We start from the raw sequence: 56,586 nt of genomic DNA on the forward strand, positions 1-56,586 counted from the left end.
GTCGGCGTTGGAGTACGACTCGACCCAACCGCCCCGCGACGACCACATGACCTGCACCGCCACTCTGATCGACACCGAGGGGACCGGCTGGGCCCAGTGGGGCCTGACCGCGGCCCACTGCGTGACCAACCCGCCCTCCGGGACGCGGACCTCCGACGCGCCGACGGACGGTCAGGAGCTCCACGGGCCGCCGCTGGTGGTGCCGGTGCAGGACAAGAACTTCCAGCTGCGCACCGGGGCGCTGGACCGCACCCAGGTGCCCGCGCTGGAGATCGCCGCGTTCGTCATCCCGCCCTGGTGGCAGTGGATCCCCGACACCGCCGAGCCGATCGAGACCGCCCCCGGCGCCGACCTGGCCCTGCTGCGGCTGGCCGCGCCGGTGCGGGTACCCGCGGCCACGCTGGCCTCCACCGAACCCCGACCCGGATCGACGCTGACGGTGGTGGGCTGGGGCCGGACGTCCAACGGCTCGGCCGCCACGCCCACCACCGCCTCCCAACTGACGACCGCGGCGCTGCCGCCGGAACGCTGCGCCGCCGCGGTGATCACCCGCCACGACGTGTGCACCGGCAACCCCGGCGACCAGGAGAAGCAGTTCGGGGCCTGCAACGGCGACTCCGGTGGCCCGCTCTACGGCAGGTCCGGCGACCGGTGGGTGCTGACCGCCCTGGTCAGCCGCGCCAGCACCCCGACGTGCGGCATCAGCCCCGACGCGAACACCGGCATCGCCTACTACCGCCCGTGGATCGAGGCGGTGGTGCACGGCACGGTGCGCACCGACCTGCCGCTGACCCCCGCCCAGGGCGGACCGATCCCGCACCCGCGTATCGGGATCACCACCACCGACCCGGTGGAGCTGCCCGACCGCGTCGCCCAGTCCACCTCCTGACCCCGGCGTGGACCGCCCCGGTCGGCCGTGCTCGCCCCGCAAGGGGGGCACGCGGACCAGGGCGGTCCACGCCCGGCCCGACGCGACACCGCCCGCACAGGACCTGCACCACGGCCCCTCGGCGGCCCTGGACGACCACGGAGACCACAAGTGCGCGAAACCCTGCTCGCGGCCTACAACGGGCTCTCACCGGCCGCACAGCGGCTGGTGCGCCTGCTCGACGCGCTGCCGGTGGACCACCTCAGCGAGGCGGACATCATCTGCCTCGCCGCGCCACCACCGCAGCACGCCCCCGACGCCCCACCTGCCCCCGTCCCACCTGCCCCGTCCGCTTCGGCGGCGCGCCGCACAACGTGGACGCGGGCCCTGATCGACGAACTCGTCGCGGCCGGCCTGCTGCAGGCCCGGCCGCCGCACTCCGGCGCCGATCCGCACCCGGACAGCGCCCCGGGGCAGTCCCGCGGGCCGGGACAGTACGGCACGGACCGGTCGACGCGGTGGTGGACGATCCCGCCGCCGGCCCGCGACCTCGCCCACGACCGCGCCGCAGCCGAGGACGACCCGGCTGCGCAGCGGCAGGCCCTGCTGCGGATGGTGGACCTGCGGGTGTGGCCGGCGGTGCTGGCCGCCGGGCTGTGCCTGACCCTGCACCAGCACCGCGGCCGCTACCCCGTGCCGGTCCCCGAGCCGGCCGTGCCGACCGAGGGCCAGGCACGGCGGTGGCTGCTCGATCACACCGGCACCGTCGCGGCCTACGCGCGGCGCCTGTACGCGCTCGGGTACTTCGAGCGGGCCTGGCACCTGGTCAACGGGCTGTGGCCCGTGTGGCTGCTGCGCAAGGACTACGCGCTGCGCTTGGAGCTGGATTTGCTGGCCTGGCACTGTGCCTGCCGATAACCTCATCCATGCAGGTAGAGGACGTACGAAGCCCAAGGGGAGTCGAGCGTTCGCGAGCACGGCTGCCATGCGCTGTGACGTCGGCCGGCACGGCATGATGACCGGCTGTGCTGCTCCGACTGGCCTACCTCGGCGTGACCAACGCCTTCGCGTTGCTGCGCCTGCTGCCCATGAGCGACCGGGACAAGGACACGGAAATCCTGGCGCTGCGCCACCAAATCATGGTCCTGCAACGCCAACTCGGAGACGCCCGTCCACGGTTCTCCCCCGCCGACCGGGCATTCCTCGCCGCCCTGCTGCACCGACTCCCGACGCAAACGCTTCATCGACTCCGACTACTGGTACGCCCGGAGACAGTCCTGCGCTGGCACCGAGACCTCATCGACCGTCGCCACGCAGCCAGATCCCGCCCCAAGCGGCCCGGCCGACCACGAACCATCCGCTCCATCCGACTCCTGGTACTGCGCCTGGCACAGGAAAACCCCGCCTGGGGCTACCGCCGCATCCACGGCGAACTCCTCGTCCTCGGCATCAAGATCGGCGCCTCCACGGTGTAGCAGATACTCCAGGACGCCGAGATCGGTCCGGCCCCCGAGCACACCTCGACGACCTGGTCCACCTTCCTCCGCTCGCAGGCCGAGGCGCTCCTGGCCTGCGACTTCTTCGAGACCCGCACGTTGAACGGAACCCGCCTGTACGTGCTCGCGGTCATCGAACACGCCAGCCGCCGGATCCGCGTCCTCGGCGCCACCGCACACCCCACCGCATCCTGGGTCACCCAAGCCGCCAGGAACCTCGCCATGGACCTCGACGACGCAGACAGCTCCGTGCGGTTCCTGATCCGCGACCGGGACGGCAAGTTCCCGGCACTGTTCGACGCCATCCTCGCCGACGCGGGCATCCAGGTCGTCCTCAGCGGAGTCCGGATCCCGCGGATGAACGCGATCATGGAGCGCTGGATCCACAACTGCCGACGGGAACTGCTCGACCGAACACTGATCTGGAACCAACAGCACCTGCTCCACGTGCTGCGCGAGTACGAGCGCTTCTACAACACCCACCGGCCCCACCAAGGCATCGCCAACGCCCGACCACTACAACCACTGCCACAGCCAGCCCCCGATCAGGCACCCCTCACCCACCTCGACATCCGCCGACGGCAACGACTGGGCGGCATCCTCAACGAGTACCACCACGCAGCCTGACCAGCACGGACGACATTTTCGGCAAGCACAGGGTGATCTGCTCGACCAACGCCATCGAGAGCGTCAACGCCCGCATCCGCCGCGCGGTCAAAGCCCGAGGCCACTTCCGCAGGCGAACAGGCCGCGCTCAAGTGCGTCTACCTGGCCGTGATGAGCCTGGACCCGACCGGCACCGGCCGCAAACGCTGGATGATCCGCTGGAAGCCCGCGCTCAACGCCTTCGAGATCGCCTTCGACGGCCGCCTGGCCGCCGGACGCAAGTAACCCTCTTTAACCCGAGTTACACCGCTCGTTTGACCCCGTCCTGGGCGCCCGGCGCCCGGCGGAACCCATCTCAGTTGCGATCCCGCTGGGACGCGAGTCCCAGCGCTGCCGTGATCTCCCCGGCCGAGCAGATCGCGCTCATGCAGTTGCGATCCCGCTGGGACGCAAGTCCCAGCGCTGTCCGAGAGTGGCCCCGGCGACGAGGCCAGCCCCGGTGAGTTGCAATCCTCGCTGGAACGCGAGTCCCAGCGCTGCCGGTGCCCCCGGCCAGCACCATCACGATCTGCTGGTTGCGATCCCGCTGGGACACGAGTCCCAGCGCTGCCCTGACGGGTTCCGGGTGCTGGTGCTGGACTGCGAGTTGCGATCCCGCTGGGACGCGAGTCCCAGCGCTGCTTCCATGACGCACGAACCACCGTCGCTGACGGCGCTGTTGCGATCCCCACCAGCTCCGGAGGGCTGGTGCTGCCGTAGAGCAGTTCGTCGTACTCTCGGCGCCCCGCGTTGCGATCCCCACCAGCTCCGGAGGGCTGGTGCTGCTTCGACCACGTGGAGGACGGCGGACGCGAGGCCTGGGTTGCGATCCCCACCAGCTCCGGAGGGCTGGTGCTGCGCGGGACCACCATGGACGCCACTCCCGACAGCAGGGTTGCGATCCCCACCAGCTCCCGAGGGCTGGTGCTGCCCCGCTTGGGGCTGTCGTCGCACCAGTGGCGCTCGTTGCGATCCCCACCAGCTCCGGAGGGCTGGTGCTGCCCGAGTCCAGCTCTACACCGCCGCACCGCCGCGCCGTTGCGATCCCCACCAGCTCCGGTGGGCTGGTGCTGCACGTCCGCCAGCGCACCGTGCGGTTCATCCCCTCGTTGCGATCCCCACCAGCTCCGGAGGGCTGGTGCTGCTTGACGTGCGGGTTGTCCGACAGCTTCGAGGGGATGTTGCGATCCCCACCAGCTCCGGAGGGCTGGTGCTGCGACTCATGAGGTGCCGCGCGTCCACCGGAGTAGTCCGTTGCGATCCCCACCAGCTCCGGAGGGCTGGTGCTGCCAGCAGGCGGGCGTTGGCGAGCTGCCAGTGCACCTCGTTGCGATCCCCACCAGCTCCGGAGGGCTGGTGCTGCTCATCGGCGACGCGGTGGACTGGCTATGGGAGAAGATGTTGCGATCCCCACCAGCTCCGGAGGGCTGGTGCTGCCAGGTCGGCGGACGCACCTCCAAGTCCGGTGGCCGCGTTGCGATCCCCACCAGCTCCGGAGGGCTGGTGCTGCCTCGGGACGCGGACGCCATGCGCCGCTACCCCAAGTTGCGATCCCCACCAGCTCCGGAGGGCTGGTGCTGCCGGTGCGCGCCCGGTCGGACTCGCTGGGGAGCGCGTCGTTGCGATCCCCACCAGCTCCGGAGGGCTGGTGCTGCGCTGCCTGAGCAGCGATGACGCTTTTGGAAGCTGCCATGAACACTCTCACTTCCCACTGAATGAGATGACACGCCGTGATGAAGTTCGGGACCTGGCGGCGTGTCGGAACACGCTTGGGGTTCCGAAGTCGGAGGGCTGTGGCTGTCATCAGATGATCAGCGGGTCGTGGTGTGCTGCGTCGATGGCTGCTCCGAGGTGTTTGGCGGTGTGGAAGGTGCCGCGGTCGAGGTGGTAGATGCGTACCGAGTCGAGGGTGGGGTCGATGGTGGCTTGGAGGTGTGCTTCGAGGTGCAGTCTCTGGGGTGGGGTGCAGACGACTTCGAAGACCGATTTCTGGACTCTGTGGCCGATGCCTTCGCAGATTTTGGCGACGCGGCGCAGTCGTCGTTCGCCTTCGGGTGTGGTGGTGTCGACGTCGTAGGTGATGAGCAGTTCCATCAGGTGAGCGTCCAGGGTTGGTAGGTGTCGGTTGTTCCGCGCAGGTGGCGGGCGAGCAGGCGTGCTTGGACGAGTGGGATGAGGGCTGCGGGGATGTCGCGTCCGAGGGTGGCGTGTGGCCAGGTTCGCTCGCGGGCTTTGCTCCAGTGTTCGAGGAAGGTCTTGCGTCCGTCTTCGGTGAGTTGGACGGCGCCGCCGGGCAGGGTTTGGGTGTGTCGGTCGGTGATCTGTCCGCGGTTGAGCAGGGTGAGCACGAGGCGGTCGACCAGCAGTGGTCGCAGTTCTTCCATGAGGTCGAGTGCGAGTGCCGGTTTGCCTGGCCGGATGCCGTGGAGGTAGCCGATGAAGGGGTCGAGTCCGACTTGTTCGAGGGCGCCGTGGACGGCGACGCGGAGCATGCCGTAGCCGAAGGACGGCAGGCAGTTGACAGGGTCGGTGGGTGGTCTGCGGGTTCGGCCGGTGGCCACGCCGGGTGTGAGTTGGTCGAGTGCTTGGAAGTAGGTGCGTGCGGCTTGGCCTTCGACGCCCAAGACTTGGGACAGGGTGGTGGCTTCGGCGAGTTGGGTGAGGGCTTGGGCGTGGTCGTGGGCTGTGTCGCGCAGGCGTTGTTGTCTGGTGGCAGTGGTGTCGCGGGCGGCTCGGAGTAGCAGTTGCCGGTAGTTGTGCAGCTTGCCCGCGACGAAGCTCTTGGCGAGGTGGAGGCGTGGTTCGGGGTTGTCGTGGGTGCGGACTTGGGCGAGCCGGAGGTGGGGGTTGCCGGTGTGGGGTCCGCTGGTGCGGGCGAGGAATCGGCCGTTTCTGGTGATCCAGGTGATGGAGCGGCCGTCGGCGGCGCAGCGGTGGAGGAGATCCTCGGTCAGGGAGACGCCGTTCCAGGCGACGATGTGGTCCAGGCGTACCAGGGGCAGGAGGCGACGTCCCGGCTTGTCGGGGTGTGCGATGCGCAGGGCGTCGCCGTCGAGGTGCAGGCTGGTGCCGGGAGTGGTGGCGAACAGGGTGCGCAGGAGTTCAGTCAAGCCAGTCTCCGTCGGGGCGTGGGGTGAACAGGTCGGCGCCTGCGGGTGTGGCGGCGTCGGGCAGGCAGCCGGGCCGTAGTGAGCAGCGATGGCATCGCTTGTCGTTGACCGGCGGCGGGAGAACGCCGTCCTCGAGTAGTGCGCGGACCGCTTGGGCGGTGCGGTCGACCTTGTCGACCATGGCGTCGTCGACGAGTACGTCGTGGCGGCGCCGGTCCCGCCCGGAGAAGACGGCTCCGTACGGGACCGGTGCTTGAAACATCTCGCGCAGGCAGATGACCTGCGCGGCGACTTGCAGGTCGGCCGGGCCGCCGGGGTGGTAGCGGCCTGATTTGTGTTCGACGGGTGTGGGTCCGTCGTCGGTGAACTGGACGGTGTCGCAGACGCCGTGCACGCCGATCGTGTCGCTCCACACCGGTAGTGAGTGCCAGATCTTGCGGCCTCGGCGGTCATTTCGTGTTCCGGTGTTGTCGACTGCGGCGTGGGCGAGGTCGCCGCGGACGGTGTCGATGTTGGATTCGAAGTAGCCGTCGAGGTGGATCAGCGCCGCCTGCCTCGGGCAGTAGGCGTAGTGCTCGAGTGCGGAGATCGGGATGCTGGTCGCGGTGTCGATCGGTCGGTCGTGCACGGCGTTCCGCCTCAGGCGATGAGCTTGGTGAGGGTGACGCCGTGGGGCAGGTCGTTGTCGTCGACGGAGACGACGTAGTCGCTGAACGCGCGGGGCGGGGCGGCGGGCGTGGTGGGCTCGTCGGGTGAGAGGGGCTTGGCCGGCAGGGCGGTGACGCGTTCGGTGAGGCGGTGGGCGGGGGCGGCGCCGAAGGCGTCGGGGTGGGTGAAGACGTAGAGGCCGCGCGGGGTGAGGGTGCCGCGGGTGGCGGAGCGGTCGTGATCGAACATCATTTCCAGGGTGCGGTAGAGCAGTTCGAGGTCCTTGGCGTCCACGCCGGTCTTGGTGGCGCGGGTGGCGGAGTAGTAGAGCTCAACGCGGTAGAGCCCGTAGGGAACGGTCCACTTGCCGCCCATCTCGGTGGTCTCACCCTTGTCGATGTCTTCCTGCTTGGTCTGGGTGACGCGGGTGATGGCGTGGTCGGCGGGGACGATCGGGTCGATGCTGCGGGCCATGCCGACCTGCAGCGGGCCGCGGACCTGGCCGAGGGCTCCGGTCTTGCCGACCGAGAGCACGGCGCCGAACAGGCGGATGTCGACGTAGCGATCGCACAGCCAGGCGCGGGCTTGGTCGGCCTGCTCCGGGCTGATCTTGCTCTTGCTGTCGAGCTTGAGGCCGTTGGCCTGATAGGAGGCTTCCAGGCGTGGGTTGAGGGCGTGTCCTGCCTGGACGAAGATGCCGTAGCGGGGATCGTCGCCCGCCGCCAGGGCAAGGGTGTCGCGAATCTTGCGCTTGAGGGCGACGTCGGTGACCAGGCCCTGTCCGGTTTCGTCGTCGGTGCGGGGGCGGTTGCCGGCGTCGGGATCGCCGTTGGGGTTGCCGTCGGTGACGTCGAACAGGAAGACCATGTCGTGGCGGACAGTGGGGTCGAGGTGGGGCTGGGTGGTCATGCGGAGATCTCCTGGGCTGCGTCGGGGGTGGTCTGGTCGGGGGTGGTGCCGGTGGCGCGTTCCTCGGCGCGGCGGCGCAGGGTGTTGAACCGGTGGGCGCGTTGGTGGTGGTAGCCGAGCAGGAACAGGGCCTGCTGGGCGGGGGTGGCGTGGCTGGGGATGCCGGTGCTGGCGTCGAGCAGGCCGAACAGTTCGTCGAGATCGCGTCGGTGGTTGACGCCGGTGCCGCGGCGGGTGCCGCGGAACTTGCGCAGCCAGGCGTCGGCGAGTTTGCGGCCGGAGATGAGGGCGGAGCGCGGGTTGGTCACCGCTCCGGCGAAGAAGCGGTTGGCGTAGGTGGTGTTGAGCTTGCCTTCGAAGGCGTCGTGCTGGATGGCGTCCAACGCGGCGAACAGCCGCCCGGCCACATAGGCGGGCTCGGTGTTGGTCGGGTCGAGTCCGGGCATGGGTTTCTCCGGGGTGTGGGGCGAGCGCATCAGCGCCAGGTGGATCAGTGCCGCGCGTGGGGTGTCCAGGCGCCCGTCGGTGCGGACCCGGTTGAGCAGGTGGGTCAGCAGGGAGGGTGGGAGGGGGATCTTGCGCATCGCGGCATGGAGCAGGTCGCGCTGCACGCCGTCGGGGCGGTCGGCGCCCTTGGCGCCGAGGAAGGCGTAGCGCTTCTCGGTGCGCAGCCATCTGCCGGTGACGCGGACGAGGCGTTCCAGGCTCTGGTGGTCGGGTTCGTCGGGGTGCAGGGTCACCATCTCCAGGTCGGTGAACCATGCCGCGACGTTGTCCTCGATCGTCGTCAGCGGCATCTCCAGCCAGTCGCGGACCATGACGCGGGCGACGTTGCCCCCGACGGTCAGGGCGCAGAACTTGGTCTTGTCGATCTCGGGAGCTCTGTTGCCCGTGCGCACGGAGCGGATCAGGTCGGCCACCTGTTGCGGGTCGGCGTCGAGGATCAGCCTCATGGGGTTGCGTTCGACGGGTTTGGTGACCCACCAGGCCAGGCGGCTGTCCTGGCCGCCGAAGGATGCGGTGTCGGGTGAGTCCAGGACGCGGACCAGGCCGGCGGACAACCTTTCGCCGCAGGTGATGCAGATCGGGGAGCAGGCCAGCTGCGTGGTCAGGTCGTAGCCGAAGACGCGTTCGTTGATGCTGACCAGTGCCGCGTCGTTGGAGGCTCCGGGAACCAGTCGGGCGGGGACCTTGCCCGGCAGGGTGTCCAGCAGTGGAGCAGTCCTGCCGCACACCAGACACAAGCCTTCGCGGCCGCCGCCTTTACGGCGGGCGACTTCGGCGGCCCAGAACGACGCGACCGAGGGGGCCAGGTAGGCGGGGGTGCCGTCGACGGTGATCAGGACCCATTGTTTGGACGCCACGGCCGGGTCCGGCGTCAGGTCCGCCGATGCGCCAGAGGTGTAGAAGGCGGCGACGGCGCGGGCGATGGGGTCGTCGCGGCCCTCCGGGCTGTCGGCCCAGCGTCGGGTCAGGTCGACGAACGCCTCGTGGCACTGCCTGACGCGGTGCGGTTTGCTGTCGGCGTCGGCCCAGCCCAGCACGTACTGGACGTCATCGGCGGCGAGGTTGGGGGCCACGCCGACGGTGCGGACCACCGCGGGCACGGTGTGCTCGGCACCGCGTGGTCGTCCGGCCGCATCCGGTGCGACCAGCGATTCCAGTCCTCGACCAGCCAGGGCTCCGTCGGCGGTGAGGCGCAGTTCCAGGTCGAAACGCAACGCGCGGTGGAACGGCTTGGCCGACGGGTCCTGGGCTGCGTGGTCGACCAGTCGTTTGACCAGCATCAGGCGGCCCCGGTGGCGGGGATGCCCTGTTCGGGCACCCTCAGTACACCGTTGACCAGTTCCGCGTCGAACCAGGTGAACGACGGTGGCGTGGTCGAGTGGTCCACCGAGTGCAGCATCAGCCCGAGCTTCTCGGTGATCGGCTGGGCGGGCCGGTCGTCGGGATCGCCGAAGAACGCGCTGAACTCACGGACGCCCAGGTAGGGCTGGGAGAAGCAGCTGCCGCGGGTGACGCGGCGGCGGAACTGGTCCCGGTAGGCGGCCTCGGGCTTGTCCGAGTTCTTGTCGGGCACGGCGTGGGCGTGGATGCGGTAGGCGACGTCGCGCAGGCACACGGCGTTGCGCTGCACCCGGTTGGCCACCGTGTCGACGCGGCGACGCCCGGAGACCGCCTCGGCCAGCGATGCCAGGTCGGTGGTCTCGTTGCGACGCTGCGTGAACTGCTTGATCTCCGCCAGCACCTCGATGGCCACCACGTCCCACCGGAACTGCGGCTTCCAGTAGATCGACTCCAGTACCCCGACCGCCGCCGACGGCGTCATCACCGGGTAGGAGACCCGCTCGACCTTCAGCTCAGGGCGCGTGAACAGCGCCGCCTCCCCCCACACCTGCACGACCACCGGCGACGCACCCGACGCCGACCGACGCAGTCCAAGATTCACCACACCGTGTCCTCTCCGATCGCTTCCTCGTCCACCCCGACACGGGCGTCATAGCCGCCCTTCCACTCCCACAGGTCGCCCTGCCCGGCGATCACCGGCTCGCACAACGCCCGCACGTGCGGCGCCTCGGCCACCGAGCGGGGCAGCGACACCATGTGGCCGCGCAGCTCTCGCAACACCTGCCCCAGCGACCCGGTACCGGCCCGCAACTGGTTGATCATGGCGGTGACCTGTGCCTGTGGGTCGTAATCGGCCACGATCACCGTCACCGGGTCCTCGTCGATCATCCGGAAGGCCAACCGGCGGTCGCGCGGCGAGCCGGCGCCGTCGCGTTCCGGCCCGTCGGCCACGGCCGGGAAGTTCAAATCCGCACGGTGTTTCTGGATCACGTTGCCGTGTTCGGCCTCGTCAAGGTTCAACCCGGTGTAGAGCGAGCGGTAGTACCGGTCCAGCAGCACCGGGTCGTCCGGATCCCGCCCTGGCCCGAAGATCGCCAGAGTTTTGTCCACACCTGCCCGGTAGAACCGCGGCACCGGCGCGTCGGAGGCGTCGAACACCACCACCCGCCCCGGTCCGGGCAACCGGCCCTCCCGGTTGGCCCGCCCCGCCGCCTGCTGCAACGACTCCGCCGGCGCCAGCGCGCGGAACACCACGGGGAAGTCCACGTCAACCCCGGCCTCGATCAGCTGGGTCGACACGACCAACACCGGCTCGTCGGCGCCCAGCAACGCGCGGATCCGCTCCAGGGTCGCCTCGCGGTGCAGCGGGCACATCCGCGTCGACAGGTGCACCACCTCGACCCGCGCCCGCTCGGCGACCATCCGGAACAACCGGCGGGCCTGGCCCACGGTGTTGACGATCGCCAGCGCCTGCCTGTGCCCCGCGATCCGGTCGGCGATCTGCTCCAGCGTCGGTTTCGGGTCGACCTGCCACTCGTAGCGCACCCGCTTGAGTTTGGTGAACAGCTCCACCGGTGCCTGCACCAACGGCTTGATGTCCAGCGACTTCCACACCCTCAGGTGCTCGAAGCTGGGCTGGGTCGCCGAAGCCAACAGGACCGTGGTCCCGAAGTGCGTGGACAGCACCCGCAACGCGTCCAGGATCGGCACCAGCAACGGCACCGGCAACGCCTGCACCTCGTCCAGCACCACCACCGCGTTGGACAGGCGGTGCAGCTTGCGCGACCGGGCCGGCCTGCGCCCGAACAGCGAGTCGAACAACTGCACCGTCGTGGTCATCACGAACGGGGAGTCCCAGTTCTCCGCCGCCAGCCGCAAGCGTCGGTCGTCCAACTCGGCGTTCGAGTGGTGCTCCAACACCACCTCGTCACCGAGCAGATCCCGGTAGACCCCCGCGTTCTGCTCGGTGATCGTCGTGAACGGCACCGCCACGACCACCCTCGCCTTGCCATGCTTTGCGGCGTGGTGCAGCGCGAATCCCGCCGCGGTCATCGTCTTGCCCGACCCCGTAGGTGCCGGAAGCCGATAGATCCCCGGCTCCTGCAGCGCCAGTCGCACCACGTCCTCGTACAACGCCGCGCGCACGACATCCACCTCGGATGGGCTGACTTCCGTGCCGCGCCTGTCCAGAAGGGCACGGCGGTTGACCTCGAACCGACGGACCAACTCGTCCATGTCCGCAGGTGCAGCCAGGCGCGGCGCTGTCAACCCTTCGGCATGAGCGGCGGTGTCGAGGTGGTCGGCGTCGACCAATGCCGAGAAGACCAAGCGGATACCCATCTCGCCCACCAGCGGGAACTCCGACCACCCTGCGGGCATCAACTCCGGCCCCGTCGTCAACGTCCTGGCCTCGGGCACTTCCGCGAAGAACCGCTCCAGCGTCTCGGTGTCCTGCGGCTCCGGGGACAACTCGACCAGTGACTGCGGCCGACCCAGTCCGCCGTGATGGCCCAACACGGCCATTGCCGCCGCGAGCGCCCGATCACGCACCAGCAACGCGCCAACACGCTTGTGATCGATGCCCACCCGCGCACCCGTCAACGCCACCCGCGCCAACTTGTCCTGCCAGTCGATTGCGCACTTGCCTGCGTCATGGACAAGCCCCAGGCTCCACGCCAACTCCCCCGCACCAAACGGTTCCGCAAAAACACGGGCCAATCGCGCCGTCAAACGGACATGATCGGCCAGCCCATGCCACTGACCGGTTACACCACTGGGACTGTGCGCCCACACCACGAAAACCTTTCACATCGTCGTCCCCCGACGAACGACGCGAGGCTAGAGACCTCCACCGACAAAAACCGATCCCCGGCTCCCCGAAGGCGTCTGAGAACACCCGAATGGAGCAGTGTTCGCCGGAGGTGGCTACTCACCACCATCTCCGGCGAACAGGCGCTCACCGCTGCCACGGCCAGACAGACAGAACAAGTTGCAACCCCGCCCCAGTGGCGGGGGCGGCCAAGGCCCTGGAAACAGGCTTCTTTTATGTCGAATCCGGACACGGTAAGCGAGTAGGTCTCAAATTGGTGTCGGCGAGGTCGCGCGTGGCAGCGCGGTTGCGCCCCCCGCTGGGACGCGAGTCCCAGCGCTGCATATTCTTCAGTTCTTCGCCGATCCGCCTGCCCATGTTGCGATCCCCGCTGGGACGCGAGTCCCAGCGCTGCCCGCCAGCCGGGCCTCCTCGACGATCCCCGCGGCGTTGCGATCCCCGCTGGGACGCGAGTCCCAGCGCTGCCACCGGGATGGGCACACCCAGCGAGCGCACCACGCTGTTGCGATCCCCACTGGGACGCGAGTCCCAGCGCTGCCGGTCTACACCTACCAAATCGGCGACCTGGCCACGTTGCGATCCTCGCTGGGACGCGAGTCCCAGCGCTGCTTCCATCTCGGCGAAGCTCTGGAGGACGTTGGCGATGTTGCGATCCCCGCTGGGACGCGAGTCCCAGCGCTGCCAGCGGCACCGGCTACTGCTACGGCGCCTACGCGGTGTTGCGATCCCCGCTGGGACGCGAGTCCCAGCGCTGCCATTCGCCGAGCACGGGGGCCGGTCCCCAGCCGTTGTTGCGATCCCCGCTGGGACGCGAGTCCCAGCGCTGCAGCGGGAGTTGCTGACCTTCCATCCCGACGTGGTGGTTGCGATCCCCGCTGGGACGCGAGTCCCAGCGCTGCCGGGGCGTCGATGCAGCTGCTGCACTTCTGGCCCAAGTTGCGATCCCCGCTGGGACGCGAGTCCCAGCGCTGCTGCTCTGGGCGCCGGGCGACTTTCCCGACGATCACGTTGCGATCCCCGCTGGGACGCGAGTCCCAGCGCTGCGAGTCCACCAAGCCGACCACGTGCCGGTAGTGCTCGTTGCGATCCCCGCTGGGACGCGAGTCCCAGCGCTGCGAGACCACCCAGGAGACCACCAACCTGCCGGTGTGGTTGCGATCCCCGCTGGGACGCGAGTCCCAGCGCTGCGCGGTGAGCACCGCGCGCTCGCTCTACGACTACTGGTTGCGATCCCCGCTGGGACGCGAGTCCCAGCGCTGCTCACCTCGCGCGAGCTGACCGAGTGGATGGTCTACGTTGCGATCCCCGCTGGGACGCGAGTCCCAGCGCTGCTACGACGCGGGAAGCTCGTGATCGTCCATGACATGTTGCGATCCCCGCTGGGACGCGAGTCCCAGCGCTGCAGGTCGGACCAGGACAGGTCCGCCGCCGCGAGCCGGTTGCGATCCCCGCTGGGACGCGAGTCCCAGCGCTGCGCTGCCTGACCAGGCACAATCCCATACTCACCAACCACAGAACCACCCGACATCCCAAAATCCGAGACGACACGCGAGCCGCAGCTTCAGAACCTCCCGGCGTGTCGTGACACGCTCCAGGTTCCCAACCAGCCGCACAGCCATCTCCATGAGCAACCCAGTTTACGAAACCCAGGGCAGGCCAGAATATGGAAGCGCTCCGGGGCGCCAGCGATCCCACCACGACCGGAGTGCTCCCTTCGGCCTTCTAGTCGCCGGAGCCCACGAGCACCGCCATCACGGGTTGTCCGGCATCGATGGGTCCTCTGGGCATCTCAGCACAAGGCAACCGACGCATTAGGATCGGTTATCCAATTGCTGCCGCAGAGTATGCACCGCTTCCTGCCATCCCGTGTGTCCACGCTGTAGCCGTGGACATGGCGAAGTCGGATGTCCGCCACCTCGTCTCCAGGGGCTCCGATACGCCAACCAGGGCTCGGATAGTCGAGTTGGCCACCGCGATGGCCAGCGACAAGCGGCGTCGCCCCGCAGTGCTCAAGCGCGGAGAGTCCAGCCAATACATCCGCGTCGCCCTGGCCGAACAAGGCGCGTCCACCCTGCACGTTCTGGCCGTGAGCAGCATCCCCGAGGTCATTCGGCATGACGTGTTCACCGACAAGCCGGTGGTGGTGCTGGTACCGGAAGGCGTGGTGCGCGCATCGCAGGACCTGGTCGAACGGATCCGAACAGTGAACCTTTTTCATCCTGCGGTGGTCCCGTAGTTCTGTAGGGCGTGGATGGCCTTGGCCAGGCGGCCAGCACGGTAAGGACAGCAGCGGAGTTTGCGCAGGACGCGCCAGGTCTTGAGTTGGGCGTTGGCGCGTTCACCCGGTCCGCGCAGGCGGGCGTGGGCGCGGTTGGCCTCTTTCTGGGACTGCGGCTCGTGCTTGCCTTTGTACGGGGTGATGACGTAGTCGCCTGTCTCGTCGTAGCTGAGGTTCCCCCGATAACTCGGAGGGTTGATTACCTGGCTCCGGTTGGGGACGCGGGGATGATAGATGGCTCGAGTTGATCGGCGTGCCAGGTGGCCTCGTACTCGTCGGGGCTGAGCCAGCCGAGCTCTTTCTGGATGCGCTGGGTGTTGTACCAGGCGTCGATGTAGCTGAAGATCGCGTTCTCGGCCTTGTCGCGGGTGCGCCACGAGTTCCGGTACACGAGCTCGATCTTCAGCGTGGAGAAGAAGTTCTCCATCAGCGCGTTGTCGTAGGAGTCGCCGACCGAGCCCATCGAGGGCAGGATTCCGTTGTCCTCCAAGCGTTGCGCGAAGCGGATCGAGGTGTAGGTCGAGCCTCGGTCGCTGTGGTGGATCAGCTGCCCGTCACGGACCTCGCGGGACCAGATCGCGTACTCCAGCGCGCCGAGCACGAGGCTGGTGTCGCAGCGGTCGCTGGTCTTCCAGCCCACGATCCGGTTGGAGAAGGCATCACGGACAGCTGCCAGCCAGAAGACGCCCTCGCCGGTGGGGATGCGGGTGGCGTCGGCCACCCACAGCCGGTCCGGGGCCGGGGCGGTGAAATCCCGGTTGACCAGATCCGGCGCCGGCGCCACTGGTGGATCACGGCGGGTCGAGGGTGTTCGCCACTTCTTGCGCAGGAACGCGCCCTGCAGCTCGTGGCCGCGCATCAGCCGCTCGACCCGCTTGCGCGACACCCGGATCTCGCGGCGGCGCAGGGTGGCGTGCACCCGCGGGCTGCCGTAGGTGCCGCCGGAGGTGGTGTGGATGTCCACGATCTCGGCGACCAGTTCCTCGTCCTGGCGCTGGCGCGGTGACGGGTCTGTCTGGCGCTGGACCCAGCCGTAGTAGGTGGAGGAGGCGATACCAAGGACCCGGAGGATGGGCTCGACCCCGAAGCGGCCGCGAAGCTGCTGCACGAGCTTCACGACCGTCGCCGGGTCGGGTCGAGTTCCGAGGCGAAAAAAGCGCTCGCGGCCTTGAGGATCTCGTTGGCACGCTTAAGTTCCGCGTTCTCCCGCCGCAACCGGCGCAGCTCCTCCGACTCGCTGGTCGTCGGCCGGTCGTCGCGCTCGCCGCGGTCGGCCTCGTCCTGCCGGATCCAGTTACGCAGTGCTTCGTGATGCACCCCGAGCTGCTCGGCCAGCCGCCGGATCACCGGCTTGGGATCCGACTCCCGGTACAGCCGGACCGCTCGAGCCCTCAGCTCATCGGGGTACTTCTTCGGTGCTGCCACGGACGACTCCCTTCAGATCCTATCGGACCATGCTTGAAGTCTCCGAGCTACCGGGGGAACCTCAAAGCGGCGGCATTGACCGCGATCAGTCAAACCTGATGCAGCCGGACCGCACGGGCTCGGCTCGTCCGGGCACTTCGTCGAGGACGCCCACGAACGACCCCTTCTAGGGCTATCGGGCCGTGTCCGACAATCTGCGAGTGGCTGTTCGAGGTCGCCCGTCGGGTGGTGTCGCTGTTCCGGATGAGTGTGGCACGACTTGGAACAAGGTCTCGAAGGTTGAGGTGGGCAGCGCGGCCAGGGCGCCGCCGATGAACGCCGCGCCTGGTTGCAGGGAACCGTCCAGCACTCTGCTGACGGTGGACCGGTTGATGCCCATCGCTTTGGCCAGCGCGTACTCGGAGTGCAGACCTGCGTCGGCCATGGCGGCCAGGAAGTCCGAGCGGCGCAGCCGGATAGTGAACCTCCGGCGGTCGCTGCCGCCGTGGTGATCCGGTCGGGGTGTGTCGTTGAAGCGGCTCATGATGTGTGCCCCGTTCGCACCACAACCCTCATGGACGGCGGTGGTTGTGCCATTGGCCGCGGCGGTGGCCGGGGGACGTCGTCGGCGCGGGGTACCGGTGTGGGATACCCTGCGCCGACGCGGCGGTTGGTCGGCCTCAGCGGGTCGGGGTTGCGGTGTTGTCGGGGAGCCAGACCAATCGCGGGGCGGTGTCGCCGTCGTCGAAGTGGCGCAGTGCTCCCTGTGGGGTGTCGGTGTGGATCTGGAAGGCGCTGTCGGTGGAGACGGCGTAGGCGTGCTCGGGGAAGGCCAGTCCCCAGGCGGCGATCGTGTCGTTCTCGGTGTCGGTGTCGTAGGTGGCGATGGCGAACAGCCTGGGCGCGGTGTCCTGGGCGAGTCGGGTCAGTACCCGCGTCAGGTTCTGGTCCGGGTCGTGGGTCGGCTCGGTCATGAGGGTGCGCCTTTCGTCAGGGGGAAACACGGGGTGTCGGGGTGGTCGATTGTCGTGGCGCGGGTGCCCCCTGCAGGGCTTGCGTGGATGGGTGGCCGTGCGGTCGGGGGTAGGGCGGGATGCCTTCGTGTCGACGCCAGTGCAGATCGCAGTCCGGACAGGTCGGCCAGCACCAGTCGGTCTTGGGCGGTGAGCGGCGGGGGACGATGAGCGGTAGCGCGCACAACGTCTGGCCCGTGTCACCGGGCAGCAGGTCGGTGCTGATGGCGTGGCGTCGTCCGGTGTGGGGCAGCCAGCGGAAGTCCCGTCCCATTGCGACACTCCAGGATGCGGGCGGAGGTGGTGCTCGCTGTGGTGCCGGAGGTCGGCAGCGCGTCCTCCGATGGGGTTGCCGGTTCAGGATTCGACCACCGTGGTGGGATCGCTCAGGTGTGCGGTGGCGAACTGGACGGCGGTGCGCAGCGCGTGGTCGTGGCCGTCGGCGGGCAAGTTCTCGTGTGCCAGGCCGAACTCGTGCAGAACCCGGTCGATGTGCTGCCCGGCCAGGTGCCTGAACCGCTGGTCGCTGCTGCGCGTCTTGTCCTGCCCCAACGGGATGCCCGGTTCCAGGGTGGTGTGGAAGAGCAGGTCGTAGTGCACGCTGTGCCGCCGCACCAACATCTCCAGCAGTGCGCAAGCCTGGGGGTCGAGGGGTTCGTCGCGGTAGGCCAGCGCCGCCCGGTAGTAGCCCAACGCGTCGGGGACCGCCCGGTCGACCAGCACGACATCGGCATGCGACCAGGCTTCCAACTCCTCGCTGATGCCGCGGGTGACAAACCACAACGTGGAAGCCCAGGTGTGGTTGTCCAGGATCGGCAACCCCATCCGCTGGGCCTGCTCACCCAGGTCGGCCACCGTCGCCACCTGTACCTGACCGCGGCGCAGCTCGTGGGCCAGCCGCGCCAGGAAGGTGCTCTTGCCCGTGGAGTGGGTGCCCACCACGCCGATCACGACCGGCTTCTCCACCCCGGCCACGCTCACCACAGCCCCGCCTCCGGCGACCGGAATTCCGCCGGCGCGGCCACCCGCACCAGCCGGTCCCAGGACAGCCCGCCGTCACGGACGAGCCTGCACAGCAGCAGCCAGGCACACCAGGCGTCGAACCCGGCCCGGTGCGCACGCCGCTCGCGCGGACCGCTGGTGTCCAGACCGGCGTGCCGCACCAGTGCGCCCAGCCCGTAGGCGGGCAGCCCCGGCCAGAGGTGACGGGCCAGGGTGAGGGTGTCCAGCACCATCGGTGGCCGCCACGTGGGCAGATGCGCGCGCAGGACGCGGTAGTCACCGGCGGCGGCATGGGCCACCATGGTGCGACCGGTCACCAGCGGCTCGACCTCGCGCGCCACCCCGCGCCACAACGGTCTGTCTGCGAGCTCGTCGTCGGTGATGCCGTGGATGCGCCGGGCCATCGCGGTCACCGGCGTCGCGGGCCGCACCAACCACGACCGCACCCGCGTCCCACCCAAGGGCCCCTCGCCCACCGCACCCTCGCCCACCGCACCCTCGCCCACCGCACCCTCGCCCACCGCACCCTCGCCCACCGCACCCTCGCCCACGGGGCCCTCGCCCACGGGGCCCTCGCCCACCGCACCCTCGCCCACGGGGCCCTCGTCCCGGCCGTCGGGGCCAGCGGCGACGGTTAGCACCGCGATTTCCACGATTTCCGGCGGCTGGGCACCGTTGCCCTCCAGGTCGACCACGGCCAGCGGGTGCCCGGCCAGCGCAGCAGGCGGTGACAGGGCCGTCATGCGCTCTCTCCTGTTTGTGCGGGCGGCGTGGGCCATCCCAGATCGGCGCGGCCGTGACGGCGCGGCAGGTGGGGCCGGGTCACATCGTGCACCTGGAACCCCAGGCTGTGCTGCATCAGGTACCGGCGCTGCTCGTCCAACCCGGCAACCACCGCCGCCCGGTCGGTGACCTCCACCAACGCCCCACCCAACCGGGTGGCCATCCCCTCCACGACAACGCGATGCGGCCTGCTACACCCCGCAGCGCAGCGCGCCCGCTGAACAGCAGGGCAGATGTCGCACAGCTCGCGGATGCCGAAGTGCCCGTTGTAGTCGGCCACACCGTGGGCGTAGGCCACGCCGCAGGAGGTCTTGCGGAACAACGGCCCGCCACCCTCGTACCGCCCGGCGGCGGCCAGGATGCGCCGCTCCAGCGTCTCCGGAAAGACCTTGCGCCGCGCCACCTCGCCGTACGGCTCGGGCAGGCCGTGGGCGCGGTAGTAGTCGCGGATGCGGTCCCGGTAGAACAAGCCGGTGAACACCGTGGCGTGCGCGTGCGCACCCAGTCGCAGCGCCCGGTCGAGGTGGGCGTCGCTGTCGTTCAGACCCGGCACGATCGGCCGCCAGTACAACACCACCCGATACCGATCGGCGTGTGCGAACGCCGTCTTCAGCGACGCGGCGGCGATGGCGGAGTCCACCGGCTCGATTCGCGTGTCCTCGATACCCGAATAGGTGATCAGCAGCGTCACTTTCAGGGTCCGCAGCGTGTTCAGCACCGCGCAGTCCTCCGGTGTCACCCGCCACCGGGTGATCACCAGCACGTGGTTGGTCAACCCATGCTCGTCCAGCATCCGCAGCACCCGCATCAGGTGCGGCTTTACCGCAGGCAGCATCGGATCCGTCGCGCGGTTGAGCAGCTGCACCGGTGTGAGGTGCGGTCGGAAGAACCTGTGCGACACCAGCGCATCCACCGCCTCCTCGTCGCTGGTCAGCGCGCGGGGCACCTTCATGTCGAAGTTGCCGAACAGGTGCCGCACGCAGTACCCGCAATCCAACGGACACCCGACAATCCAGTTCAGGCTCAAGCCCGACTTGCGGTACTCCACCACCTCCCGCAACTCCGGCCGCAACCCCGCCCGCCCGTCCTCGTCGAGCAGTCGCACACCCAATCGGGGGTGTGCTCCGACATTGTCGGTGTTCACCAGTCACTCCTCTCGGCCTGCTGGAATCCGTACGGATGTATTTCGGTCAGACCGTGTACGATCAGCAGACAAGAAAACCAGCCGGACACGCCATTTGCCCCTATTTGCCCCTGGCGCAAGCGGAGGCGACATGACCGAAGACGAGCAGGACCAGGAACACGAGTCGGCCGGTGTTCGGCTGGCCCGAGAGATCCGCCGCCTCCGTGACCAGGCAGGACTCAGCCAGCCACAACTGGCCAAGAGGATCGGCTACACCAGGCAGTACGTCTCGCTGGCCGAGCGTGCCGACCACAACCTGCCCTCCGCCGAGATCGTCAGGGCCCTCGACGACGCACTCGGTGCCGGCGGAACTCTGATTGCGCTACGGGACCAGGGCAAACGCGAGCAAAAGCAGTTGCGCCGGGAATCGGCGGCCAAGCAAGCCCACGGGCAGCCGACATCATTCATGTCTACAGGACAAGGACCGAACGTACCTGTGGTCGCGGGGTTCGACGGGAGCCGACTGCTTGATGGCCTGAGGCTCGACTCGCCGCCCCGGCGGCGAGTCGGGCGGGCCGAGGTCGAGCAGGTCAAGCTGATGACCGGTGCGCTGGCGGCCAGCGAGAACCTCTACGGCGGCGGTATGGCGGGCGAGGCCGGTATGGCCCACCTGCGGTGGGCGTGCCGAGTGTTGGAGGCGCAGTCAGATTCGGCGATCACACCGTCGTTGTTCGAGGCCGTCGGGAACCTGGCCGAGGTGGTGGCGTTCTCGGCCTTCGACGTCGGTGACCACCCGGTTGCGGCGCGGTGCTTCCGGATCGCCTTGTGGTGTGCCGAGCAGGGTGGTTCGTGGGAGTTGCGGGCGGCCACTCTGACCGACATGGCCCGCCACGCTCTCTATCTGGGTGATCTGGACGAGGCCCTGTCGCTGGTCGAGTTCGCCCAGGTCCGTGGCGACCGGCTGACGGCCACGGCGAGGGCCGTGACCGCGGTGGTCCGCGCCAGAGTGCTGGCCATGCTGGGCCGTCACGACGAGGCCGCGGCGGAGGTGGGCCGCGCCGACGCGCACTTCGCCGAGCGCCAGGCGGCCACCGATCCGCCCTGGCTCCTCTACTACGACGAGGCTGAGCACGCGGGCAGCAGCGCCCGAGCGCTGCTGCCCGTCGCTGTGGCCCGCACACGGCAGGGGGAGGCCGCCGAACGCCTGGGCGCGGCGATCCGCCTGCACAGCGACGCCTATCCGCGATCGCGGGCATTCTCCACGACGCGGCTGGCCACCTTGCACATGATCGCGGGCGATCCACATGAAGCCGCAGTACTCGGGCAGCGGGCGGTCACGGACGCCGCAAGGTTGCAGTCCCGGCGGATGAGCCAGGAGCTGCACACCTTGATGCGTGCCAGCCAACGGCACCTGTCGATCCCCGAGGTGGCCGATCTGTCACGTTCCCTGGCAGCGGCCGCTGCCGATGTCTGAGGCGCCCGGCATGCCGGTCATCCACCCCGCATACGAGATTCTCGCCAGGGCAGGCGCCCAAGCGGGTGTGCCGACAGCCGGAGCGGAACTGATCCGCGACGGCGTCAACGTCCTCTACCACCTGCCCGGTGGGATCGTCGCCCGCATCGGCCCGGCAGGCTCCTACGACACCGCCGCCCACCTGCTTCGCATCTCGCGCTGGCTGGCCACCACCGACGTGCCGGCCGTCCGCGTCCTAAACGGTGTACCCCAGCCCACCATGGTCGGCAATCGGCCCGTCACCTGGTGGATACGACTTCCCGACCACCGACACGCCAGCCCCGCCGAACTCGGAGCGACCCTCAGGCGAATCCACGCACTGACCGCACCGGACTGGCCGCCACTGCCCCCGCTCGACCCCTTCAACGGACTGGACGAGGCCATCGCCACGGCCACCACGATCACCGACCGCGACCGCACCTGGCTCACGAACCTCCAGGCCGGACTACGCCGCGAATACGCGGAGCTGCGATCCGAACTGTCCCGGCACGTCATCCACGGCGACGCCTGGCAAGGCAACCTCGCCGTCCCCGAGGACGGCACCCCCGTGCTACTCGACCTCGACCACGTCGGACTCGGCCCCCGCGAATGGGACCTGATCCCCCTGGCCGTCGACCACACCGACTTCGCCCGCATCACCCCCGCGCAGTACGACGCGTTCGTCAACGCCTACGGCGGCTACGACGTGACCACCTGGCCCGGCTACCGCACACTGGCCACCACCACAGAACTCCGCTGGACCGCCTTCATCCTCGGCAAAGCCAACACCGACCCCCACGCGGCGAACGAAGCCAACCACCGCCTGGCCTGTCTACAAGGCGACATAAAGCGCCCCTGGCAGTGGACCCCCTTCTGACTGAAAGCGCAGAGTCGAGCCTCCACTTGCTGATCGATCACGACCTCGTAGAAGGCATCCGCGAGGACCATGATGACAGCGCCGATGCCAGGTCCGTCGCTGAAGAAGTAGTCGGCCATGGTGTTGTGGGCCTCCCGGTTGTCGATGACCGCCTCAGTGACCGCCACCTGGAAATCCTGCGATTCCACGAACTGCTTCTTCGAGTTGACCTGGCCTGGTTGGTCAGGATGGTGGCCGGGGCCGCCGAACAGAACACACCCGCGTGCGCGGGGTCGAGGACTCCCGATCGGTCCAGGTCTGGTTGTCGGCCGGAACACCCCGCGTGCGCGGGGTCGAGCTCACCCTCGACCCGGCCGACGTCGACCTCGTGGGAACACCCCCGCGTGCGCGGGGTCGAGCCGGTCTGGAGGTAGATCGTGTGGGTGCGGTGGGGAACACCCCCGCGTGCGCGGGGTCGAGATCGGCATAGCGGTCGGCGCGGTCGGCGACGCGGGAACACCCCCGCGTGCGCGGGGTCGAGGGCTTGATGACCAGGAACTCTATGAACCAGAACAGCGTTTCTCATTCACTCCGTTTCCGCACCCGCCAGCCAACCCGATCACACATCCACACACCCCCGCCCACTAGTCCGACACCCCATCCAACGTCACCAACCTGACCCCCTCATACCCGAGCACGACCACCGACTCCGAACCGACCACCCCGGCAACCACCGTCCCCTTCACGACATCACACGCCATCCGGCAACCCCACAGGACCACTCATCATCACCGCAACGACCTCACCAACCGGCCATGACGCGACCGACACCGACACCGCAGAAGGAATGTCATCGGGACGCCCAACGGCCCGCTACGCGCAACCGGAGCCCGTTCCCGCCCTTACCCGACGTCAGACCGCCTTCCGCAACACACCGGCGCCGATCCGCAACACCTGACGCATCCCGCGGCCGGTCACCACCACTGGGTGACGTTTGACGTCGGTTGGCGACATTCACCCGTTCGAGGCGACCCCATTTGGCCCTGGTCAAAGATCCGGAGCCACCCGCTCCGGATTTCGCTCCTATACAGCGTTCACCAAGATCGCAAAGTTACCGTCCGTGACCACGCAAAGATCGACACCAGCATACGAAAAAGCCCGCTGACCTGGGCAAACTACCCAAGCCAACGGGCTTCTTCAGACCGTCGGGACGACAGGATTTGAACCTGCGACCCCTTGACCCCCAGTCAAGTGCGCTACCAAACTGCGCCACGTCCCGGCCACATCCCCGTCTCCGGGGGTGCGCGCATAGCTTAGCGCATCCCGCGAAGATCCCCCGACACCGGGGTCCCTCATCGCCCCTACCTGCGAAAACAGCGAAAATCAGCCACCACTGGCCTCCGCCGGCCGGACCTCCCGCTACGCGCTGGCCTGACCACGACGGGCACCGCGCGAGCCCGCGCCTTCCTCGCCGTCTTCCGACGAGCTGATCGGCAGGGTTGCCTCCACCGCGAACCCATCGCCGGAGGGGCCGCACCGCAGGGTGCCACCCGCCAGCCGCACCCGCTCGGCCAGGCCGTGCAGTCCGATGCCGTCGCCTTTCGGTTCGGCGGCTGCTGCCGTGGGTGGTCCGTTCACGACGCTGATCCGCAGCGTCCCGTCCCGCTGGGACAGTCGCACGTGGACCTCGGCTCCTGGTGCGTGCTTGGTCACGTTGGTCAGGGCTTCCTGCACGACGCGGAAGGCGGCCCTGCCCACTGCGGGCGGGATGGGGCCGCTCTGGTCGTCCAGGGTCACCTTCACGCCGGCGGCGCGGGCGCGTTCGACCAGGGTGGGGATGCCGTCTTGGTTTCGCGGCGGCTCGGCGTGGAGCAGGGCCAGGGCTGCTCTCATCTCGTTCAGCGCTTCCTTGGCCGACGTTCTCAGCCGCAGTGCCGCCACGCGGGTCTCGGGTTCGTCCGTGGTGGCGGCCAGGGCGGCTGATTCGACGGCGATCAGGGTGGCGTGGTGGCCGACGGCGTCGTGGATCTCGCGGGCGATGCGGGCTCGTTCGGCTGCTCGGGCGCTGTGCTCCCTGGCCGCCAGTTCGGCCGCGCGGGCCCGCTGCGCTTCGGCCAGGGTGGTGGTCAGCTCCTGGCGGGTGGTGATCAGGGCGCCCAGGGCGGTGGGGGCGCCGGAGACGAAGAGGGTGAAGGCGTAGGTGAGGAGGGTTCTGCTGGGCGGCAGGGATTCGTTGATCACGACCAGGGTGGCCGGGGTCAGCGTCGTCACCGCCACCCATGCCGCCATGCTGCGCACGCCTGAGGTGCGGCCGATGTGGTAGAGGGCTACTACGGTCGCGGGCCAGCCCAGGCCGCCGAGCAGGGCCGGGAGGCAGGCCAGGAGGGACAGCCAGGGGCGGCGGTGGCGCAGCGGCAGCGCGATGCACGCGAAGAGGGCGGCGGGCAGGGACCACTCGTACGGGGCGGTGCCCGCCATCAGCGCCATCGCGGCGGGCACCGTGACGGCCAGCACTTCCCCGAGGATCACCACGTGCCGCCCACCCGGTGGGCGACCAGGGCGGCTTGGACGCGGTTGTCCACGCCCAGCTTCATCAGCACCGTGGAGACGTAGCTCTTCACGGTCGCCTCGCTCAGGCCCAGTTCGGCGGCGATCACGGCGTTGGGGTGGCCGTCGGCGACCAGGGCGAGGACTTGGCGTTCGCGGGTGCTCAGGCTGTCCAGCTGGGTGTTGGACTTGAGCCTGCCGCCGCGCAGCTTGGGCAGCAGGCGGGCGGTGATCCGCGGGTCCAGGACGGCTCCGCCCGCGGCCAGGTCGACGACCGCGCGGATGAGGGCCTCGGGTTCGGCGTCCTTGAGCAGGAAGCCCTGGGCGCCCAGGTCCAGCGCGGTGGCCACGTAGTCGTCCAGGTCGAACGTGGTCAGCACCGCCACGGCGGGCGGGTCGGGTCTGCTCAGCAGGGTGCGCAGCGCCGTGAGGCCGTCCACCCCCGGCATCTGCACGTCGACCAGCGCCACGTCGGGGCTGGTGGCCCGCACGGCGTCGAGCAGGGCGGCCCCGTCGGCGGCCTCGGCGACCACCTGGACCCGCCCGTCGGCTTCCAGCAGCACCCGCAGCCCCCGGCGGAGCAGCGGTTCGTCGTCCGCGAGGACCAATCGCACCGGCACGACGCCAGGCAACCGCATCCGGCCTGCCGGAGCAACCGGGTCACTTCTTCTGGCGCTTCTCCCGCACCCGGACCGAGATGCGCACGGGGCTGCCCTGGAAGCCGAACTCCTCGCGCAGCTTGCGCTCCACGAAGCGGCGGTACCCGGCTTCCAGGAACCCGGTGGTGAACAGCACGAACGTGGGCGGTCGGGTGGCGGCCTGGGTGGCGAACAGGACCTTGGGCTGCTTGCCGCCGCGCACCGGCGGCGGGGTGGCGGCGATCAGGTCGGACAGCCACGAGTTCAGCCGACCGGTGGGGACGCGGGTGTCCCACGAGTTCAGCGCGGTGCGCAGGGCGGGTGCCAGCTTGTGCACGGCGCGGCCGGTCAGCGCGGAGATGTTGACCCGCTCCGCCCACGGCACCCGGACCAGGCCCCGCTCCAGCTCGCGCACCATGGCGTGCCTGCGGTCCTCGTCCACCAGGTCCCACTTGTTCAGCGCCAGCACGCACGCGCGCCCGGACTCCACGACCATGGTCAGCACTCGCAGGTCCTGCTCGCTGATCGGCTCGGCCGCGTCCAGCAGCACGATGGCCACCTCGGCGGACTCGATGGCGGCCTTGGTGCGCAGCGAGGCGTAGTACTCGGCGCCGCTGGCGAAGTTGACCCGCTTGCGCAGTCCGGCGGTGTCGACGAACCGCCACACCTCGCCGTCCAGCTCGACCAGGGAGTCCACCGGGTCCACGGTGGTGCCCGCGACCGAGTCGACCACCGCGCGGTCCTCGCCGGTGAGCCGGTTGAGCAGGCTGGACTTGCCCACGTTGGGCCTGCCGACCAGGGCGACCCGGCGGGGGCCGCCCGCTCCGGCGCCGAAGGTGTCGCGCGGGGTCTCGGGCAGCGCTTCGAGGATCTTGTCGAGCATGTCGCCGGAGCCGCGGCCGTGCAGGCCGCTGACCGGGATCGGCTCGCCGAGGCCCAGCGACCACAGCGAGGCCACTTCGGCCATCAGCCGCTCGTCGTCGACCTTGTTGGCCACCAGCAGCACCGGGCGCTTGGAGCGGCGCAGGACCTTGACGGCGGCTTCCTCGGTGGTGGTCGCGCCGACGGTGGCGTCGACCACGAACAGGATCGCGTCCGCGGTGTTCATGGCCAGTTCGGCTTGCGCGGCGACGGCGGCCATCATGCCGGTGGCGTCGGGTTCCCAGCCGCCGGTGTCGACCACGGTGAACTTGCGCCCGTTCCACAGCGCGTCGTAGGCCACCCGGTCCCTGGTCACGCCCGGCACGTCCTGCACGACCGCCTCGCGGCGGCCGATGATCCGGTTGACCAGCGTCGACTTGCCCACGTTCGGCCTGCCGACCACGGCCAGCACCGGTTGCGGCGGTGCGCCGCCCTCGTCACCGCCGAACGAATCGTCGTCGAATTCCGACCACTCGGACTCGTCGGTCCACGTGCCGTCCAAGTCCGTCATCGTGCTTCTCCACTCGCGCTTCGCTTGTCGTCGAGCTCGGCCACCAGCGTGGCCAAGCGGTCGCGGACCTGCTCGGTGGCCGCCGCCAGCGCCTGCCTGCCCCGGCCGGGCGGCAGCGCGAACGGCTCGCCAATCAGCACGTCCACCACGGGTCGGAACCGCCTGCGCGATCCCGGTGGTCGCAGGGTGCCCCGGCAGGCCACGGGCAGCACCACCGCGTCGGCCGACAGCGCCAGCCAGGCCGCGCCCTGCTGGGCGCTGGCCACGTCGCCGGAGCCGCGGGTCCCCTCGGGGAACACGCCGACCACGCCGCCCGCCCTGAGCACCTTCTGCGCCGCCAGCAGCGGCGCCCGGTCCACCTCGCCGCGCCGCACGGCCAGCTGGCCGATCCGGCGCAGGAACCAGCCCGCGGGGCCGCGGAACATCTCCTGCTTGATCAGGAACACCACCCGGCGGGGCAGTTCGCCGAACAGCAGCGGGCCGTCCACCATCGAGCTGTGGTTGGCCACGACCACCACCGGGCCGGTCGCGGGCATCCGCTCGCGGCCGCGCACCCGCACCCGGAACGGCAGTTGGAAGGGTACTCGCGCGATCCACCGGCCGAGGTCGACCAGCCGGGGCACGGCTCCTTCGGGGAGCTGGTCGGTCACCCGCCCACCCGTCCGGTCGGCTGCGCGGCCACCCGCAGCCCGCGGTCCTCGACCAGCTCCAGCAGGGCGGCCAGGGTGGCGGGCAGGTCCAGCGAGGTGGTGTCCAGCTCCACGGCGTCCTCGGCCGGGCGCAGCGGGGAGACCGCGCGGGTCGAGTCGTAGTCGTCGCGGCGGCGCACGTCGGCCAGGGTCTGGTCCAGGCTGGCCGCGCGGCCGGACGCGGCGTCCTGCCGGGATCGCCGCTGGGCCCGTGCGTGGGCGTCCGCAGTCAGGTAGACCTTCAACTCGGCGCTGGGGGCGACGGCGGTGCCGATGTCGCGGCCCTCGACCACGATGCCGCCCACCTGCTCCAGCGCCTCGGCGATGATCCGGCGCTGCTCGGCGACCAGCAGTTCGCGCACCTCCGGCACGGCCGACACCGGTGACACGGCCGTGGTCACCTCGGGGCCGCGGATCTCCGCGCCGACGTCGGTGCCGTCCAGCGTGGTGGTCGAGGCCTCCGGGTCGGTGGTCTGCACCAGGTCGGCGGTGGCCGCGACCGCGGCGACGCGCTCGGCGTCGGCGGGGTCGACACCCGCGCGCAGCACGGCCAGCGCCACCGCGCGGTACATCGCGCCGGTGTCCAGGTAGCGGGCGCCCAGTGCCGCCGCCAGCTTGCGCGCGACGGAGGACTTGCCGGTGCCGGAGGGCCCGTCCAGGGCCACCACGCCACGCAGCTCACCGTGTCCCACCGGGTTTCCTCCTCCAGGCCGCCGAATGGCTCCATTGTGCCGGGTGCGGCCGGTCACAACCGAACCGGCCGGTGGTAGGGGCGGATCAGCGGCCGAGGTCGGCCAGCAGCAGGCCGCTGCGCGGCTTGGGGGTGAAGTAGGTGCTCTTGCGGGGCATCCGGCCGCCCTCGGCGTGCACGGCCAGCACGTCGGCCAGCGGCACGGGGGCGATGAGCAGCACCGCGTCGGCATCGGGCTGGTCCTCGTCGGTGACCGGGCGGACCTGTCGGCTCTCCGGGTCCAGTCCCAGCGCCCGCGCCAGCAGCACGCGCTCGACGGCCACGTGGTCGGCGCCCCGGTCCGGCAGCTCCACCCGCAGCGCCGCGCCGCCCGCCCTGGCGATCACGACGCCGCGCGACGGGCGGTGCGCGGCGTCGACCTCGGTCACCGGCAGGCCCACCGCGCGCCATGCGCGGGCGAGGTCGGGCAGTGCCAGCCCGGTTCCGGTCAGCGCCCGGTGGATCGGGCCGACGCGCAGCGCCGGTCCGGCGGTGACCAGGGCGAGCAGGCCGTCCAGCCCGGCCGCGGCGGCCGCGGCGACGCGGTGGTTGCCGTCGGCGACCATCAGCGGGTGCGCGCCCGCCGCGGCCAGCAGGGCGTCCTGCCTGGCTCCGGGACCGACCAGCCACAGCCGGTGCCTGCGCCCGCCGCTGTCGACCACGCTCGCCGCGGGCTCGTCGTCGATCTCCGCGACCAGTTCGGTCAGCTCGACCCGCTCGGCCACCGGCACCAGCATGGCGGCGCTGGTCGCGCAGCCCAGGTCGGAGAGCACGCGCGCCCGTTCGGCGACCACCTCGGGGTAGACCTCCTCGGTGTGCCCGACGGCGGTCGGGTCCACCACGCACAGCAGCCCGTGCGCGGTGCCGTCCGGTCCGTCCACGCGGTAGGGCGCGACCACGTCGGTGACCCGGCGGTAGGCGGTGTGGCGCAGCACCGCCAGTTCGTCGCGGGCGTGGGGCAGGGCGTCCACCAGGCTCAACCCGCGCGCCAGCGCCTGCGGGGTGCGGTGCGGGTGCTGCACGGCGAGCAGGGTGCGCGTCCGCGCGCGGGCCAGCGCCGCGATCACCCGCTCCGGTTCGGCGAACTCGTCGACGTCCGGTCCGGGCACTTGGTCCCGAACCACCCAACCTACGCGAACCGGACGCACGAGTTCCACCACGGAAGCTACGATCGCACGCATGAACGTCGAGGTAACGCCCTTGCCAGGGATAGGAACCCGTCAGGACTTCATGATCCGCGCGGGGCGGCGGCTGGGGGTGATCACCTACCGCGACGGCCGTTTCGAGCTGATCGTGTCCAAGGAGGGGGACGCGGACGCCTGCTCGGCGTCCATCCCGCTCTCCCCCGCCGAGGCGGGCACGCTGGCGGGCCTGCTGGGCGCGCCGCAGCTGGTGGCCCACCTGGAGGAGCAGAACCGCGACGTGGCGGGCGTCACCACCCGCCAGTTCCCGATCGTGCCCGGCTCGCACTACGACGGCCGCACGCTGGGCGAGACCGAGCTGCGGACCCGCACCGGCGCGTCGATCGTGGCCGTGCTCCGGGCGGGCACGGTGCACCCGTCGCCGCGGCCGGACTTCGTGTTCGCGGGCGGTGACCTGGTCGTCGTGGTGGGTACCGCCGACGGTCTGCGGGAGAGCGCCGATCTCCTGGGTGGTGGCTGACCCCTTTGCACACAACAGCGATCGCACTGGTCCAACTGGGGGCGGTCTTCTTCGGCCTGGGCTTGCTCGGCAAGCTGGCGTGGCGCATCGGCGTCTCCCCCATCCCGCTCTACCTGATCGGGGGCCTGGCCTTCGGGCACGGCGGCCTGATCCCGCTGGCGGGCATCGAGGAGTTCGCGCACCTCGCCAGCGAGATCGGCGTCATCCTGCTGCTGCTCCTGCTCGGCCTGGAGTACTCCGCGGCCGAGCTGATGACCGGCCTGAAGCGGTCCTGGACCGCCGGGCTGGTCGACATCGTGCTCAACGCCACCCCCGGCGCCGTGGTGGCGCTGATGCTGGGCTGGGGCCCGGTCGGGGCGCTGGCCATGGCGGGGGTCACCTACATCTCCTCCTCGGGGATCATCGCCAAGGTCCTGGGCGACCTGGGCAGGCTCGGCAACCGGGAGACCCCGGTGGTGCTGTCCGTGCTGGTCTTCGAGGACCTGGCGATGGCGGTGTACCTGCCGATCCTGACCGCGTTGCTGGCGGGCGTGAGCTTCCTGGGCGGGCTGAGCGCGGTGGGCATCTCGCTGGCCGCGATCACCGTCGTGCTGGTCGTGGCCCTGCGGTTCGGCCGCTACGTCTCGGCGGTGGTGGACAGCCCGGACCCCGAGGTGTTCCTGCTCAAGGTGCTCGGCTCGGCGCTGCTGGTGGCGGGCGTGGCCTCGCAGCTGCAGGTCTCCGCGGCGGTGGGCGCGTTCCTGCTGGGCATCGCGATCTCCGGGTCCACCGCGGAGAACGCCACCCGGATGCTGGAGCCGCTGCGCGACCTGTTCGCGGCGATGTTCTTCGTGGTGTTCGGCCTGAACACCGATCCGGCGTCGATCCCGCCGGTGCTGGTGCCCGCGGTGGCGCTGGCGGTGGTGACCACGGCGACGAAGGTGGCCACCGGGTGGTGGGCCGCGCGGCGGCAGGGTGTGGGCCGGATGGGGCGCGCCCGCGCGGGCGCGGCGCTGGTGGCGCGGGGCGAGTTCTCCATCGTCATCGCCAGCCTCACCGTGGCCTCCGGCGCGGTCGACGGCAGGCTGGCGGCGCTGGCCACGGCGTACGTGCTGCTGATGGCGGTGCTGGGTCCGGTCGCGGCGCGGGTGGTCGAGCCCCTGGCCACCATGTTCACCCGAAAGCGTGGTAGCGAGGTCGCGGCGGTCTGATCGGGGTATCTGGCTCCCTTCAGGGACCTCAGTCTTGGCAAGCGGACCGCGTCCCGGCGGCGCGGTCCGCGTCACCACTGACTGCCGCCACACCCCGAAGGGGTCGTCATGTCGCAACCAACGGGCGCCGAGACCACCGGCCGCTACCTCGTCCTGATGGACGACAACTCCACCGCCGCGGGCGCTCGCGAGCTGAACCGGGTCGCCGGGATCAACGCGGCCAGCACGGCCGACTCCGCCACCAGCGAGGAGCTGGCCGCCGCCGACGGCGTCATCTTCCAGGACCTGGGCATCGCCGTGGTCGACGCGGTGCCCGAGCAGGTCAGCCTGCTGGCCCGCGCCGCCGAGGCCCCCGGTCCGATCGCGGTGGTCGAGCCGGAGCGGGTCGTGCGGGCCTACGCGGTGACCGCCGAGCAGGCCGCCGCGGCGGTCGACGAGAGCGTGTTCACCTGGGGCCTGCAGGCGGTGGGCGCGAACCTGAGCACCGCCACCGGCAAGGGCGTGCGGGTCGCCGTGCTGGACACCGGCTTCACCCCGGCGCACGGCGACTACGCGGGCCGCACCGTGCTGACCAACTCGTTCGTCGCGGGCGAGTCGGTCGACGACGCGCACGGGCACGGCACGCACTGCGTGGGCAGCGCGTGCGGACCGCGCAAGCCCTCCCTCGGCGGGCCCGGCTACGGCGTGGCCCACGAGGCCGACATCTACGCGGGCAAGGTGCTCAGCAACGCGGGCACCGGCACGGACGGCGGCATCCTGGCGGGCATCGCGTGGGCGGTGGCCAACAACTGCGCGGTGATCTCCATGTCGCTGGGCGCGGCCGTGCGGCCGGGCACCCCGTACTCGCAGATCTTCGAGCAGGCCGCCGAGCGCGCGCTGGCCAGGGGCACCCTCATCATCGCCGCCTCGGGCAACGAGAGCGCCCGCCCCGGCGTCGTCGCGCCGGTCGGGCACCCGGCCAACTGCCCGTCGATCCTGTCCGTGGGCGCCATCGACGTGCACCGCGCGATCGCCGAGTTCTCCTGCGGCACGGTGGACACCGTCGGCCAGGTGGACCTGGTCGGCCCCGGTGTCGACGTGCACTCCTCGTGGAACAAGGACCCGTGGCACCGCAGGCTGCGCGGCACCAGCATGGCCACCCCGCACGTCGCGGGGGTGGCGGCGCTGATCTCCCAGAAGTACAACGCGCGCGGCTGGGAGCTGTGGGCGCGGCTGATGCAGTCCGGTCGTCGCCTGGGGCTGCCCTCCACCGATGTGGGTGCGGGTCTGGTGCAGGCTCCCTGACGCGGGGGCGGGCGTCCCGCCACCGGTTCTCGATCGCGCTACCCCTACGCTGTGCGGGGCGTTCGACCCATTTTCGAACAAGTGTTCTAAGATCACGCCGGGTCGAGCCGGACGCGCAGAGAGGAAACGAGAACGTGCAGGCGGACACGCTCGTGGAACAGGAAGACAAGGTGGGCGCCGAGGCGTCCGCCGCACCCGTGCGGCAGGCTCCCGGTGCGGGGGCCGCGGCCGAGGTCGCGGACAAGGCCGCCGAGGCGCCCGCGGCGACTCCCGCCCCGGCCCCCGCACCGGTCGCCGCACCGGTCGCCGAGGAGCCCAAGCCCGCGAAGCGGGTGAAGAGCACGGCGAAGAAGACCCGCACGGTCGAGCTGACGCTCACCGTCACCGGCACCGCCGACGGCGAGTGGCAGGCCGACCTGGTGCACGGCACCAAGCGGGTCGTCTCGGGCCTGAGCATCTCGGCGGCCGCCGTGTCGCGCGCGGCCAAGGAGCTGCACGACGACATCGCCGGGGGCATCGACGAGGTCATCGAGACCGCCCGCGCCCAGCACCGCACCCGCATGGAGGAGCTGGAGGCCGAGCTGGCCAAGGTCAAGCAGGCGCTGGCCGAGCTCAGCGACTGACCAGCGGTCTTCGTTCCACAGCGGCGAGGCAGGCCCACGGCCTGCCTCGCCGCTTCTGCGCAGCAACCGCCCCGGTCACGCGAGCCCGAACAGCCCCGGCGCCAGCCTGGCGACCACCGCGCGAGGCCGCGCCGGAGGCGCGGCCGTCCAACACAGCTCACCCCTTGGGGTCGAGGACCAGCTTGCCGGTGGTGCGGCGCGACCGCAGGTCCTCGTGCGCCCGGCGCACCTCGGACAGGCCGTACTCGCCGCCGGGCACCGCGCGCAGCTCGCCCGCCAGCACCAGGTCGAACAGCTCCGCCATGGCGCGGTGCACGGCCCGACCGGGCAGCCGGAAGGCGTGCGGCAGCCACATCCCCACGACGGCGGTGGAGTGCGACAGCAGTTTGGCGGGCTCCACCGGGGTGGGCTTCTCCCGGCTGGCCATGCCGTAGAAGGCGAGCCTGCCGAACGGGGCCAGCGCCGCGATGCTCTGGTCGGTCACCGCGCCGCCGGTCATGTCCAGGACCACGTCCACCTTGCGGCCGCCGTTGGCTTCGCGCAGCGCCGCTGTCATGTCCTCGGTGGTGGAGTCGATCGCGATGTCCGCGCCCAGCTCCAAGGCCAGCGCGCGCTTGTCGGCGGAGCTGGCGGTGGCGATGACCCGCCCGGCGCCCCACTTCTTGGCCAGCTGCACGGCCAGTGATCCGACACCGCCCGCGGCGGCGTGCACGACGACGCTGTCGCCCGGTTCCAAGTGGACGCTCCGGCGCAGCAGCAGCCACGCCGTGGAGCCCTGCACGACCATGCTCAGCGCGGTGAGGTCGTCCACGCCCTCGGGCACGTCGAAGGCGGTGGCCTCGGGGACCACGGCCTTCTCGGCGTAGCCGCCGGAGGAGGTCAGCCCGACCACGCGGCGCCCTTCGGGGGTGCGGCCGACGACTTCGCCGCCGGGCACCAGCGGCAGTTCCATCTTCGCCAGGTAGGAGTTCTCGGCCTGGTGCGTATCGGCGTAGTTCAGGCCCGCGCGGCTGACCTCCACCAGCAGTTCGCCCGGACCGGGCACCGGGTCGGGCAGTTCGACCTCGGTGAGGACCTCGGGCCCGCCGAACTCGGTGATCTGGATGGCGCGCACGGGTCTCACGCCTCCTGGTCTGTGGTGAGCCGGTCGCTCCGCACGGCTACGCGCTCGCCGTCGGCGGTGCGCGGGCCGGGCGGGGTGCCGAAGGCGAACGGCTCGCTGGGGCGTCCTGATTGGACGAACCAGCACTCGCCGCCCTTGCCGCGGCGCAGCACGGCGAGGAAGGCGTCCACCACCTCGCGCACGTCCATGACGGGCATCCCCGCCGCTTGGATGGTGTCCTTGAAGCCGGTGATGATGGCGGTTTCGGCGAAGGACGGGCAGACCGCGTTGACGGTGACGCCGTCTGCGGAGAGCACCGGGCCCAGCGCGCGCACGAGTCCGACGACGGCGGCCTTGTTGGCGCCGTAGACCGGGTCCAGCGGCATCGCCACCAGACCGGCCATGCTGGCGGTGGCGATGATGTGCCCGCCGCCGCGCCTCTTCAGGGCGGGCAGTGCGGCGTTCACGCCGTAGACGACGCCGTCGAGGTTGACGCCCATGACGGTGCGGTAGCGCTCGGGGTCGAAGTCCTCGCCCAGACCGAAGCCCGTGGCGATGCCCGCGTTGAGCACCGCGATGTCCAGTCCGCCGAACTGCCGCTCGGCCAAGCCGACGGCGGCCTGGTTGCTCTCGGGGTCGCGGACGTCGCAGTGGGTGAACACCCCGTCCACCTCGTCGGCGACCGCTTTGCCGCGCTCCTGGTCGACATCGGCCACGACCACGCGCGCACCCAGTTCGGCCAGTGCCCGCGCGACGCCCGCGCCGATGCCGTTCGCCCCGCCGGTGATCAGCGCGACCTTGCCGTCGAATTCCAAGACCCCTCCTCGTCGATTACATTCCGACCAGTCGGTATGGTCCTGGCGGGACGACTCTGGCGTCAAGCCTAGTCGGGCCGGTACGTTTCTAAGCGCTTGCTTAGCCTGTGGACCGAGGAGGACAGACGTGGCCGAGACCGACGCTCGGGTGGCGATCGTGACCGGTGCCGCACGCGGCATCGGCGCCGCCGTCGCCACGCGGCTGGCGCAGGACGGCTTCGCCGTGGCGCTGCTCGACCTCACCGAGGACAGCTGCGCCGAGGCGGTGGAGAAGATCACCGCCGCGGGCGGCCGGGCCGTGGCCGTCGGGGTGGACGTCAGCGACAGCGCCTCGGTCGAGTCGGCCGTGCAGCGCGTGGCCGACGAGCTGGGCCCGCCGGTCGTGCTGGTCAACAACGCGGGCATCCTGCGCGACAACCTGCTGTTCAAGATGACCGACGACGACTGGGACGCAGTCATGAACGTGCACCTGCGGGGCTCGTTCCTGATGAGCCGGGCGGTGCAGAGGTTCCAGACCAAGGCGGGCTGGGGGCGCATCGTCAACCTGTCCAGCACCTCGGCGCTGGGCAACCGCGGTCAGGCCAACTACTCGGCGGCCAAGGCGGGGCTGCAGGGCTTCACCAAGACGCTGGCCATCGAGCTGGGCAAGTTCGGCATCACGGTCAACGCCATCGCGCCGGGCTTCATCGCCACCGACATGACCGCGGCCACCGCGGCGCGGATCGGCGTGGACTTCGAGGACTTCAAGAAGGGCGCGGCGGCGACCATCCCGGTGGGCCGGGTCGGCGTGCCCGAGGACATCGCGCACACCGCCTCGTTCCTGGTCAGCGACGGGGCCGGATTCGTGTCCGGACAGGTGGTCTACGTGGCGGGCGGGCCGAAGGACTGATGGCGTTGCGGACTTTCGCGAACCTCGACGAGTTCGCCGCCGCCAAGGGGACGCACCTGGGGTACGGCGAGTGGCACGAGGTCACCCAGGAGGAGATCAACCTCTTCGCCGACGCCACGGGCGACCACCAGTGGATCCACGTGGACCTGGAGAAGGCCGCGAAGGGCCCGTTCGGGGCCCCGGTCGCGCACGGTTACCTGACGCTGTCGCTGATCCCGCTGCTGGTGCGCGACATCTACCAGGTCCAAGGGTTGTCGATGGGGGTGAACTACGGGCTGAACAAGGTCCGGTTCCCCAACCCCGTGGTGGTGGGCTCCCGCGTGCGGGCAGGGGCGGAACTGGTGGAGGTCACCGACCTGCCGCCGGGCAAGCAGGCGGTGGTCAAGGTGACCGTGGAGATCGAGGGCGCGGCCAAGCCGGGCTGCGTGGCCGAGACCGTGGTGCTGCTGGTGCCCCGACAGGCGTCCGAGGGTTAGCCTGCGGGTGTGCTGAGCATCGGTGAGCTGGCCGGGCTGGCGGGCACCACGGTGCGCGCCGTCCGGCACTACCACGCCGAGGGTCTGCTGGAGGAGCCCGAGCGCGACCAGTGGGGCCACCGCCGCTACAGCGCCGCCGACCTGGTGCGGCTGCTGCGCATCCGACGGCTGCGGGAGCTGGGCCTGCCGCTGGACCGCATTCCGCAGGCGCTGACCGGCGACCTGCCCGGTCTGCTCGACGCCTTCGACGCCGAACTCGCGGCGCAGCAGGAGGAGATCGCCGAGCGCAGGCGCCGGATCGCCGAGCTCAAGCAGTCCACTTCGGACCTGGTGGTGCCGCAGGCCGTCGAGGAGGCGCACCGCCGGTTCGCCGAGGCGGGCGTGCACGAGGCCCTGCTGGCCGGGGAGCGCCAAGCCGTGCTGATGATGCTCGCCCTGGCCCCGGAAGCGCTGGGGGAACTGGAGCGCCTGTGCCGCCGGGTGCTCGACGACCCGGACGCGTTCCAGGTGTGGCTGGAGGCCGTGCTCGCCTTCCAGGACCTCGACGCCGGAGCGGACCAGGCCGACGTGGACGCGCTGGCCGACCGGTTCGCCGCCATGCTGCCCAGGCCCGCGGCCACCGGCGCGGGCACGGCCGCCGACAAGCTGCTCGCCGACCTGCTGCGCTCCTACACCACCGCGCAGCAGCGGGTGATGGCCGCCATCGGCGAACGGCTTGCCCTGACGTAGCGTCAGGCCTCCACCCTGCCCGCATGGAACGAAGGATGTGGGCAGCGCTGCGGGCCGGGATCACCGGGAAGCGGGACGTGCCGCCCGGAACCACCGCCGTGCCCTACGACGACGACCGCGCGGTGCTGCTGTGCATGGTGGTGCTGTCCATCGTGGAGATCATCGCGGTCGACGTGCTCCTGCCCTGGCTCGCCGCCCGCGTCGTGCTCCTGGTGCTCGGCCTCTACGGCCTGGTGTGGATCACCGCCCTCTACCTCTCCCTGAGCACCCACCCGCACCTGGTCGGGCCGCGGGAGCTGCGGCTGCGCCACGGGTTCCTCAAGGACACCGCCGTCGCGCTGGCGGAGGTGGCGGCCGTGCGGCGGGAGGTCGACAGCAACGACGGCGCGGCGCTGCGGATCGGACCCGCCACCTCGAACGTCGTGGTCGAGCTGACCGACGGGCGGCGCGTCCGGTTCCACGCCAACAACCCGGACGCCGCCGTTCAGGCCGTGCGCAAAGAGCTGAGCAACAGGTCCGCGTAGTGCCGCCCGATCTGCTTGGCCGACAGCGCTCCCTCGGCGCTGTACCACTGCCCGAGGTGGTGCACCGAGCCGAAGAAGTAGTGCGTCACCAGGTCGGCGGGCACGTCGGCGCGGAACACGCCGGTGGCCTGCCCCTCCTCCACCAGCGAGCGGAACCGCTCGTGGTAGCGCCTGCGCTCGGCCCGCACCTCGCGCTGCTTGGCCTCGGGCAGGTGATCCGCGGCGTTGAAGTAGACCCTGGCCTGGTCGAAGTTCTCCACGCTGGTCACCACCACGTCCAGCGCCGCGGCGTGCAGGCGCTCGGCGACCGGGGCACCGCCCTGGGCGAACCGCTCCAGCCGCTCGGTCTGCATCCGCAGCAGGCTGCCGTAGATCTCCAGCAGCAGGTCGTCCTTGGAGCCGAAGTAGTGGTACATGGCGCCCTTGGTGACGCCCGCCAGGTCCACGACCTCCTGCACCGCGACCCGGTCGTAGCCCTTGGCGGCGAACAACCGCGTCGCGGCCTCGACCAGCCGCTCCGGAACCGATGCCATGCCACCAGGATCGCAGATCGGGCAGGCGCTCACTGGAACACCGCGATCGGCCGGATCACCAGCTCCCCGTCGCGCGCCTTCCACGACTGCACCTTGCCCAGGCACCGGGCGTTGAACACGCCGTCGGGCACCACGTCGTCGCGCAGCCCGGCGCTCTGGCACTCCACCCGCACCTGCGGGCCCTCCTCCGGATCGTCCGGGTCGCCGAACGGCGCCAGCAGCACCGTGGTGCCGCTGCCCTCCTCCGCCACCCGGAACACGCCCCGCACCGACACGTAGGTGTCGATCCGCCTCAGCCGGGCGGTCCTGGCGCTCTCCTCGCCCAGCGCCCGCACCAGCGCGGGCGTGCCGCGGACCGTGCGGTCGCGCAGGTCGACGTGCACCACGCCGTCGCCGGACTCCAGCGCGTCGAGCAGCAGGCCGACCACGGCGATCGGCTCGTAGTTCTCGATGTAGGTCTTGACCACCTCGCGGCCGGACGCGCGGGCCCCCTCCAGGCCCATGTCCAGCCCCTTGAGGGCGATCTTGCCGTCCTTGGTGACGCCGACGCGGTCGACGACCTCCTTGGCCATCGCGTCGCCGTACCCGCCGACCTGGTACAGATCCATGACGGCCTTCTCGTCGAGGTAGAGGGTCAGCCCCGGCACCTCGGCCCTCGGCGCGTAGCGGTGCCGGGCGCGCCAGGCCAGCACGAGCACCACCGCGGCGACGACCAGCGCCAGCGCGGTGGTCAGCCACACCGCCGCCCAGGGCCACCACACCGACCACCACAGGCCCCTATCGACAGCCACGGATCTCCTTCACCGCTTCCAGCAGCGACCCGGTCGCCGCGTCCACCACGCGCCCACCGGTCGCCTTGGCCACCCGGTCCAGCTCGACCGGGTCGGCCTCGCCGAACCGGATCGCGTAGGTGCGCGCGGGCGGGTCGGGCAGGGCGCGCAGGAACTCCTCAGCGCTGATGCCCGCGTTGTTCTCGCCGTCGGTCATCAGCACCACCGCGCCGCCCTCGGCCAGCCGGTGGCCGCGGTCCAGGGCGGACCAGATCGCGGTGCCGTCGACCAGGTCGTCGGCGGCCAGCACGTCGCGCAGCGCGTCCAGGTCGGCCTGGCCCCGCACGGTGACCGTGTGCTCCTGGAGCACACGCCCGGCGAAGCGGACCACGGTGATGGTCTCCCCCAGGGCGAACCGGTCGAACCCTCCCCCGCCGCCGAGCGTGGCGAACGCCTCCCGCAGTCCGGCGATGCGCGCGCCCGCCATGGAGGTGGAGTAGTCCAGCACGAACACCACCCGCCCGCGTTCGCCTGCCGCCGCGCGGTCGTAGGCGGCCAACAGGGTGTCCAGGACCTCCTGTCGGTCGGGGAAGTAGAGCGCGTTGCCGATCGGCTCGCTCAGCCGCGGCGGGCGCGGCAGGTCCGGTTCGACCGGCCTGCGCCCGCGTTCCATCAGCAGCCGCTGTCCCCGCTCGCCGCGCAGCCAGTCCACCACCCGGTCGTAGGCATCGCGCCGCTCGGGCTTGAGCAGCATCAGCGGGTAGTCCGACAGGACGATCCCGTCACGTGGGTAAGCGATTTCCAGGGGCTCGCGCAGTTTGCCGGAGTCGTTGAGGGACAACAGGACCGACTCGTAGCCAATGAGCGCGTCCACGTCGTCCTGGGTGCGCACGTACTCGTCGGCGGCGGCCGTGGACGTGGGCGCGCTGAAAGCCCGGCCGGTGAGGAACCCTCCCAGCTTGTCGCACGTGACGTCCTGGGGCCGCAGCGCCGATCCGGTGGCCGCCGCCGCGGTCGCCACTCCGACGAGCGCGTCCAGCCCGCTGGCGGCCCGGTGCGGGTCGGCCATGCCGAACCGCAGCTCGCCCGCCGCCGCCCGGTCAGCCACCTCGGCCCACGTGCCGCCGCGCACCCGGTCCGCCACGCCCTTCTTGACACCGATCACCAGCGGGGAGGCCATCGTGCTGGTGGACAGCGGCGGCCGGGCGCCCCTGAGCTTGAGGTAGCGGTCCGACGACAACCAGGCCAGGTCGTGTCCGGCACCGCCGGAGGCCAGCGCGGCGGTGGCTTCCAGCGTGTTGCGGTGCTCCAGCACCAGTTCGACACCGGTGTCGCGACGCAGCCGCTCCAGCACCGGCCCCAGGTCCGCCAGTTCGGGGGAGGCCAGCACGGTCAGCCTGGCCGGTGGGGGCGCTTCCGCCGAGCAGCTCGCCGCCAGCAGCGCCGCCAGCAGGACCGCCGCCAGGCGCTTCACGGGCAGTCCCCGACTCGTTCGATCATCTTCTCCAGCAGCGGCAGGGAGGGCAGGAACGTCTCCGTGTCGCCGACACCGGTGCTCGGCACGTCGATGCCCAGTGCTTTCAGGAACCCCGTCAGCTGGCCCTGGGACAGCGAACCGTCCGGCTCGAAGACGCGGAAACCCAGCTCCAACGCGCGTTTGCGCAGTCCGGGGTGGTTGGTGATCATCTCACCGAGCCGGTCGCCCGCCGGGGTCAGCGCGATCAGCTCGGGCACGGTCTGCACCTGCGCCTCGGGGTAGAGCAGGACGCGGTTGCGGTCGATCTCGCCGGTCTGCTGCTTGAGCCGGATCTGGTGGGCCAGGTACTGGTGCTCGTAGATCACCGCGACCGGCGCGAGCCCCTTGCCCTCGGGGGCGAGGTACTGCTTGGACATGTCGTCACCGGGCAGGCCCTGGCTGGTCAGCAGCGGCTTGATCCGGTCGGCCAGCGCCAGCGCGGACTCCTCGTCCTGCGGGATCTGGTTGCCGTTCTCCACGAACGCGATCAACCCCAGGTAGGTGGCCGCCGAGTTGGCCGAGCAGATGTCCGAGGTCTGCGCCAGCACCCGGTTGCCGTTGTTCAGCCCGTGCGAGAGCTCGTTCCAGGTCTGGCCTTCCTTGATGTGCTCGACCAGCGAGGTCATCGGCAGGTTGTAGTAGAGCGACTTGTCCGGCTCGCCCTGCTCCACGGCTTGCAGCGCTTCGGCGTAGTCGCGGTAGGTCGCCAGCACGATCGGGCTGAAGAACGGCTTGTGCACCTTGGCGTACTTCGACTCCCGCTGCCGCTGGTTGCGGATCAGCAGGGCGGCGGGCTGCCCCGACGGGAACACGAAGTCGTAGCTGTCGATGTCGTTGGTTGCGATCGACCGCGACCCGGCCCTGGTGATGTGCACCTGCACCCCTTGGGCCATCAGGAGGCGGCGCACCACGTCGTCGGTGAAGAACTCCGACTTCGAGGCGAGCTTGCCGGTGATCACCAGCACCTGCTTGAACGGCAGCGCGACGGTGCCGCTGACGAACAGCGCGACCGCGCCGGCCAGTGCCACCGCCGCGCTGATCCCGAACGGCAGCAGGTAGCGCTTGCGCCGCAGCACCGGTCTCGGCGGCGCGAGAACGGTCAGAGCTGGTTCCTCGAACGTGCGACTCGCGGCCACGAATTCCCCCGTGCGACGGCGACGCCCCCTTGCACAGGGTAGATCGATCGCCGCGCACAGCGGGTTACAGCTCGGTCACCCGCCCAGTGTGACGCCGCCGTCGACCACGAAGGTCGCGCCGGTGACGTAGCCGCCCGCCGGGGAGGCCAGGAAGACCACCGCGGCGGCCAGCTCCTCGGGGTCGCCCACGCGCCCCATCGGCATCCGGGAGATGTGCGACTCCAGGTAGCCGTCGGGGTACTGGTCGGTCATCTCGGAGGCGAAGTAGCCCGGCGCGATCGCGTTGACCCGGATGCCCTTGCGACCGGTCCACTGCTGGGCCAGGTCGCGGGTCAGCCCCAGCAGGCCCGCCTTGGACGCCGAGTAGGCCGCCTGCGGCAGGCCGCCGGAGACCAGGCCCAGGACGCTGGAGACGTTGATGATGGACCCGCCGCCGGTCATCACCGCGGCGGCGGCCTGGGCCATCCAGTACGCGCCGTGGAGGTTGACGTCGAGCACGCCGCGGAACTGCTCGGGCGTCTCCTTGCTCGCGGGCACGGCCGAGGCCACGCCCGCGTTGTTGACCAGCACGCCGACCTGGCCGAACTCGGCCGCGGCCTGAGCGATTCCGCGGCAGTCCTCGGGCCGCGCCACATCGGCCCGCACGACCAGCGCGCGCCTGCCCGCCTCCCGCACCAGCTCGGCGGTGCCCTCCAGCCGCTCGACCCGGCGCGCCGCCAGCACCACGTCGGCGCCCGCCTCGGCCAGGCCCTTGGCGAAGGCCACGCCCAAACCGGAGGAGGCGCCGGTGACGATGGCCACCCGGCCGTCCAGGCGGAACTTGTCCAGGATCGACATCAGTTGAACCTCTCGCGGGAAGAGACGACTACAGGCCCAGGTCGCGGCCGATGAGTTCCTTCATGATCTCGTTGGAGCCCGCCCAGATCCGGGTCACGCGGGCGTCCATCCACGCGCGCGCCACGCGGTACTCGGTCATGTAGCCGTAGCCGCCGTGCAGCTGCACGCAGGCATCGATGACCTCGTTCTGCACGTCGGCGCTCCAGTACTTGGCCTTGGCGGCGTCCACCGCGCTCAGCTCGCCCCTGGTGTGCGCCAGGGTGCACTGGTCCACGAACGCCTGCGTCACGTCGACCTTGGTGACCAGCTCGGCGAGCACGAACTTGTTGTGCTGGAAGGACCCGATCGCCTGGCCGAACGCCTTGCGCTCCTTGGCGTAGGCGATGGTCTCGACCAGGATCTGCTTGGCGTGCGCCAGGTTGGAGATCGCGCCGCCCAGCCGCTCCTGCGGCAGCCGCTCCATCATGTGCACGAAGCCGCGGTCGACCTCGCCGATGACGTTGTCGGCGGGCAGCCGGACGTTGTCGAAGAACAGCTCGGCGGTGTCGGACTCGGGCTGGCCCACCTTGTCCAGCTTGCGACCGCGCTCGAAGCCCTTCATGCCGGTCTCGACGGCGAACAGGGTGATGCCCTTGGCGGGCTTGGCGTCCGGGTTGGTGCGGGCCGCCACGACGACCATGTCCGCGGAGTAGCCGTTGGTGATGAAGGTCTTGGAGCCGTTGAGGACCCAGTCCGAGCCGTCGCGCACGGCGGTGCTGCGCAGCGCCGCCAGGTCGGAACCGCCGGAGGGCTCGGTCATGCCGATGCCGGTGGTCAGCTCGCCGGAGCAGAACCGGGGCAGCCAGCGCTGCTTCTGCTCCTCGGTGCACAGGTCGACCAGGTAGGGGGCGACCACGTCGGCGTGGATGCCGAGGCAGGAGGCCACGCCCGCGCTGAACCCCGCCAGCTCCTCCCCCAGCACCGCGTTGAACCGGTAGTCCCCCGCGTCGCTGCCGCCGTACTCCTCGGGCACCCCCAGGCCGAGCAGGCCTTGCCTGCCCGCCTCCAGCCACACTTCCCGGTCGATGAACCGCTGGGCCACGAACTTCTCGTAGTGCGGCCGGACCGCCCGGTCGACGAACTCGCGCGCCGACTCCCGGAACGCTTCGTGGTCGGCGTCGAACAGCGTGCGGCGCACTGGGCCCTCCTCGGACATACTAAGCGGTTGCTTAGACCTAAGCGTGTGCTTAGCGTGCAGTACGCTCTCCCGCACTGTCAAGGAGGCCCCATGACGAGCACCCGAGGCGAGTTCGACCTGCTTGAACAGACCTGGAGCGAGGTCACCCCGGACGCGGCCAGGCGGATGCTGGTCGCCGCGGCGCGGGCGTTCGCGGAGAAGGGCTACCACGCCACCACCACGCGGGACATCGCCGCGCAGGCCGGGATGAGCCCGGCCGCGGTCTACATCCACTACCGCTCCAAGGAAGAACTGCTCTTCCAGATCAGCCGGATCGGCCACACCACGTCACTGGAAGTGCTGACGTCGGTGCCCGAGGCCGATCCCGTGCGGCGGATGACCGCCGCGGTGGCGGCGTTCGCGGGGTGGCACGCGAAGCACCACACCACCGCGCGCGTGGTGCAGTACGAGTTGAACGCGCTGACCCCGGAGCACCGGACCGAGGTGGTGCGGCTGCGGCGGCGGATCGAGGCCGTGGTGCGGGAGATGGTCGAGGCGGGTGTCGAGGCGGGCGAGTTCAAGGTGCCCGACGTGGACGGTGCCACGCTGGCGGTGCTGTCGCTGTGCATCGACGTGGCCCGCTGGTACCGCCCAGGCGGCCCGCGCACCCCGGTCGAGGTGGGCGAGCTGTACGCCGACCTGGTGCTCCGGATGCTGACCTGACCTCCTGCCCGCCCACCCTCCGCGAGTCGAACCCCCGAATACAACACTCAGGACACACACGCCCGCCCCCGGTGTCACCCGATCATTGGCGTGTCGGGCGTTTCGTCCCCGCGAGTCGCGCGTTCCGACACCACGAACCGAGCGTTCACGCACCCCAACCCGCACTTCCGCGCCTTGGCCCGCGCTTCCGCGCACTTCGGGCAGTACTTACCGGCCCCCGCCAGCCCCTCGGGTAGTACTTGCCGACGCACCAGGGGCGCGCGCGGAGCGCGCAGCGGGCCCCCGCGAGCGCCGTCCTTGGCGATCTGCCGCGCGGCGAGCGCGCTCTTAAACCCCCAACGCACAGTGCCTGAACGCTCAGTTCGCGGTGTCCGAACGCTCGACTCGCGACCTGAACGTAAAACTCAGGGGTCCTGGGGGTTCGACTCGCGGGGAGGAAGGGGTTACTCGCCCTCGAAGAAGTCGCCGATCTCGTCGAGGGCCTCGCCCAGGACCATCCCGCCGAACAGGCCCGCCGCCGCGCCCGCGACCACGCCGCCCGCACCGGGGCCGTGCCCGTGCCCCCGACCGTGGAAGCCGGGCGCGGAGCGCCGCCCGGCGACCTGGTCCATCCACTGGTGGACCAGTCCCGCCCAGTCGGTGCGCAGCGCGTCGTCGTGGGTCATGGCGAAGTGGCCGAAGCTGTCGCCGCCCTGGCGGAACAGACCGCCGCGGCGGTCGGCCTCCAGCACCACGTACAGGTGGTGCGGGTCGGTGACGAAGGTCAGCTCGACCTGGCTGATCTTGCCCAGGAAGTGCTGCGGCGGCAGGAACTCGATCTCCTGGTAGAACGGCAGCCGCTGCGGCACGCCGTGGATGCGGCCCCGCTCGTTGTCCGCGCGGGTGAACCGGAAGCCCAGCGCGCCGAAGGCGTTGAGCACGTGCTCCTGCGAGCGGACCGGGTGCACCGAGATCGGGTCCAGGTCACCGGGGTCGACCGCGCCGCGCACCTCCAGCTCGGTGCGCAGGCCCATGGTCATGCCGTGCAAGGGCTGGCCGTGCACCACCGTCAGCGGCGTCTCGAACGGCACCGGGAACCGGAACGGCAGCGCCAGGTTCTGCCCCGGCCCGACCTGGACGCCCTGGCCGACCACGGCGCGCTCGAACTCGACGGTGCGGTTGTGCTCGTCGTCCCCGCTCTCCACCTCCACCCTGGTGACCAGGGACAGCTTGACCAGGTCGATGGCGGCCGGGTGGTCGCCGCCCGCGATGCGCACCTCGCCGGTCAGCACCTCGCCGGGGCGCACGGCGGGGTTGGCCAGCACGGTGTCCACCGACGGCCCACCGACTCCGAACGCGCGCAGGAACCTCTTGAACACCACGGTGGCCCTCCCGGACGGCTTGTGCGGGCAGTGTCCCCCTTCGACGTCCCTCCGGGTAGGTCGGTTGCCCCTGGACGAAGACCTAGCTGAGCCACCGGCATGAGACGGTGGTCACATACCGAGCAGTCGCTCGGCTGGTTTGGTGGTCACCCTCGCCCGGACACCGTGAAGGAGAGCTCCACGGCGGCTGAGTGAACAGTCAACCGGGTGACGTGCGGAACGTCGGAGGCGTGCCGTACGTTGCCCGTCCGTGACCACTCTCCTGGGACGCTTCAAGCAGCGGCTGCGCCGGTTCGCGCAGAAGCCCGGCTCGGCCGACCTGACGCCCTACCGCGCGCTGCTCACGCAGGTCAACGCACGCGCCGAGGACATCGGGAAGCTCAGCGACGAGGAGCTGACCGAGGCCGCCGCCGCGCTGCGCGGCAAGGACGAGTTCACCAAGGCCGACCTGGTCGAAATCGTCGCGCTGGGTCGTGAGGCGGCCGACCGGGCACTGGGCCTGCGGCCGTTCGACGTGCAGGTGCTCGGCGCGCTGGGCCTGCTGGACAAGCACGTGGTGGAGATGGCCACCGGTGAGGGCAAGACCCTCGCCGGGGCCATCGCCGCCGCCGGCTTCGCCATCCAGGGCAAGCGCGTGCACGTGGTCTCGGTCAACGACTACCTGGCCCAGCGCGACGCGGAGTGGATGGGGCCGCTGTACCGGCTGCTGGGCGTGTCGGTGGGCTGGCTCAGCCAGAGCTCCAAGCCCGAGGAGCGGCGCTCCGCCTACCAGGCCGAGATCACCTACGCCTCGGTCAGCGAGATCGGCTTCGACGTGCTGCGCGACCGGCTGGCCACCGACGAGGCCGACCGGATCGTGCCCGAGCCCGCCGTGGCCCTGGTCGACGAGGCCGACTCGGTGCTGGTCGACGAGGCCCGCGTGCCGCTGGTGCTGGCAGGCTCCACCTCCGGGCCCGCGGCCGACCCGAAGCTCGCCGAGCTGGTCAAGCGGCTGCGCCGCGACCTGCACTTCGAGGTCGACGACGAGGAGCGCAACGTCTACCTCACCGGCGCGGGCAGCGAGCTGGTGGAGCGCGAGCTGGGCGGCATCGACCTGTACTCCGACGAGCACGTGTCGACCACCCTGACCAGGGTCAACGTGGCGCTGCACGCCCAGTGGCTGCTGCACCGCGACGTCGACTACATCGTGCGCGACGGCAAGGTGCACCTGATCAACGACACCCGCGGCCGGATCGCCAAGCTCCAGCGCTGGCCGGACGGCCTGCAGGCGGCGGTGGAGGCCAAGGAGGCCGTGCAGACCACCGACGCGGGCGAGGTGCTGGACTCGATCACCGTGCAGGCGCTGCTCAACCGCTACCCCGAGGTCTGCGGCATGACCGGCACCGCGGTGGCCGTGGCCGAGCAGCTGCGCACCTTCTACGCCCTGGAAGTGCTGGTCATCCCCTCGAACGTGGACTGCGTCCGGGAGGACGAGCCGCCCCGGCTCTACGCCACGCTGGAGCAGAAGGAAGCCGCGATCGTCACCGAGATCGCCGAGGTGCACAAGACCGGGCGGCCGATCCTGGTCGGCACCCTGGACGTGGCCGAGTCCGAGCGGCTGTCCCGCAAGCTGGCGCAGGCGGGTCTGGAGTGCGTGGTGCTCAACGCCAAGAACGACGCCGAGGAGGCGGCGATCATCGCCGACGCGGGCTCGTTCGGGCGCATCACCGTGTCCACCCAGATGGCGGGCCGCGGCACCGACATCCGGCTGGGCGGGCACGACTCGACCGACCGCGAGCGCATCGCCGAGCTGGGCGGCCTCTACGTCATCGGCACCGGGCGGCACGCCAGCAGCAGGCTGGACGACCAGCTGCGCGGCCGCGCGGGCCGCCAGGGCGACCCCGGTGGCTCGGTGTTCTTCTCCAGCCTCCAGGACGACCTGTTCGCCCAGTACGTGCCCGACTACGACGAGGCCATCGAGGTGGCCGAGGACGGCCGGGTGACCGACAGCGGCGCCCTGCACACCATGGAGCACGCGCAGCGCGTGGCCGAAGGCGTGCACCTGGAGATCCACCGCAACACCTGGCGGTACAACAAGCTCATCGAGCACCAGCGGTTGCTGCTGCTCCAGCACCGCGACCAGCTGCTGACCACCGAGCTGGCGTGGGAGGAGCTGTCCAAGCGGCGGCCCGAGCGGGCCGAGGAGCTGGCCGACATCGACCACGAGGTGCTGGTGAAGGCGGCGCGGCTGATCGCCCTGCACCACCTGGACCAGCGGTGGAGCGACCACCTGACGTTCCTGACCGACCTGCGGGAGGGCATCCACCTGCGGGCGCTGGCGCGGCAGAACCCGCTGGACGAGTTCCACCGCGAGGCCATCCCGGCCTACCAGCGGATCGTGCCGGACTCCTGGGACGAGGCGGAGCAGACCTTCGCCAAGGTGGTCATCGACGCCGACGGCGCGCACCTGGAGGACGCGGGCGTGCAGCGGCCCAACACCACGTGGACCTACCTGATCAACGACAACCCGTTCTCCTCGGGTCTGGAGGAGACCTTCAAGGGCCTGGTGAAGCTGGTCCGCCGCCGCTGAGCGGCGCTGGAGCGGCGCTGGAGCGGCGCTGGAGCGGCGTCGGAGCGATGCCGCAGCGGCGCCGAGGCGGTCGGGCGCGGCCCCCATCCCGCTGGGGGCCGCTTCCCTAGTTGCCCGCGACGAGCCTGCTGTCCAGGGTTTTCTCCACCGGGCGCGGTCCCTGATCCGGGACCGCGGTCCTGGTTTTCTTCTTGTGCGCCGCACTCCGCTCGGCCACGCGACGTTGCGCGACCGCTCGTTCCACCGCCCACTCGGTCAGCGCCCGGATCTCCGCGAGGATGTCCAGGTGCTCCTGGGACGGCGGGGGGCCGACCAGGTTCGATCGGTTGTGGGCGGTGCGCTCGGCCCGCTGGGCCAAGCTCTGGATGCGGCGGATGAGGTCCAATTGCTGGTCGGAGGGCGGCGAGCGCCGTTGCTCAGTCACCCCGGAAGCGAACACCTCACGGCAGGTGAACGTAAATCACCTGGCAGTGCGATATTCACTGCGTCATCTCAGCTACCCCTATTGTCATCCGGAAAAACGCCACAATCGGGCGACTACAGGTTGCCGAGGTGCGCTGGATACCACGCGGCGCAAGCGTTCACGCCGAGCGCACAGGCGGTTGTCGTGCCGCATTGCGCAGTAGCGGTATCAAGCCCCACCCGTTTCTCCGGCCCATTCCGGTGAGGGTTCGGATTTCCGCAAGCGGTGACCCCTCGCTATCGCAGTAGACCGAATGAGGGAAGCCTGTCACGGTGTCCGCCACACTTGTCATCGCTTCCGCGCCACAGCACCGACATAGCCGCCCACCACATGAGCCGGACGCGGCCAGGTGTGAGCACTCATCGCGGACAGGGCGCGACCGAATCGTCAGCACGTGGTGTCCGGGATGAGCCCTGCCTGGTGGGCCACCACCGCCGCCTGGACCCGGTTGCGCACCCCCAGTCGCTTGATGACCGTGCTGACGTAGATCTTCACGGTGCCCTCGGCCACGTGCAGGTAGGCGGCGATCTCAGCGTTGGACAGTCCCGCGCCGAGCAGGCCGAGCACCTCGCGCTCCCGGTCGGTCAACCCCGCCACGCGGTCGTTCTCACGCAGCCTGGGACCGGTTCCCGACAGGTGGTCGACCACCCGCTTGGCCACCAGCGGCGACAGGTAGGCCGCCCCCGTCGCGACCGCGCGGACGCCGGCGATGATCTCGTGCGGGTCGCCGGTCTTGAGCACGAACCCGGACGCGCCCGCGCCCAGCGCACGGGCGATGTTCGCGTCGTCGGCGAAGGTGGTCAGCAGCATCACGGCGGTGCCGGTGTCCCGCCGCCGCAGTTCCGCCGCCGCTTCCAGCCCCGTCAACACGGGCATCCTGATGTCCAGCACGGCCACCTGCGGGCGGTGGGCCAGTACCAGGTCGACCGCCGTGCGGCCGTCCTCGGCCTCGGCCACCACCTCGACGTCCCCCGCCGCGGCCAGCACCGCGCGCACGCCCACGCGCACCACCGGCTCGTCATCGGCCAGCACCACCCTGATCACGCCGCCATCCTCGCCTCCCTCAGCCGCCTCGCCGCAGCAGGGTCTTGTCCACCAGCACGCCGTCTCGGAAGCACAGCCGGTACAGGTCGCGGCCACGCTCGTCGAACGGGTTGGCACGGGTGCTGTAGTAGCGGCACACCGCATCGACGGGCGTGACGTCGTCGGGGTTGTCCACCCGCGCACGCCAGGGCAGGGGGATCTCCGCTTCCGGCTGGCCGATCCGCAGCCGCTCGAACTCCGCCTCGGGCAGCATCGAGGTCGCCGCGTCGAACACGATGTAGCCGATCGCGGCCAGCCCGGCCGCCGCGCTCACCCCGAGTGTCGCCAGGAACATCCGGCGGACGCCCGTGCGGACCTGCTCCTCGGCCAGCTCCCGCCGGACGCGGGTCGGCGCGGCCGAGGTGATCGGCTGGGGCGGCAGCACCGCGGTCACCTCGAAACCGCCGTCGGGCAGCGGTTCGGCGGTGAAGGTGCCGCCCACCAGGGCGACCCGCTCGGCGAGGCCGATCAACCCGTACCCGCTCCCCGGCGGTGAAGCGCGCGTCTGGGCCTCCCCGTTGCGCACCCGCACGGTCGTCCCGCTGAGCTGCACGACGACCGCCGAACCCGGCGCGTGCTTGACCGCGTTGGTGATGCCCTCGGCGACCACCCGGTGCACCGTGCGGGCGATGACCGGGTCGAGCGCGCCGCTCCGGCCGACCAGCTCCACGGCGACCCCGGACTCCCTGGCCCGCGCCACCAGCCGCTCCACCGACCCGGTCTCGTCCGGCTCGGTGCGCAGCAGCCGCACCGCGTCGGCGAGCCGTTCCGCCGCGGCCGTCACGGCCTGGCGGGCCGCCGACGCGGTGGCCCTGTGCTGCTCGGACAGCGCCGGGTCGACCTCCAGCGCCCCGACGCCGAGCGCGGCCCTGGCCAACTCGTGACCGATCAGATCGTGCAGCTCGGCGGCCAGGCGGGTGCGCTCCCGCGCCCTGCCCCGCTCGACGTCGCGCTCCAGCCGCTCGGCCTGCTCCCAGCCCAGCCGCAGCAGCTCGGCGTGCCGCAACCGGTACCGGCCGACGGTCCACGGCACCACCGCGAGCGCGGCGACGACCGCCGTGGCCAGCAGGGCGGTGTCCAGCCCGCCGAGCGCCAGGCAGAGCGCGAACACCGTGGACACCACCGCGACCAGCACCAGCGGGCCGCGATCTCCGGTGCTGTGGCGGCCCGCCAGGTAGGCCACCACCGGCAGCCCGGCCGCGGGGGCGAAGGAGGCCTCCGCACTCGAAGCCAGCACCCCCAGCACGAACCCGAGCAGCCACTGCGCGCACCCCAGGCCGAGGGCCGGGATCGGCCGGGTCTTCACCAGGGTCAGGGCCACGCCGATCACCACGAGGTGGAGCGCGGTCTCCCACACCGCCAAGTGGCGCTCCACGGTCGCCAGCAGCAGGGGAATGCCCGCGAGCACCCAGAGCGACGGCCGCAGGTCCCAGCTCACCGGCGAGCCTTCGCCAGTGGCAGGAACCGGATCATCGGCAGCAGCACGGCGGCCACCACCGCGCCCAGCGTCAACCCCGCCAGCACGTCGTGCGGGTAGTGCACGCCCACGAACACCCGCGACGCCGCCGCGCCCAGCGCCGCGGGCACCAGGAACCAGGCCCAGTTGCGCTGGCACCACCACAGCGCCAGCGCCGACGCGCCGGCGATGGTCGAGTGGTTGCTGGGGAAGGACCAGTCGCCCAGCTCGGGGCACTCCGCGAGCACGGTCAGCGCCCGGCACGGCCGGTCCTGCTGCCACACCGCCTTGACCCCCTCACTGAGCAGGTAGGCCACCACCACCGCGCCCGGAGCGAGCAGCGCCTGCGCGCGTTCCAGCGGCGACCCGCGCCACCCGCGCCACACCACGACACCGAACAACAGCCCGAACAGGACGATCACGCCTTCTGTGGCGATCTCGGCGAACACCTGCACGGGGTGCGGTGTGGCCAGGGCGAGACCGATGACGAAGCGGTACAGGTGAGCGCTGAGGAGGGGAACTTCCGACATGGGCCCGACCGTACGGAATGGATCATGGACGTACACCTGCCGGGTGCCCAGTGTTCACCCTGCCGACCGGCAGGTGTGCCGCCCTGCCGATCGGCAGGGCGGCACCGACGCGGTCCCGCCCCGCTGAGGACCGGCCCGTCAGACGGCGGGAAGCCCTGCCGGCAGGCGCCGGAGATGTTGATCACAAGTCGGCGATCCCGTCACGCGCGTGCGGCGGCCGGTGCTGGAAGGACGGCGGAAGAATGGCGGCAGCACCTTCCGCAGCAGGGAGAACAGGGCGTGCTCCGGGCTGTTCAAGATCATGTGAACAACCCGCACGAGTGACGCTGATCATGCGCGTTTAGCCAACGCACAGCGTGCGGAGCAGGATTTCGTGAATACCGGGCGAAGGTGCGGGGTAGTCCGCAGTACGCTGCCTTGGTCCGATCGGGGGACCAAACCGACTACGGGAGTTACCAAGTGTCACTCACGCCGATCTACGACGACCTGATGCGCGAGTTCGAGGACATCGTCGGAGTCGCGCCGGCCGTCGAGGGGGACGCGGCACCGACCCCCGACGAGCAGCCCGCCGAAGCGCAGGGCTAGTTCCACCTCGTGGGCGGACTCCACCGATGCGTCAGCGCGGTCGAGAGGACCCGGACGCGCGATGAGCCGAAGAGGGGGTGGCGCGGCACCGCCCCACCCCCTCCGTCCGCGCGATCAGGCTTTCCACGCCGCCCGTCGGCCGCACCGCCGCGCGGCGACGACCGCCGCTACTTCGGCTGCTGGAGCAGGTCCGCGGGAACCGGCTCGTCCTTCTCCAGCGCGCCGAACAGGCGCAGCGCGTTCTCCCGGTTCCACTGCACGACCGAGCCCGCACCGGGCACCGTGGGCGTGCCGCCGACCGGGACCGTCGCGGTGTCCACGCCGCCGCCCATGCCGAACGCCATCCCGGCCAGGTTGTGCAGGTGGTCGTCGTCGTCCACCGAGATGGAGTCGGTGGCGGCGAACAGCAGCGGGAACGCGCGGAACGGGTTGGCCAGCACGCTCGCGCTGGTGGCCCGGTCCGACAGCGCGGCGAGGAACTTGCGCTGGTTCTGCACGCGTTGCAGGTCCGCGGTGGCGAACGCGCGGGAGCGCACGAACCCGAGCGCCTGCGCGCCGTCCAGCTCCTGGCAGCCCGGCTGCAGGTCCAGTCCCGCCAGCGGGTCCTTCATCGGCTCCTCGATGCACATCTCCACACCGCCGACCGCGTCGACGATGCCCGCGAACCCGCCGAAGCCGATCTCCATGTAGTGGTCGACGCGCAGGCCCGTGGCGCCCTCGACGGTCTGCACCAGCAGCGGCGCGCCGCCGATCGCGAACGCCGCGTTGATCTTGTTCTTGCCGTTGCCGGGGATGTCGACGTAGGAGTCGCGCGGAACGCTCACGAGCGTGGAGTTCCCCGAGCCCTCGGGGATGTGCAGCACCATGATGGTGTCCGTGCGACGACCGCCCGCGTCCCCTGTGGACAGCGCGGCCTTCTGCTCCTCGCTGAGGTCGTCGCGGGCGTCCGAGCCGACCAGCAGCCAGTTCGTGCCCGGCGTGTCGGCCGGGCGGCCCTCGTAGTCGGGCAGGGCGTCGATGCGGCGCAGCGACGAGTCCACGTACACCCACAACCCGATCCCGGCGGCCAGCAGCACCACCAGCACCAGCAGGACGATCCGGCCCACCCTGGGCTTGCGGCGCTGCGGCGCCGGGCGGTACCCGGCGTTCTGCTGGTACCCGTGGTGGTATCCAGCGCTCATGCGCGACCCCGATCCGTGTCAGTGACTTGCTCGCACTGGAGTAGACGCGGTGCGAGCGAAGAGGTTGCCACCCTAGTGTTCCAGGGGCAGCACGAGCGCGGTCAGCAGGCGGTCCAGCTCGGCCGCCGGGTCGTCGGTCAGCCCGGTGTGCGTGGGCGAGGTCTGGATGATGGTGCTGCGCGGCGCGGTCAGCCAGCGGAACCGCTGCCCCGCCGAGGTCCGCGACACCGGCCCGGCCTCGGCCGCGCCGTCGCAGGACACGCCCAGGTGGCGCAGGCTCGCCTCCAGCGATTCCACGTCGACGGACGGGTCGAGCGCGCGCAGCCGCCGCTCGTCGACGTGCACCCTGGCCCCCAGGAAGTCCAGCGCGGCGCAGTAGACCAGCACGCCGACGTTGACGAACTCGCCGCGCTCCTGCCGCGGCACCGCGCGCAGCAGCGCGTACTCAAACACGTGCGGCACGAGCGGCCTCCAACGATTCGACCCACGTCCGCGGCCGCGCCAAGCGGGCCGCGAAGAACTCCTGGTAGGCGGCGCGGACCCGGTCCGGTTCGCCGAACGCCTCGTCCTGGTCCAGCCAGGCGTCGGGCACCAGCGCCAGCACCTCGGCGACCAGCTCGGGCGTCACCCGCGCGGACAGCTCGCGGTCGACCTCGGTCAGCGGTCCCGCGAAGGGCAGCATCAGGTGGTCGGCGGCGTCGAAGCGGTACTCCTTGGCGGGGAAGCGATCGGGCCGCCACGAGTGGTGGAAGTACAGCGAGGCGCCGTGGTCGATCAGCCACACCTGCCGGTGCCACAGCAGCGTGTTCGGGTTGCGCCAGCTGCGGTCCACGTTGAGCGCCAGCGCGTCCAGCCACAGCAGCCTGGTCGCCAGCTCCTGGCCCGGCTCGCGCACCACGGGGTTGTAGTCGAACGAGCCCGGCAGGTAGTCCAACCCGAGGTTGAGGCCGCCGCTGGCGCGCAGCAGCTCCTGCACCTCCTGGTCGGGCTCGGCCCGCGCCAGCTCGGGGTCCAGCTCCACCAGCACGATCTCGGGGACCCGGAAGCCCAGCCTGCGGGCCAGCTCACCGACCACGATCTCGGCGACCAGCGTCTTGACGCCCTGGCCCGCGCCGCGGAACTTGAGCACGTACATGCCGAGGTCGTCGGCTTCGACCAGCCCCGGCAGGGAGCCGCCCTCCCGCAGGGGCGTGACGTAGCGGGTGGCCGCGACGGTGCGCAGCCCGGTGGTGTGGTTCACGGGGCGCAATCATGGCCGCCCCCCGGCGGGGGGCTCAAACCGGTTGCGGGCGGGTGCTCACCCGGCGGCTGCCGCCAGCGCGGGCAGGTAGCCGGATTCCTGGCCGGCGCGGTTGGGGTGGTAGGACTCCCCGACCGGCAGCCGCGCGCCGTGCACCCAGGGCGAATCGCCGCACACCCCGTGGCCCGCGAACTCGTCTCGCACGTCGACGAAGACGAAGCCCGCCTTCCCCGCCTCGGCCGCGGTGACCTCGACCAGCGCGTCGGTGGCGCGGTTGAGGGCCTGCCGCTTGCGCTCGCCCAGCCCGAGCGGGCACGGGTCCGGCTCGAACACCCTGGGGTAGCCCATGACCAGGACCCGCGCGGCGGTCCGGGCGCGGACCGCCGCGTACAGGCCCGCCAGTCGGCCCGGCAGGTCGGTGCGGGCGAACCGCTCGGCGACCTCGACCCGCTGCAGGCACGCCTCTTCGCCCCGGAGCACGCACGTGGTCATCACGTCCACGAACCCCGCGTCGTTGCCGCCGACGGTGATGGTGACCAGCGCGGTGTGCCGGGACACCCGCTGGGCCTGCCCCGCCACCTCGGCCGTGGTCGCCCCGGCGCACGCCTCGAACAGCAGCGCGGCACCGCGCGCGGCGGCGAGCAGCGCGGGGTGCGCGCCGTCGCTGCGCTTGCACTCGCCGCTCTCCCCGCCCGCTCCCGTGCCCGCCGCGTAGGAGTCGCCCAGCGCGACGTGCTCCGGCGCGGCGGGCGCGGGTACCAGTGCCACCAGCAGGACCGCTGCCACCAGGTTCATGGCATCCGGCGTACCACCCGGCGGCCCGCCGCCCCAGGCGGTTAACCCGTCAGAGCGCCACGCACACCGGGATGGGGGTCGTGAAGGTGCTCGACAGCCGCAGCCGCCCCGACTCGCGGTCGACCGCGAAGGTCGTCACGGCGTTGGAGTTCTGGTTGGCGGCGAACAGCAGCCCGCCGGTGCTGTCGAGGGTGATGTGCCGGGGGTAGCGCCCGCCCACCGGGGTCGCCTCGACCAGCCGCAGCCGCGCGCCGCCGTGCTCGACGGCGAACACCGCGACGCTGTCGTGGCCGCGGTTGGACAGGTAGACGAACCGGCCGTCCGGGGACACCAGCACCTCGGCCGGGTAGTTGCGGGGCGTGGTGGGGGCGTTCGCGGGCAGGGTGCTCAGCACCTGGCCCGGCTTGAGCACGCCCCGGTCGTAGGAGGCCACCACGATCGTGGAGTCCAGTTCGTCGGCGATGTAGGCGTGCCTGCCGCCGGGGTGGAACGCCAGGTGCCTGGGCCCCGCGCCGGGCTGGAGCTTCGCCTCGTCGACCGGCGACAGCCTGCCGTCGTCGCCGAGCCGGTAGCTGAACACCGAGTCGGTGCCCAAATCCACGGCCAGGACGAACTCGCCGGTCGGGTCGGGCAGCACCTGGTGCGCGTGCGGGCCCTCCTGGCGCTCGGGGTCGGGGCCGGAGCCCTCGTGCCGGACCAGGTCCGCGCGCTCGCCCAGGCCGCCGTCGGGCCGCACCGGGTGCACCGACACGCTGCCGGAGCTGTAGTTGGCCGAGAGCACGAACCCGCGGTGCAGCGCCAGGTGGCAGGGGTCGGCCCCGCCGGTGGACTGGGTGTTGATCACCTGCGGCACGCCGTCGGGGCCGATCGACAGCGCGGTGACGGCGCCGTCCTGCTGCTCGTTGACGGCGTAGAGCCTGCGGCCCTCGCGGATCACGAAGGAGGGGTTGGGCACGCCCGCGACCACGCCGGTGGCCCGCAGCCGCCCGGTGGCGCGGTCGTAGGACGCCAGCCCGA

Annotated in this window: 57 protein-coding genes, 1 tRNA gene, 2 pseudogenes and 2 CRISPR repeat arrays (1 of these 62 running past the window's edge); of the genes and pseudogenes, 19 read left to right on the top strand and 41 right to left on the bottom strand. The window is 71.0% G+C overall.

Going from position 1 to position 56,586, the window contains the following annotated elements; all coding sequences use genetic code 11:
- The 5 genes and pseudogenes from IEZ00_RS26090 to IEZ00_RS26105 form a co-directional block, all read left to right on the top strand.
- Positions 1–889 (top strand): S1 family peptidase (locus IEZ00_RS26090; RefSeq protein WP_189225980.1); only part of this gene is annotated, 889 nt, incomplete at its 5' end.
- A gap of 150 nt (positions 890–1,039) precedes the next feature.
- Positions 1,040–1,786: a hypothetical protein gene (locus tag IEZ00_RS26095; protein ID WP_189225981.1), complete on the top strand. Its 747-nt coding sequence runs from the start codon at positions 1,040–1,042 to the stop codon at positions 1,784–1,786.
- A gap of 107 nt (positions 1,787–1,893) precedes the next feature.
- Entirely contained in the window at positions 1,894–2,343 is a 450-nt protein-coding gene (locus tag IEZ00_RS37170) for a helix-turn-helix domain-containing protein (RefSeq protein ID WP_229796100.1), read from the top strand.
- A gap of 120 nt (positions 2,344–2,463) precedes the next feature.
- Entirely contained in the window at positions 2,464–2,991 is a 528-nt protein-coding gene (locus tag IEZ00_RS37175; protein WP_229796101.1) for an integrase core domain-containing protein, read from the top strand.
- A gap of 29 nt (positions 2,992–3,020) precedes the next feature.
- A pseudogene (locus IEZ00_RS26105) lies at positions 3,021–3,255 on the top strand (transposase); the annotation flags it as partial.
- 432 nt (positions 3,256–3,687) lie between these two features.
- Positions 3,688–4,664: a CRISPR direct-repeat array (repeat unit 37 nt; unit sequence GTTGCGATCCCCACCAGCTCCGGAGGGCTGGTGCTGC).
- A 148-nt stretch (positions 4,665–4,812) separates the two neighbouring features.
- Here IEZ00_RS26105 and cas2 read toward each other — a convergent pair.
- Genes cas2 through cas3 form a run of 7 tightly spaced genes read right to left on the bottom strand, consistent with a single transcriptional unit; the run spans position 4,813 to position 12,320 of the window.
- The gene (cas2, locus tag IEZ00_RS26110; protein ID WP_189225982.1) at positions 4,813–5,103 is read right to left on the bottom strand and encodes a CRISPR-associated endonuclease Cas2; all 291 of its coding nucleotides are present in this window, start codon (positions 5,101–5,103) and stop codon (positions 4,813–4,815) included.
- Complete coding sequence (gene cas1c / locus IEZ00_RS26115; protein WP_189225983.1) at positions 5,103–6,119, bottom strand: type I-C CRISPR-associated endonuclease Cas1c; 1,017 nt, start codon at positions 6,117–6,119, stop codon at positions 5,103–5,105. Before cas1c ends, cas2 begins: the two co-directional genes overlap by 1 nt.
- Positions 6,112–6,747, bottom strand: coding sequence for a CRISPR-associated protein Cas4 (gene cas4, locus IEZ00_RS26120; protein WP_189225984.1), 636 nt, complete (start codon positions 6,745–6,747; stop codon positions 6,112–6,114). The genes cas1c and cas4 overlap by 8 nt, the downstream gene beginning before the upstream one ends.
- A gap of 11 nt (positions 6,748–6,758) precedes the next feature.
- Positions 6,759–7,634, bottom strand: a complete 876-nt coding sequence (cas7c, locus tag IEZ00_RS26125) for a type I-C CRISPR-associated protein Cas7/Csd2 (protein ID WP_229796102.1) — start codon at positions 7,632–7,634, stop codon at positions 6,759–6,761.
- A 38-nt stretch (positions 7,635–7,672) separates the two neighbouring features.
- A complete protein-coding gene (gene cas8c, locus IEZ00_RS26130; protein ID WP_189225986.1) occupies positions 7,673–9,463 on the bottom strand; it encodes a type I-C CRISPR-associated protein Cas8c/Csd1 in 1,791 nt (596 codons plus the stop codon).
- Positions 9,463–10,083 (bottom strand): type I-C CRISPR-associated protein Cas5c, encoded by a 621-nt coding sequence (cas5c, locus tag IEZ00_RS26135; RefSeq protein WP_229796103.1) that lies wholly within the window; start codon positions 10,081–10,083, stop codon positions 9,463–9,465. The genes cas8c and cas5c overlap by 1 nt, the downstream gene beginning before the upstream one ends.
- Positions 10,084–10,121: 38 nt before the next feature.
- Positions 10,122–12,320: a CRISPR-associated helicase Cas3' gene (gene cas3, locus IEZ00_RS26140; protein ID WP_306344695.1), complete on the bottom strand. Its 2,199-nt coding sequence runs from the start codon at positions 12,318–12,320 to the stop codon at positions 10,122–10,124.
- 319 nt (positions 12,321–12,639) lie between these two features.
- Positions 12,640–13,829: direct repeats of the CRISPR family, unit length 37 nt; unit sequence GTTGCGATCCCCGCTGGGACGCGAGTCCCAGCGCTGC.
- A 410-nt stretch (positions 13,830–14,239) separates the two neighbouring features.
- On the opposite strand from cas3, the gene IEZ00_RS26145 reads away from it, so the two are divergent.
- Complete coding sequence (locus IEZ00_RS26145) at positions 14,240–14,590, top strand: hypothetical protein (RefSeq protein ID WP_189225988.1); 351 nt, start codon at positions 14,240–14,242, stop codon at positions 14,588–14,590.
- Here the strand turns inward: IEZ00_RS26145 and IEZ00_RS26150 are convergent.
- The 9 genes and pseudogenes from IEZ00_RS26150 to IEZ00_RS26190 form a co-directional block, all read right to left on the bottom strand.
- Positions 14,569–14,814: pseudogene (locus IEZ00_RS26150) on the bottom strand (transposase family protein); the annotation flags it as partial. The gene IEZ00_RS26145 and the pseudogene IEZ00_RS26150 sit on opposite strands and share 22 nt — an antisense overlap.
- Positions 14,815–14,831: 17 nt before the next feature.
- Complete coding sequence (locus tag IEZ00_RS26155; RefSeq protein ID WP_189225989.1) at positions 14,832–15,740, bottom strand: IS3 family transposase; 909 nt, start codon at positions 15,738–15,740, stop codon at positions 14,832–14,834.
- Between the two features lie 5 nt (positions 15,741–15,745).
- Positions 15,746–16,057, bottom strand: coding sequence for a transposase (locus tag IEZ00_RS26160; protein WP_090053759.1), 312 nt, complete (start codon positions 16,055–16,057; stop codon positions 15,746–15,748).
- Positions 16,058–16,229: 172 nt separating this feature from the next.
- Positions 16,230–16,580 carry a hypothetical protein gene (locus tag IEZ00_RS26165; protein ID WP_306344696.1) on the bottom strand — a complete coding sequence of 117 codons (351 nt, stop codon included), beginning with the start codon at positions 16,578–16,580 and terminating at the stop codon, positions 16,230–16,232.
- Positions 16,581–16,716: 136 nt separating this feature from the next.
- The gene (locus tag IEZ00_RS26170; protein ID WP_189225990.1) at positions 16,717–17,010 is read right to left on the bottom strand and encodes a hypothetical protein; all 294 of its coding nucleotides are present in this window, start codon (positions 17,008–17,010) and stop codon (positions 16,717–16,719) included.
- A 16-nt stretch (positions 17,011–17,026) separates the two neighbouring features.
- Entirely contained in the window at positions 17,027–17,323 is a 297-nt protein-coding gene (locus IEZ00_RS26175) for an HC3 family zinc finger protein (protein ID WP_189225991.1), read from the bottom strand.
- 83 nt (positions 17,324–17,406) lie between these two features.
- On the bottom strand, positions 17,407–18,030 hold the full coding sequence (locus tag IEZ00_RS26180; RefSeq protein ID WP_189225992.1) for an AAA family ATPase: 624 nt from the start codon (positions 18,028–18,030) through the stop codon (positions 17,407–17,409).
- On the bottom strand, positions 18,027–18,794 hold the full coding sequence (locus tag IEZ00_RS26185) for a 3'-5' exonuclease (RefSeq protein ID WP_189225993.1): 768 nt from the start codon (positions 18,792–18,794) through the stop codon (positions 18,027–18,029). The genes IEZ00_RS26180 and IEZ00_RS26185 overlap by 4 nt, the downstream gene beginning before the upstream one ends.
- Positions 18,791–19,978, bottom strand: a complete 1,188-nt coding sequence (locus IEZ00_RS26190) for a radical SAM protein (protein ID WP_229796104.1) — start codon at positions 19,976–19,978, stop codon at positions 18,791–18,793. Before IEZ00_RS26190 ends, IEZ00_RS26185 begins: the two co-directional genes overlap by 4 nt.
- 130 nt (positions 19,979–20,108) lie before the next feature.
- On the opposite strand from IEZ00_RS26190, the gene IEZ00_RS26195 reads away from it, so the two are divergent.
- Complete coding sequence (locus tag IEZ00_RS26195; protein WP_189225994.1) at positions 20,109–21,431, top strand: helix-turn-helix domain-containing protein; 1,323 nt, start codon at positions 20,109–20,111, stop codon at positions 21,429–21,431.
- A 10-nt stretch (positions 21,432–21,441) separates the two neighbouring features.
- A complete protein-coding gene (locus IEZ00_RS26200; RefSeq protein ID WP_189225995.1) occupies positions 21,442–22,326 on the top strand; it encodes a phosphotransferase in 885 nt (294 codons plus the stop codon).
- A 1,184-nt stretch (positions 22,327–23,510) separates the two neighbouring features.
- Here the strand turns inward: IEZ00_RS26200 and IEZ00_RS26205 are convergent.
- The 7 genes from IEZ00_RS26205 to IEZ00_RS26235 all read right to left on the bottom strand — a co-directional run bounded on the left by IEZ00_RS26205 (position 23,511) and on the right by IEZ00_RS26235 (position 29,501).
- Positions 23,511–23,584: transfer RNA gene (locus tag IEZ00_RS26205), tRNA-Pro, on the bottom strand.
- Between the two features lie 140 nt (positions 23,585–23,724).
- Positions 23,725–24,834: a sensor histidine kinase gene (locus tag IEZ00_RS26210; protein WP_229796105.1), complete on the bottom strand. Its 1,110-nt coding sequence runs from the start codon at positions 24,832–24,834 to the stop codon at positions 23,725–23,727.
- Entirely contained in the window at positions 24,831–25,490 is a 660-nt protein-coding gene (locus IEZ00_RS26215; RefSeq protein WP_189225996.1) for a response regulator, read from the bottom strand. The genes IEZ00_RS26210 and IEZ00_RS26215 overlap by 4 nt, the downstream gene beginning before the upstream one ends.
- Before the next feature lie 22 nt (positions 25,491–25,512).
- Positions 25,513–26,922, bottom strand: coding sequence for a ribosome biogenesis GTPase Der (gene der, locus IEZ00_RS26220; protein ID WP_189225997.1), 1,410 nt, complete (start codon positions 26,920–26,922; stop codon positions 25,513–25,515).
- Positions 26,919–27,572, bottom strand: a complete 654-nt coding sequence (locus IEZ00_RS26225; protein ID WP_189225998.1) for a lysophospholipid acyltransferase family protein — start codon at positions 27,570–27,572, stop codon at positions 26,919–26,921. The genes der and IEZ00_RS26225 overlap by 4 nt, the downstream gene beginning before the upstream one ends.
- A complete protein-coding gene (cmk, locus tag IEZ00_RS26230; RefSeq protein WP_189225999.1) occupies positions 27,569–28,303 on the bottom strand; it encodes a (d)CMP kinase in 735 nt (244 codons plus the stop codon). The genes IEZ00_RS26225 and cmk overlap by 4 nt, the downstream gene beginning before the upstream one ends.
- Positions 28,304–28,388: 85 nt before the next feature.
- Positions 28,389–29,501, bottom strand: a complete 1,113-nt coding sequence (locus IEZ00_RS26235) for a DUF1015 family protein (RefSeq protein ID WP_189226000.1) — start codon at positions 29,499–29,501, stop codon at positions 28,389–28,391.
- A 19-nt stretch (positions 29,502–29,520) separates the two neighbouring features.
- Between IEZ00_RS26235 and IEZ00_RS26240 the strand changes: the two genes are divergently transcribed.
- The 4 genes from IEZ00_RS26240 to IEZ00_RS26255 all read left to right on the top strand — a co-directional run bounded on the left by IEZ00_RS26240 (position 29,521) and on the right by IEZ00_RS26255 (position 33,100).
- The gene (locus IEZ00_RS26240; RefSeq protein ID WP_189226001.1) at positions 29,521–30,003 is read left to right on the top strand and encodes a cation:proton antiporter regulatory subunit; all 483 of its coding nucleotides are present in this window, start codon (positions 29,521–29,523) and stop codon (positions 30,001–30,003) included.
- Between the two features lie 5 nt (positions 30,004–30,008).
- Positions 30,009–31,193 carry a cation:proton antiporter gene (locus IEZ00_RS26245; RefSeq protein ID WP_189226002.1) on the top strand — a complete coding sequence of 395 codons (1,185 nt, stop codon included), beginning with the start codon at positions 30,009–30,011 and terminating at the stop codon, positions 31,191–31,193.
- 108 nt (positions 31,194–31,301) lie between these two features.
- Entirely contained in the window at positions 31,302–32,477 is a 1,176-nt protein-coding gene (locus tag IEZ00_RS26250) for a S8 family serine peptidase (RefSeq protein WP_189226003.1), read from the top strand.
- A 152-nt stretch (positions 32,478–32,629) separates the two neighbouring features.
- Positions 32,630–33,100, top strand: a complete 471-nt coding sequence (locus IEZ00_RS26255; RefSeq protein ID WP_229796106.1) for a DUF6319 family protein — start codon at positions 32,630–32,632, stop codon at positions 33,098–33,100.
- Positions 33,101–33,257: 157 nt separating this feature from the next.
- Here the strand turns inward: IEZ00_RS26255 and IEZ00_RS26260 are convergent, their stop codons facing one another.
- Together IEZ00_RS26260 and IEZ00_RS26265 are read right to left on the bottom strand one after the other, a co-directional pair.
- Positions 33,258–34,214, bottom strand: a complete 957-nt coding sequence (locus IEZ00_RS26260; protein WP_189226100.1) for a quinone oxidoreductase family protein — start codon at positions 34,212–34,214, stop codon at positions 33,258–33,260.
- Between the two features lie 5 nt (positions 34,215–34,219).
- On the bottom strand, positions 34,220–35,017 hold the full coding sequence (locus IEZ00_RS26265) for an SDR family NAD(P)-dependent oxidoreductase (protein ID WP_229796107.1): 798 nt from the start codon (positions 35,015–35,017) through the stop codon (positions 34,220–34,222).
- 127 nt (positions 35,018–35,144) lie between these two features.
- On the opposite strand from IEZ00_RS26265, the gene fabG reads away from it, so the two are divergent.
- Genes fabG through IEZ00_RS26285 form a run of 4 tightly spaced genes read left to right on the top strand, consistent with a single transcriptional unit; the run spans position 35,145 to position 37,635 of the window.
- Positions 35,145–35,906, top strand: a complete 762-nt coding sequence (gene fabG / locus IEZ00_RS26270) for a 3-oxoacyl-ACP reductase FabG (RefSeq protein WP_189226006.1) — start codon at positions 35,145–35,147, stop codon at positions 35,904–35,906.
- Entirely contained in the window at positions 35,906–36,382 is a 477-nt protein-coding gene (locus IEZ00_RS26275) for a MaoC family dehydratase (RefSeq protein WP_373293199.1), read from the top strand. Before fabG ends, IEZ00_RS26275 begins: the two co-directional genes overlap by 1 nt.
- Positions 36,383–36,391: 9 nt before the next feature.
- Positions 36,392–37,111: a MerR family transcriptional regulator gene (locus IEZ00_RS26280; RefSeq protein ID WP_189226007.1), complete on the top strand. Its 720-nt coding sequence runs from the start codon at positions 36,392–36,394 to the stop codon at positions 37,109–37,111.
- A gap of 23 nt (positions 37,112–37,134) precedes the next feature.
- The gene (locus IEZ00_RS26285) at positions 37,135–37,635 is read left to right on the top strand and encodes a hypothetical protein (protein ID WP_189226008.1); all 501 of its coding nucleotides are present in this window, start codon (positions 37,135–37,137) and stop codon (positions 37,633–37,635) included.
- On the opposite strand, the gene IEZ00_RS26290 is transcribed toward IEZ00_RS26285, so the two are convergent.
- From IEZ00_RS26290 to IEZ00_RS26315, 6 genes are all read right to left on the bottom strand, one after another.
- Entirely contained in the window at positions 37,596–38,168 is a 573-nt protein-coding gene (locus tag IEZ00_RS26290; RefSeq protein ID WP_189226009.1) for a TetR/AcrR family transcriptional regulator, read from the bottom strand. The genes IEZ00_RS26285 and IEZ00_RS26290 overlap by 40 nt on opposite strands.
- 29 nt (positions 38,169–38,197) lie before the next feature.
- Entirely contained in the window at positions 38,198–38,959 is a 762-nt protein-coding gene (locus IEZ00_RS26295; protein WP_189226010.1) for a hypothetical protein, read from the bottom strand.
- Entirely contained in the window at positions 38,946–40,412 is a 1,467-nt protein-coding gene (locus IEZ00_RS26300) for a substrate-binding and vWA domain-containing protein (RefSeq protein WP_189226011.1), read from the bottom strand. Before IEZ00_RS26300 ends, IEZ00_RS26295 begins: the two co-directional genes overlap by 14 nt.
- Positions 40,409–41,590 carry a hypothetical protein gene (locus IEZ00_RS26305; RefSeq protein ID WP_229796108.1) on the bottom strand — a complete coding sequence of 394 codons (1,182 nt, stop codon included), beginning with the start codon at positions 41,588–41,590 and terminating at the stop codon, positions 40,409–40,411. The genes IEZ00_RS26300 and IEZ00_RS26305 overlap by 4 nt, the downstream gene beginning before the upstream one ends.
- A 75-nt stretch (positions 41,591–41,665) precedes the next feature.
- A complete protein-coding gene (locus tag IEZ00_RS26310) occupies positions 41,666–42,427 on the bottom strand; it encodes an SDR family NAD(P)-dependent oxidoreductase (protein ID WP_189226012.1) in 762 nt (253 codons plus the stop codon).
- 28 nt (positions 42,428–42,455) lie between these two features.
- Complete coding sequence (locus IEZ00_RS26315) at positions 42,456–43,604, bottom strand: acyl-CoA dehydrogenase family protein (protein WP_189226013.1); 1,149 nt, start codon at positions 43,602–43,604, stop codon at positions 42,456–42,458.
- Between the two features lie 90 nt (positions 43,605–43,694).
- Here IEZ00_RS26315 and IEZ00_RS26320 point away from each other — a divergent pair, with 90 nt between their 5' ends.
- Positions 43,695–44,306: a TetR/AcrR family transcriptional regulator gene (locus tag IEZ00_RS26320; protein ID WP_189226014.1), complete on the top strand. Its 612-nt coding sequence runs from the start codon at positions 43,695–43,697 to the stop codon at positions 44,304–44,306.
- Positions 44,307–44,749: 443 nt separating this feature from the next.
- Here the strand turns inward: IEZ00_RS26320 and IEZ00_RS26325 are convergent, their stop codons facing one another.
- Complete coding sequence (locus tag IEZ00_RS26325) at positions 44,750–45,667, bottom strand: sporulation protein (RefSeq protein ID WP_189226015.1); 918 nt, start codon at positions 45,665–45,667, stop codon at positions 44,750–44,752.
- A gap of 250 nt (positions 45,668–45,917) precedes the next feature.
- On the opposite strand from IEZ00_RS26325, the gene secA2 reads away from it, so the two are divergent.
- Complete coding sequence (gene secA2 / locus IEZ00_RS26330) at positions 45,918–48,236, top strand: accessory Sec system translocase SecA2 (protein WP_189226016.1); 2,319 nt, start codon at positions 45,918–45,920, stop codon at positions 48,234–48,236.
- A 106-nt stretch (positions 48,237–48,342) separates the two neighbouring features.
- On the opposite strand, the gene IEZ00_RS26335 is transcribed toward secA2, so the two are convergent.
- The 4 genes from IEZ00_RS26335 to IEZ00_RS26350 form a co-directional block, all read right to left on the bottom strand.
- Positions 48,343–48,660, bottom strand: coding sequence for a hypothetical protein (locus tag IEZ00_RS26335; protein WP_189226017.1), 318 nt, complete (start codon positions 48,658–48,660; stop codon positions 48,343–48,345).
- 426 nt (positions 48,661–49,086) lie between these two features.
- Complete coding sequence (locus tag IEZ00_RS26340; protein WP_189226018.1) at positions 49,087–49,743, bottom strand: response regulator; 657 nt, start codon at positions 49,741–49,743, stop codon at positions 49,087–49,089.
- Positions 49,744–49,762: 19 nt separating this feature from the next.
- The gene (locus IEZ00_RS26345) at positions 49,763–51,220 is read right to left on the bottom strand and encodes a sensor histidine kinase (RefSeq protein WP_189226019.1); all 1,458 of its coding nucleotides are present in this window, start codon (positions 51,218–51,220) and stop codon (positions 49,763–49,765) included.
- Positions 51,217–51,768: a phosphatase PAP2 family protein gene (locus IEZ00_RS26350; RefSeq protein ID WP_189226020.1), complete on the bottom strand. Its 552-nt coding sequence runs from the start codon at positions 51,766–51,768 to the stop codon at positions 51,217–51,219. The genes IEZ00_RS26345 and IEZ00_RS26350 overlap by 4 nt, the downstream gene beginning before the upstream one ends.
- Before the next feature lie 459 nt (positions 51,769–52,227).
- Between IEZ00_RS26350 and IEZ00_RS37860 the strand changes: the two genes are divergently transcribed.
- Positions 52,228–52,353, top strand: coding sequence for a hypothetical protein (locus tag IEZ00_RS37860; RefSeq protein ID WP_268248850.1), 126 nt, complete (start codon positions 52,228–52,230; stop codon positions 52,351–52,353).
- 167 nt (positions 52,354–52,520) lie between these two features.
- Here the strand turns inward: IEZ00_RS37860 and IEZ00_RS26355 are convergent, their stop codons facing one another.
- The 5 genes from IEZ00_RS26355 to IEZ00_RS26375 form a co-directional block, all read right to left on the bottom strand.
- Complete coding sequence (locus IEZ00_RS26355; protein WP_189226021.1) at positions 52,521–53,534, bottom strand: LCP family protein; 1,014 nt, start codon at positions 53,532–53,534, stop codon at positions 52,521–52,523.
- 72 nt (positions 53,535–53,606) lie between these two features.
- The gene (locus IEZ00_RS26360; RefSeq protein ID WP_189226022.1) at positions 53,607–53,996 is read right to left on the bottom strand and encodes a DUF3037 domain-containing protein; all 390 of its coding nucleotides are present in this window, start codon (positions 53,994–53,996) and stop codon (positions 53,607–53,609) included.
- Positions 53,980–54,774, bottom strand: coding sequence for a HipA family kinase (locus tag IEZ00_RS26365; RefSeq protein WP_229796109.1), 795 nt, complete (start codon positions 54,772–54,774; stop codon positions 53,980–53,982). Before IEZ00_RS26365 ends, IEZ00_RS26360 begins: the two co-directional genes overlap by 17 nt.
- Before the next feature lie 57 nt (positions 54,775–54,831).
- A complete protein-coding gene (locus IEZ00_RS26370; RefSeq protein ID WP_189226024.1) occupies positions 54,832–55,569 on the bottom strand; it encodes an SGNH/GDSL hydrolase family protein in 738 nt (245 codons plus the stop codon).
- A gap of 49 nt (positions 55,570–55,618) precedes the next feature.
- Positions 55,619–56,586, bottom strand: the 3' portion of a protein-coding gene (locus tag IEZ00_RS26375; RefSeq protein WP_189226025.1) for a lactonase family protein. The gene runs 85 nt beyond the window's last position; the window shows 968 of its 1,053 coding nt (coding positions 86–1,053); the start codon falls outside the window, past its right edge; its stop codon occupies positions 55,619–55,621.

It is taken from the genome of Saccharothrix coeruleofusca, assembly GCF_014648515.1.
Lineage (GTDB): Bacteria > Actinomycetota > Actinomycetes > Mycobacteriales > Pseudonocardiaceae > Actinosynnema > Actinosynnema coeruleofuscum.

Coding starts and splice junctions, on each gene's coding strand:
- cas2 (WP_189225982.1), bottom strand. CDS start 5,103: ATGGAACTGCTCATCACCTACGACGTCGACACCACCACACCCGAAGGC.
- cas7c (WP_229796102.1), bottom strand. CDS start 7,634: ATGGTCTTCCTGTTCGACGTCACCGACGGCAACCCCAACGGCGATCCC.
- cas8c (WP_189225986.1), bottom strand. CDS start 9,463: ATGCTGGTCAAACGACTGGTCGACCACGCAGCCCAGGACCCGTCGGCC.
- IEZ00_RS26165 (WP_306344696.1), bottom strand. CDS start 16,580: ATGAGCCGCTTCAACGACACACCCCGACCGGATCACCACGGCGGCAGC.
- IEZ00_RS26170 (WP_189225990.1), bottom strand. CDS start 17,010: ATGACCGAGCCGACCCACGACCCGGACCAGAACCTGACGCGGGTACTG.
- IEZ00_RS26175 (WP_189225991.1), bottom strand. CDS start 17,323: ATGGGACGGGACTTCCGCTGGCTGCCCCACACCGGACGACGCCACGCC.
- IEZ00_RS26185 (WP_189225993.1), bottom strand. CDS start 18,794: ATGACGGCCCTGTCACCGCCTGCTGCGCTGGCCGGGCACCCGCTGGCC.
- IEZ00_RS26195 (WP_189225994.1), top strand. CDS start 20,109: ATGACCGAAGACGAGCAGGACCAGGAACACGAGTCGGCCGGTGTTCGG.
- IEZ00_RS26200 (WP_189225995.1), top strand. CDS start 21,442: ATGCCGGTCATCCACCCCGCATACGAGATTCTCGCCAGGGCAGGCGCC.
- IEZ00_RS26215 (WP_189225996.1), bottom strand. CDS start 25,490: ATGCGGTTGCCTGGCGTCGTGCCGGTGCGATTGGTCCTCGCGGACGAC.
- der (WP_189225997.1), bottom strand. CDS start 26,922: ATGACGGACTTGGACGGCACGTGGACCGACGAGTCCGAGTGGTCGGAA.
- IEZ00_RS26240 (WP_189226001.1), top strand. CDS start 29,521: ATGAACGTCGAGGTAACGCCCTTGCCAGGGATAGGAACCCGTCAGGAC.
- IEZ00_RS26250 (WP_189226003.1), top strand. CDS start 31,302: ATGTCGCAACCAACGGGCGCCGAGACCACCGGCCGCTACCTCGTCCTG.
- IEZ00_RS26275 (WP_373293199.1), top strand. CDS start 35,906: ATGGCGTTGCGGACTTTCGCGAACCTCGACGAGTTCGCCGCCGCCAAG.
- IEZ00_RS26285 (WP_189226008.1), top strand. CDS start 37,135: ATGGAACGAAGGATGTGGGCAGCGCTGCGGGCCGGGATCACCGGGAAG.
- IEZ00_RS26290 (WP_189226009.1), bottom strand. CDS start 38,168: ATGGCATCGGTTCCGGAGCGGCTGGTCGAGGCCGCGACGCGGTTGTTC.
- IEZ00_RS26310 (WP_189226012.1), bottom strand. CDS start 42,427: ATGTCGATCCTGGACAAGTTCCGCCTGGACGGCCGGGTGGCCATCGTC.
- IEZ00_RS26320 (WP_189226014.1), top strand. CDS start 43,695: ATGACGAGCACCCGAGGCGAGTTCGACCTGCTTGAACAGACCTGGAGC.
- IEZ00_RS26350 (WP_189226020.1), bottom strand. CDS start 51,768: ATGTCGGAAGTTCCCCTCCTCAGCGCTCACCTGTACCGCTTCGTCATC.
- IEZ00_RS26355 (WP_189226021.1), bottom strand. CDS start 53,534: ATGAGCGCTGGATACCACCACGGGTACCAGCAGAACGCCGGGTACCGC.
- IEZ00_RS26370 (WP_189226024.1), bottom strand. CDS start 55,569: ATGAACCTGGTGGCAGCGGTCCTGCTGGTGGCACTGGTACCCGCGCCC.